This window comes from Stenotrophomonas sp. CFBP8994 (assembly GCF_034044835.1).
In the GTDB taxonomy this organism is placed as follows: domain Bacteria; phylum Pseudomonadota; class Gammaproteobacteria; order Xanthomonadales; family Xanthomonadaceae; genus Stenotrophomonas; species Stenotrophomonas rhizophila_A.
Map to the genome: position 1 here is coordinate 638,080 of NZ_JAXCWT010000003.1, position 55,573 is coordinate 693,652.

The 55,573-nt window shown below is 65.1% G+C and carries 57 protein-coding genes and 1 riboswitch (2 of these 58 running past the window's edge); of the genes, 39 read left to right on the forward strand and 18 right to left on the reverse strand.

Annotated elements, in window-relative coordinates; all coding sequences use genetic code 11:
* From SOM39_RS11290 to SOM39_RS19290, 5 genes are all read right to left on the reverse strand, one after another.
* Window positions 1-307 carry the 5' portion of a hypothetical protein gene (locus SOM39_RS11290; RefSeq protein WP_320458381.1) on the reverse strand. Its footprint begins 107 nt before the window's first position, so only the first 307 of its 414 coding nucleotides appear in the window; its start codon is at window positions 305-307; its stop codon lies off the left edge, out of view.
* A complete protein-coding gene (locus SOM39_RS19285; RefSeq protein ID WP_414715873.1) occupies window positions 304-1,131 on the reverse strand; it encodes an HNH endonuclease in 828 nt (275 codons plus the stop codon). Before SOM39_RS19285 ends, SOM39_RS11290 begins: the two co-directional genes overlap by 4 nt.
* Before the next feature lie 706 nt (window positions 1,132-1,837).
* Window positions 1,838-2,269 carry a cupin domain-containing protein gene (locus SOM39_RS11295; RefSeq protein ID WP_320458382.1) on the reverse strand — a complete coding sequence of 144 codons (432 nt, stop codon included), beginning with the start codon at window positions 2,267-2,269 and terminating at the stop codon, window positions 1,838-1,840.
* Window positions 2,266-2,766, reverse strand: coding sequence for a carboxymuconolactone decarboxylase family protein (locus SOM39_RS11300; RefSeq protein WP_249833513.1), 501 nt, complete (start codon window positions 2,764-2,766; stop codon window positions 2,266-2,268). The genes SOM39_RS11295 and SOM39_RS11300 overlap by 4 nt, the downstream gene beginning before the upstream one ends.
* A gap of 299 nt (window positions 2,767-3,065) precedes the next feature.
* On the reverse strand, window positions 3,066-3,356 hold the full coding sequence (locus tag SOM39_RS19290; protein WP_414715871.1) for an SDR family oxidoreductase: 291 nt from the start codon (window positions 3,354-3,356) through the stop codon (window positions 3,066-3,068).
* Between SOM39_RS19290 and SOM39_RS11305 the strand changes: the two genes are divergently transcribed.
* On the forward strand, window positions 3,262-3,648 hold the full coding sequence (locus tag SOM39_RS11305) for a LysR substrate-binding domain-containing protein (protein WP_249833515.1): 387 nt from the start codon (window positions 3,262-3,264) through the stop codon (window positions 3,646-3,648). The genes SOM39_RS19290 and SOM39_RS11305 overlap by 95 nt on opposite strands.
* A gap of 8 nt (window positions 3,649-3,656) precedes the next feature.
* On the opposite strand, the gene SOM39_RS11310 is transcribed toward SOM39_RS11305, so the two are convergent.
* Window positions 3,657-4,550 carry an AraC family transcriptional regulator N-terminal domain-containing protein gene (locus tag SOM39_RS11310; RefSeq protein WP_068854500.1) on the reverse strand — a complete coding sequence of 298 codons (894 nt, stop codon included), beginning with the start codon at window positions 4,548-4,550 and terminating at the stop codon, window positions 3,657-3,659.
* A gap of 188 nt (window positions 4,551-4,738) precedes the next feature.
* On the opposite strand from SOM39_RS11310, the gene SOM39_RS11315 reads away from it, so the two are divergent.
* Window positions 4,739-5,488 carry a glucose 1-dehydrogenase gene (locus SOM39_RS11315; RefSeq protein ID WP_320458383.1) on the forward strand — a complete coding sequence of 250 codons (750 nt, stop codon included), beginning with the start codon at window positions 4,739-4,741 and terminating at the stop codon, window positions 5,486-5,488.
* 71 nt (window positions 5,489-5,559) lie between these two features.
* Here the strand turns inward: SOM39_RS11315 and SOM39_RS11320 are convergent, their stop codons facing one another.
* Window positions 5,560-6,456, reverse strand: a complete 897-nt coding sequence (locus SOM39_RS11320; RefSeq protein WP_320458384.1) for an AraC family transcriptional regulator — start codon at window positions 6,454-6,456, stop codon at window positions 5,560-5,562.
* Window positions 6,457-6,594: 138 nt separating this feature from the next.
* On the opposite strand from SOM39_RS11320, the gene SOM39_RS11325 reads away from it, so the two are divergent.
* The 10 genes from SOM39_RS11325 to SOM39_RS11370 all read left to right on the forward strand — a co-directional run bounded on the left by SOM39_RS11325 (window position 6,595) and on the right by SOM39_RS11370 (window position 14,796).
* Window positions 6,595-7,338: an SDR family oxidoreductase gene (locus SOM39_RS11325; protein ID WP_320458385.1), complete on the forward strand. Its 744-nt coding sequence runs from the start codon at window positions 6,595-6,597 to the stop codon at window positions 7,336-7,338.
* 19 nt (window positions 7,339-7,357) lie between these two features.
* Window positions 7,358-7,762 (forward strand): VOC family protein, encoded by a 405-nt coding sequence (locus SOM39_RS11330; RefSeq protein ID WP_320458386.1) that lies wholly within the window; start codon window positions 7,358-7,360, stop codon window positions 7,760-7,762.
* Window positions 7,755-8,108 (forward strand): nuclear transport factor 2 family protein, encoded by a 354-nt coding sequence (locus tag SOM39_RS11335; protein WP_320458387.1) that lies wholly within the window; start codon window positions 7,755-7,757, stop codon window positions 8,106-8,108. Before SOM39_RS11330 ends, SOM39_RS11335 begins: the two co-directional genes overlap by 8 nt.
* Before the next feature lie 18 nt (window positions 8,109-8,126).
* Entirely contained in the window at window positions 8,127-9,134 is a 1,008-nt protein-coding gene (locus SOM39_RS11340) for a saccharopine dehydrogenase family protein (RefSeq protein WP_320458388.1), read from the forward strand.
* A 12-nt stretch (window positions 9,135-9,146) separates the two neighbouring features.
* Entirely contained in the window at window positions 9,147-9,617 is a 471-nt protein-coding gene (locus SOM39_RS11345; RefSeq protein ID WP_320458389.1) for a nuclear transport factor 2 family protein, read from the forward strand.
* Between the two features lie 289 nt (window positions 9,618-9,906).
* Window positions 9,907-10,221, forward strand: coding sequence for a hypothetical protein (locus SOM39_RS11350; protein ID WP_320458390.1), 315 nt, complete (start codon window positions 9,907-9,909; stop codon window positions 10,219-10,221).
* A gap of 550 nt (window positions 10,222-10,771) precedes the next feature.
* Window positions 10,772-11,140 carry a hypothetical protein gene (locus SOM39_RS11355; RefSeq protein WP_320458391.1) on the forward strand — a complete coding sequence of 123 codons (369 nt, stop codon included), beginning with the start codon at window positions 10,772-10,774 and terminating at the stop codon, window positions 11,138-11,140.
* An 885-nt stretch (window positions 11,141-12,025) separates the two neighbouring features.
* Window positions 12,026-13,267, forward strand: coding sequence for an ankyrin repeat domain-containing protein (locus SOM39_RS11360; RefSeq protein ID WP_320458392.1), 1,242 nt, complete (start codon window positions 12,026-12,028; stop codon window positions 13,265-13,267).
* 733 nt (window positions 13,268-14,000) lie between these two features.
* Window positions 14,001-14,315 carry a hypothetical protein gene (locus SOM39_RS11365; RefSeq protein ID WP_320458393.1) on the forward strand — a complete coding sequence of 105 codons (315 nt, stop codon included), beginning with the start codon at window positions 14,001-14,003 and terminating at the stop codon, window positions 14,313-14,315.
* A 130-nt stretch (window positions 14,316-14,445) separates the two neighbouring features.
* On the forward strand, window positions 14,446-14,796 hold the full coding sequence (locus SOM39_RS11370; protein ID WP_320458394.1) for a hypothetical protein: 351 nt from the start codon (window positions 14,446-14,448) through the stop codon (window positions 14,794-14,796).
* 103 nt (window positions 14,797-14,899) lie between these two features.
* Here the strand turns inward: SOM39_RS11370 and SOM39_RS11375 are convergent, their stop codons facing one another.
* A complete protein-coding gene (locus tag SOM39_RS11375; RefSeq protein WP_320458395.1) occupies window positions 14,900-15,796 on the reverse strand; it encodes a LysR family transcriptional regulator in 897 nt (298 codons plus the stop codon).
* A 97-nt stretch (window positions 15,797-15,893) separates the two neighbouring features.
* Between SOM39_RS11375 and SOM39_RS11380 the strand changes: the two genes are divergently transcribed.
* From SOM39_RS11380 to SOM39_RS11390, 3 genes are all read left to right on the forward strand, one after another.
* Window positions 15,894-16,763 (forward strand): NmrA/HSCARG family protein, encoded by an 870-nt coding sequence (locus SOM39_RS11380; protein WP_320458396.1) that lies wholly within the window; start codon window positions 15,894-15,896, stop codon window positions 16,761-16,763.
* A 312-nt stretch (window positions 16,764-17,075) separates the two neighbouring features.
* Window positions 17,076-17,645, forward strand: coding sequence for a TetR/AcrR family transcriptional regulator (locus tag SOM39_RS11385; RefSeq protein ID WP_320458397.1), 570 nt, complete (start codon window positions 17,076-17,078; stop codon window positions 17,643-17,645).
* Window positions 17,646-17,708: 63 nt separating this feature from the next.
* Complete coding sequence (locus tag SOM39_RS11390; protein WP_320458398.1) at window positions 17,709-18,185, forward strand: nuclear transport factor 2 family protein; 477 nt, start codon at window positions 17,709-17,711, stop codon at window positions 18,183-18,185.
* A 95-nt stretch (window positions 18,186-18,280) separates the two neighbouring features.
* Here SOM39_RS11390 and SOM39_RS11395 read toward each other — a convergent pair whose 3' ends face one another.
* Together SOM39_RS11395 and bdcA are read right to left on the reverse strand one after the other, a co-directional pair.
* Entirely contained in the window at window positions 18,281-18,724 is a 444-nt protein-coding gene (locus tag SOM39_RS11395; protein ID WP_320458399.1) for a RidA family protein, read from the reverse strand.
* Between the two features lie 253 nt (window positions 18,725-18,977).
* A complete protein-coding gene (gene bdcA, locus SOM39_RS11400; RefSeq protein WP_320458400.1) occupies window positions 18,978-19,688 on the reverse strand; it encodes an SDR family oxidoreductase in 711 nt (236 codons plus the stop codon).
* A 75-nt stretch (window positions 19,689-19,763) separates the two neighbouring features.
* Here bdcA and SOM39_RS11405 point away from each other — a divergent pair, with 75 nt between their 5' ends.
* Together SOM39_RS11405 and SOM39_RS11410 are read left to right on the forward strand one after the other, a co-directional pair.
* Window positions 19,764-20,363: a TetR/AcrR family transcriptional regulator gene (locus SOM39_RS11405; RefSeq protein WP_320458401.1), complete on the forward strand. Its 600-nt coding sequence runs from the start codon at window positions 19,764-19,766 to the stop codon at window positions 20,361-20,363.
* A 249-nt stretch (window positions 20,364-20,612) separates the two neighbouring features.
* Window positions 20,613-24,917: an autotransporter-associated beta strand repeat-containing protein gene (locus tag SOM39_RS11410; RefSeq protein ID WP_320458402.1), complete on the forward strand. Its 4,305-nt coding sequence runs from the start codon at window positions 20,613-20,615 to the stop codon at window positions 24,915-24,917.
* Window positions 24,918-25,164: 247 nt separating this feature from the next.
* Here SOM39_RS11410 and pncA read toward each other — a convergent pair whose 3' ends face one another.
* The 4 genes from pncA to SOM39_RS11430 form a co-directional block, all read right to left on the reverse strand.
* Window positions 25,165-25,791 carry a bifunctional nicotinamidase/pyrazinamidase gene (gene pncA / locus SOM39_RS11415; protein WP_320458403.1) on the reverse strand — a complete coding sequence of 209 codons (627 nt, stop codon included), beginning with the start codon at window positions 25,789-25,791 and terminating at the stop codon, window positions 25,165-25,167.
* A gap of 57 nt (window positions 25,792-25,848) precedes the next feature.
* A complete protein-coding gene (locus SOM39_RS11420; RefSeq protein ID WP_320458404.1) occupies window positions 25,849-26,520 on the reverse strand; it encodes an epoxyqueuosine reductase QueH in 672 nt (223 codons plus the stop codon).
* 66 nt (window positions 26,521-26,586) lie between these two features.
* Window positions 26,587-28,884, reverse strand: coding sequence for a 5-methyltetrahydropteroyltriglutamate--homocysteine S-methyltransferase (gene metE, locus SOM39_RS11425; RefSeq protein WP_320458405.1), 2,298 nt, complete (start codon window positions 28,882-28,884; stop codon window positions 26,587-26,589).
* A gap of 214 nt (window positions 28,885-29,098) precedes the next feature.
* Window positions 29,099-29,330, reverse strand: a riboswitch (cobalamin riboswitch).
* Between the two features lie 41 nt (window positions 29,331-29,371).
* Window positions 29,372-29,668: a HigA family addiction module antitoxin gene (locus SOM39_RS11430; RefSeq protein WP_217537580.1), complete on the reverse strand. Its 297-nt coding sequence runs from the start codon at window positions 29,666-29,668 to the stop codon at window positions 29,372-29,374.
* 133 nt (window positions 29,669-29,801) lie between these two features.
* On the opposite strand from SOM39_RS11430, the gene SOM39_RS11435 reads away from it, so the two are divergent.
* The 12 genes from SOM39_RS11435 (at window position 29,802) to SOM39_RS11490 (ending at window position 41,281) form a co-directional block, all read left to right on the forward strand.
* Window positions 29,802-30,581, forward strand: a complete 780-nt coding sequence (locus SOM39_RS11435; protein ID WP_320458406.1) for a hypothetical protein — start codon at window positions 29,802-29,804, stop codon at window positions 30,579-30,581.
* Between the two features lie 70 nt (window positions 30,582-30,651).
* On the forward strand, window positions 30,652-31,221 hold the full coding sequence (locus SOM39_RS11440) for a sigma-70 family RNA polymerase sigma factor (protein ID WP_068848483.1): 570 nt from the start codon (window positions 30,652-30,654) through the stop codon (window positions 31,219-31,221).
* The gene (locus SOM39_RS11445; RefSeq protein WP_320458407.1) at window positions 31,218-31,985 is read left to right on the forward strand and encodes an anti-sigma factor; all 768 of its coding nucleotides are present in this window, start codon (window positions 31,218-31,220) and stop codon (window positions 31,983-31,985) included. Before SOM39_RS11440 ends, SOM39_RS11445 begins: the two co-directional genes overlap by 4 nt.
* 94 nt (window positions 31,986-32,079) lie before the next feature.
* Window positions 32,080-33,039, forward strand: coding sequence for an acyl-CoA desaturase (locus SOM39_RS11450; RefSeq protein WP_320458408.1), 960 nt, complete (start codon window positions 32,080-32,082; stop codon window positions 33,037-33,039).
* Window position 33,040: 1 nt separating this feature from the next.
* Window positions 33,041-34,321 (forward strand): NAD(P)/FAD-dependent oxidoreductase, encoded by a 1,281-nt coding sequence (locus SOM39_RS11455; protein ID WP_320458409.1) that lies wholly within the window; start codon window positions 33,041-33,043, stop codon window positions 34,319-34,321.
* The gene (locus SOM39_RS11460; RefSeq protein WP_320458410.1) at window positions 34,318-35,085 is read left to right on the forward strand and encodes a DUF1365 domain-containing protein; all 768 of its coding nucleotides are present in this window, start codon (window positions 34,318-34,320) and stop codon (window positions 35,083-35,085) included. The genes SOM39_RS11455 and SOM39_RS11460 overlap by 4 nt, the downstream gene beginning before the upstream one ends.
* Window positions 35,082-36,338 (forward strand): cyclopropane-fatty-acyl-phospholipid synthase family protein, encoded by a 1,257-nt coding sequence (locus tag SOM39_RS11465; RefSeq protein WP_320458411.1) that lies wholly within the window; start codon window positions 35,082-35,084, stop codon window positions 36,336-36,338. The genes SOM39_RS11460 and SOM39_RS11465 overlap by 4 nt, the downstream gene beginning before the upstream one ends.
* A gap of 1 nt (window position 36,339) precedes the next feature.
* Window positions 36,340-36,894: a DUF2878 domain-containing protein gene (locus SOM39_RS11470; protein WP_320458412.1), complete on the forward strand. Its 555-nt coding sequence runs from the start codon at window positions 36,340-36,342 to the stop codon at window positions 36,892-36,894.
* Complete coding sequence (locus SOM39_RS11475) at window positions 36,891-37,685, forward strand: DUF1295 domain-containing protein (protein WP_320458413.1); 795 nt, start codon at window positions 36,891-36,893, stop codon at window positions 37,683-37,685. Before SOM39_RS11470 ends, SOM39_RS11475 begins: the two co-directional genes overlap by 4 nt.
* Window positions 37,682-38,755: an SAM-dependent methyltransferase gene (locus tag SOM39_RS11480; protein ID WP_320458414.1), complete on the forward strand. Its 1,074-nt coding sequence runs from the start codon at window positions 37,682-37,684 to the stop codon at window positions 38,753-38,755. The genes SOM39_RS11475 and SOM39_RS11480 overlap by 4 nt, the downstream gene beginning before the upstream one ends.
* Window positions 38,756-38,775: 20 nt before the next feature.
* A complete protein-coding gene (locus SOM39_RS11485; RefSeq protein ID WP_320458415.1) occupies window positions 38,776-39,324 on the forward strand; it encodes a lipocalin family protein in 549 nt (182 codons plus the stop codon).
* A 73-nt stretch (window positions 39,325-39,397) separates the two neighbouring features.
* Window positions 39,398-41,281: a patatin-like phospholipase family protein gene (locus SOM39_RS11490; RefSeq protein WP_320458416.1), complete on the forward strand. Its 1,884-nt coding sequence runs from the start codon at window positions 39,398-39,400 to the stop codon at window positions 41,279-41,281.
* A gap of 101 nt (window positions 41,282-41,382) precedes the next feature.
* Here the strand turns inward: SOM39_RS11490 and SOM39_RS11495 are convergent, their stop codons facing one another.
* Window positions 41,383-42,753 carry a helix-turn-helix domain-containing protein gene (locus tag SOM39_RS11495; RefSeq protein ID WP_320458417.1) on the reverse strand — a complete coding sequence of 457 codons (1,371 nt, stop codon included), beginning with the start codon at window positions 42,751-42,753 and terminating at the stop codon, window positions 41,383-41,385.
* A gap of 112 nt (window positions 42,754-42,865) precedes the next feature.
* On the opposite strand from SOM39_RS11495, the gene SOM39_RS11500 reads away from it, so the two are divergent.
* Genes SOM39_RS11500 through mmsB form a run of 5 tightly spaced genes read left to right on the forward strand, consistent with a single transcriptional unit; the run spans window position 42,866 to window position 48,418 of the window.
* Window positions 42,866-44,371, forward strand: a complete 1,506-nt coding sequence (locus tag SOM39_RS11500) for a CoA-acylating methylmalonate-semialdehyde dehydrogenase (protein ID WP_093535064.1) — start codon at window positions 42,866-42,868, stop codon at window positions 44,369-44,371.
* A gap of 24 nt (window positions 44,372-44,395) precedes the next feature.
* A complete protein-coding gene (locus tag SOM39_RS11505; RefSeq protein ID WP_068848509.1) occupies window positions 44,396-45,562 on the forward strand; it encodes an acyl-CoA dehydrogenase family protein in 1,167 nt (388 codons plus the stop codon).
* Window positions 45,559-46,359: an enoyl-CoA hydratase gene (locus SOM39_RS11510; protein ID WP_320458418.1), complete on the forward strand. Its 801-nt coding sequence runs from the start codon at window positions 45,559-45,561 to the stop codon at window positions 46,357-46,359. Before SOM39_RS11505 ends, SOM39_RS11510 begins: the two co-directional genes overlap by 4 nt.
* Window positions 46,356-47,531, forward strand: coding sequence for an enoyl-CoA hydratase/isomerase family protein (locus SOM39_RS11515; RefSeq protein ID WP_320458419.1), 1,176 nt, complete (start codon window positions 46,356-46,358; stop codon window positions 47,529-47,531). The genes SOM39_RS11510 and SOM39_RS11515 overlap by 4 nt, the downstream gene beginning before the upstream one ends.
* Complete coding sequence (gene mmsB, locus SOM39_RS11520) at window positions 47,528-48,418, forward strand: 3-hydroxyisobutyrate dehydrogenase (RefSeq protein WP_320458420.1); 891 nt, start codon at window positions 47,528-47,530, stop codon at window positions 48,416-48,418. The genes SOM39_RS11515 and mmsB overlap by 4 nt, the downstream gene beginning before the upstream one ends.
* 189 nt (window positions 48,419-48,607) lie before the next feature.
* Here mmsB and SOM39_RS11525 read toward each other — a convergent pair whose 3' ends face one another.
* Window positions 48,608-49,033, reverse strand: a complete 426-nt coding sequence (locus tag SOM39_RS11525; protein ID WP_184126145.1) for an organic hydroperoxide resistance protein — start codon at window positions 49,031-49,033, stop codon at window positions 48,608-48,610.
* A gap of 111 nt (window positions 49,034-49,144) precedes the next feature.
* Here SOM39_RS11525 and SOM39_RS11530 point away from each other — a divergent pair, with 111 nt between their 5' ends.
* Entirely contained in the window at window positions 49,145-49,975 is an 831-nt protein-coding gene (locus tag SOM39_RS11530) for an AraC family transcriptional regulator (protein WP_320458421.1), read from the forward strand.
* Here SOM39_RS11530 and SOM39_RS11535 read toward each other — a convergent pair.
* Window positions 49,968-50,426 (reverse strand): hypothetical protein, encoded by a 459-nt coding sequence (locus SOM39_RS11535; protein WP_320458422.1) that lies wholly within the window; start codon window positions 50,424-50,426, stop codon window positions 49,968-49,970. The two genes, SOM39_RS11530 and SOM39_RS11535, sit on opposite strands and share 8 nt — an antisense overlap.
* Before the next feature lie 186 nt (window positions 50,427-50,612).
* Entirely contained in the window at window positions 50,613-51,569 is a 957-nt protein-coding gene (locus SOM39_RS11540) for a cation diffusion facilitator family transporter (protein ID WP_320458423.1), read from the reverse strand.
* A 377-nt stretch (window positions 51,570-51,946) separates the two neighbouring features.
* On the opposite strand from SOM39_RS11540, the gene dusA reads away from it, so the two are divergent.
* The 4 genes from dusA to SOM39_RS11560 form a co-directional block, all read left to right on the forward strand.
* On the forward strand, window positions 51,947-52,960 hold the full coding sequence (dusA, locus tag SOM39_RS11545) for a tRNA dihydrouridine(20/20a) synthase DusA (RefSeq protein ID WP_320458424.1): 1,014 nt from the start codon (window positions 51,947-51,949) through the stop codon (window positions 52,958-52,960).
* 213 nt (window positions 52,961-53,173) lie between these two features.
* Window positions 53,174-53,542, forward strand: a complete 369-nt coding sequence (locus tag SOM39_RS11550) for a hypothetical protein (protein ID WP_083214038.1) — start codon at window positions 53,174-53,176, stop codon at window positions 53,540-53,542.
* A 72-nt stretch (window positions 53,543-53,614) separates the two neighbouring features.
* Entirely contained in the window at window positions 53,615-54,298 is a 684-nt protein-coding gene (locus tag SOM39_RS11555; RefSeq protein WP_004136763.1) for a response regulator transcription factor, read from the forward strand.
* 23 nt (window positions 54,299-54,321) lie between these two features.
* Window positions 54,322-55,573, forward strand: the 5' portion of a protein-coding gene (locus SOM39_RS11560) for a sensor histidine kinase (RefSeq protein ID WP_307107631.1). It continues 173 nt past the right edge of the window; the window shows 1,252 of its 1,425 coding nt (coding positions 1-1,252); it begins with the start codon at window positions 54,322-54,324; its stop codon lies off the right edge, out of view.

Here is a 55,573-nt window from a genome sequence, read left to right on the forward strand (position 1 = left end):
CATATAAGCCGATACGCTCCGACAGGCAGAATTGTTTTGCTTGTTCTGTGTAGCCGCACCATCCGCCCCCGATGTAGATGATAGAAGGTTTCCCAAACTCATGAATCACGCGCTGAACGGCAGTAAGGCCCATTGTGTATTCGTTTAGACAAACAATAGAGAGCTGATCCGCCTGCCGCTTTCGGCTAAGCTCGAACACTAGATCATCATGTCGACTAAGCGTCCCGCAGTTTCCATGAGCACTCAGTAGCCTTTCGAACCAAGAGATATGGGAAAAACTTACGCCCCAACTATTGCGTTCGCTCATGAAAGCATTGCCTTCTCAAACTCTGAGGGGAACATTGGGTATGTGTCCAGTCGTATGTATTGATGTCGCTCGAAGGCTTGCGCGTGAACCTTAAAATGGAAGAACGATGCAGTTTCGGCTGAGTTTAGTAAGGCAATATTTGCTTCGACTGCGTTAACGATCTTGGTGTTGTTCGGGACGACTGTGTCTAGCTTCCGCAGCACCCAGACTTCGTGCATGTTAGAACCTGGATCCGCCTGAGCGACTAGGGACTGGGGCCCAAGGCTAGACCACAAGACCTTATTTTCGTAGAGCAACCGAGCGACAAAGCTCTTCAGCTCCCCCACGCCGTGAAACTTAAGCGCGGCCCCATTAGATCGGACACTACTTTCGTGATCTTGCTTCCACTGGTGGAGCATGGCTACTGAATAACTCCCCGCAGGAGCCTTGTCCACGATGCGGTGGCAAGTCGGGCAGAGTAAGACTAAGTTCTCATACTCATCGCTTCCACCAATACCAACCCCGCGGGGGCCAGTAGGTCTCCTGGCTATGACATGCGCCATCTCGCCGACGTTGAAGCCTCGACCGTCCTCCAAGAGGACAGTGAGGTCTGTTCGGCAAATTGGATTGGAACAAGTGCCTGCCGCGCGGCCCCACAAGAGCTTGACTGTGTTGTCGCTAATCGACACTGGTGATTGTCCTGGGAACCTATTGATAGAGCTAGCGGACGGAAAGGGTCGCAACTTTAAGCTGTGGGCCGAGCGGACTAAGCAATAGTTGAACACATTGTGAGCTGTGTTTAAATCCCCGGATGAATCTCGCGCAGGGCGCCTTCCCGCCGGCATCGCCGTGATTTTTGGCTTATTAATGCTACTCAGTTTGGCCCAGAAGGGACAGGCGATCGCTAAGACGCAAACGCTTGAAAGATGGGCTGGGTAGGTGCCCGTCTGGCCATCCGCTTTTGACCGTAAGCGGATATCACTCGCTGGCCCCACGCCTGGGAGTGGGAAAGGGGGTAACGATGCTTGGGCCAGGACCAACGGTCGTGACCTACCGAATGCGGGGGCAGCACCGTCGCCCACCCGGGGGAGTGGCGGTCCTGCGGGTTAGGTCACCGCAGTATTCGAGTTGGCCAACGCCTCACGCACCGTCTCGTCATTGGCCCCAGCCACCGGGCGCGTCAGCTACCAAATGAACTTCACCCGAGCCCGGCCTTCACCGCGTCCTGCGCGCTCCACAGCACGTAGTAGTCGCGCGCCAGCCGGCCATCACCTTTGCGGGGCGGCCGCCGCGAGTCTACTGGTTCTGGCGGATGCCACTATAGGAATCCACATGCCGGCGGGTGCACGTGCGCAGGATCAGATTCGCGGGTGTCCGATCCCCGACTGCTGGGCGGCAAAAAAAGAGTGATCAGCCAAGTGCCAATTCTGGGCCGCCACCAACGTGCGTTGGTGGCGCTTCGCCAGCAGGCTGCAATTGACGTCACTGCGGCATAGCCTTCTTCGCAGGCCAGCGAACCGCACGCCGCGCATGCCTGCGGTCCGCGCGATATTACTTGGCCGGAATAAGCAGCGGCTTCTCTTTTTCCTTCAGCAGGAAGACCACAAACCTGGCGGGCTTAGTCTGGCTGGCATTGCGGCCCACGGTGTGGATATCGTTCGGGCCCTCATAGAAGGTCTCGCCGGCCTTGATGGTCTGCTCAGGCTTTCCCCTCACACCCATGATGATGGTGCCGTCGAGCACGTACACGATGGCGTGCGCATCGTGGCGGTGGATGGGGTCAACCGCACCCGGTGGGTAGTCCACGGTGATGAGCGTGATCTCTTTGCCCGGGTAGTCCTGCAGCGCCTGCGATGCCACCTCGGCAACAACCGCGTGCGGCGCATCGGTTGCATGCGTGCCCCCGTGCGCGATGGCGGCGCCGGAAAGCAGGCAGAGGGCCATGGAGAGAGCGATTGCCGCCCACATCGCGCGCGCGTTCATTGCGCCACCGCCGGGGCGACGGACAGGCCCGCCTTGTCCAGTCCCCATGCCTTGTCGAAGGAACCCGGAACGGCAAGGAAAGCCACGTTGATGCGGTTCCATGCGTTGATGCCCGCGATCACGAAGGTGAGATCGGAGATCTCGTTCTCAGCGAGATGACCGCGAACGCGCTCATACAGTTCGGTCGGCACGCCCTGGCTCGGAATGCAGGTCAGCGCCTCGGTCCACGCCAGGCTCGCACGCTCGCGCGGTGTGAACAGGTTGGACTCACGCCAGATGGCGACATGATGAAGCCGCAGTGCGCTTTCACCGTGGATGGTGGCCTGCTTGACGTGCATATCGACGCAGAACGCGCAGCCGTTGAGCTGCGAGGCGCGGATATGCACGAGATGGCGGATGGACGCTTCGATGGAGCTCTTTGCTTCAGCCATGCTGAGTTCCATGAGCTTCTTGGTCAGCTCGGGGGACTGCTGCTGGTAGTCGAGACGTTGGGTCATGATCTTGGGTCCTGGGAAGGGGCGCGGGGGGACTGCAGTGCGGTGCCACGTTATGCCCGCCCACTCGCCCCGGGTAGACACCTGCGGGTAACGCCAGTGTTTACTTCCGCGCAACAGTGGAAGCGTCACAGGGCAGTGCTCCGGGGCGTCTACCTGACATGGACAATCCATTCTGCGCATGCGCGCCACCGCCGGAGGCGAGCAACCCGGCCAATCCACTCGCAGACGACGTGGCCCCGGAGGCGTGGGATGCCTATCTCGGCGCTCTAAGTGAGATGACCCCCGGTATCCGCCTGTTCTTACTTTCGTGGGACCCTCCAACCCGACCGATGGGATGAGCGCCATGAACAGGGATTGCCCCGTATCGAGCCTCCATCAGCAAGACTGGGCGGATCGCCACCCATCCGGAAAGGCAGGTGGCGTCCTATCGACCAGGTTTCCGCTACGGCAGCCCCAAGACAAGTACTGCCGCCGTCGATGCGCAGTTCGGCGCCATTGACGAAGCTGCTCTCACTCGAGGCAAGGAAGATTGCGGCACTGGCCCGTTCTTCCGCCGCGCCCATGCGTCTTGCCGGGATCCGATCATTCATTGCCTGCAGGAAGGCAGGGCGCACCAGTGTGCAGCCGAACGGTCGAGTGTGCCTGGATACCGGCGCAGCACTGCGGGCATCGGCCCTGGCGGATGTGGGCGTGGCGCACCTCACTCGCTGCTCCGTTCAAGACGACCTGGACCACGGCACGTTGGTTCAGGTGCTGCCATCGCAGCGCCTGCCTGGCTTGCCCTTGCAGTCCATCCATGCATTTGGCCGTATGCTGCCGGCGCGCGTTCGGCTGCTCACCGACTTCGTCGCAGCTGAGATGCGCGAGCTCCTGAGAGCCTGACGGGGGAGTTACGCTGCTGGGCTGATGGGGTCAGCATATTCACCTGCCCGGAAACGGGCAGCGTCGCGGGAAGGTGGTAGGCCGAAGAGCCGTGCGTACTCACGGCTGAACTGTGAGGCGCTTTCATACCCGACTTCAAATGCAATCGACGCAGCGTCGCGAGGCTCGAACAGCAGCAACCATCGCGCCCTAAGAAGGCGAAGCCGCTTTTGGTACTGGATGGGTGTCATGGCCGTAACAGACCTGAAATGGCGATAGAAGGCGGCGACACTCATGTCGGCCATCGCGGCCAGCGGCTCCACTCGAAATGGCTTGGAGAAGTTCTCGCGGATCCATTGGATCGCTCTGCGGATCTGAAACAGGCGACCATCTGGCTGGGAGATCTCACGCAGTGCACCGCCAAGAGGTCCCTGCAGGGCTCTGAACAGGATCTCTCTCTCAATCAGAGGCGCCATGACTTCCCTATCGCCAGGGCGGTCAACCAGGCGCATCATGCGCAGCCAAGCGTCGGTCATCTCCGATGACGCTTGCGTCGGGGCGAAACAAGCCGCTCGCCACGTCGCGGGTGCCGCTTCTGCGCCGCCCGATATGCTCGCGATGATGGCGGGTTCCAAGGTGAGACTGGTTGCCATGTAGGCCTGCCCGCCTTCTCCTGGAAAGATCTGTCCCGTGGCCGGAATATCAACGGGGACGATGAAATACGTTCCTGCCTCGTAGCGGCGCAGCTGATCGCCGATCGATAGTGTCTTTGAGCCTTGCAGGACCAGATGGAGCATCGGTTGGTAAACCTGACTGGCGCAGGCTTCAGCGTGAACCATGGCGACCCTTGGGATGCCTGTCTCGGTCCATCTGTCCCCCGCCCGCGTGACGATCGAGCGCAGCTCAGCCATTGAATCGTTCATGAGGTTGATCATGGGCCCCCGCGTAGAGAATAGCCAGGCGAGTGATAAGAATAGGCAAGGATGTGCGAGTAAAGGGCACGCGTGGAGGCTCCAGGCCGTCCAATACTGGTGGCCCGGTGAAAGCGCAGCGCCGAGAAGGAACTGCACCAGCTTCCACCGAGTGATCCTACTCATAGAGAACTCAGCACATGAAACTAGACGGAAAAATTGCTGTCGTCACCGGCGGCTCGAAAGGCATTGGCGCCGGAATAGCGAAGGCCCTTGCCGCAGAAGGCGCGACAGTGGTGGTGAACTACGCCTCCAGTAGAAGTGACGCAGAACGTGTCGTTGACGAGATCGAGCTCCGCGGGGGTAAAGCGCTGGCAGCGCAGGCCGACATGAGCAATTCTGCAGACGTGGTCAACCTGTTCAGCACGGTGAGATCCGAGTACGGTCGCCTGGATATCCTGGTCAACAACGCCGGTGTGGCAGTCTTTGAGATGATCGAAGACCTGACCGAAGATGCGTTTCACAAGCAGTTCAATCTGAACGTACTGGGGTATCTGCTGGCCATTCGCGAGGCGTCAAAGCTGTTTGGTTCCTCAGGCAGCATCATCAATATCAGCTCGATCCTCAGTACCGACCCGTACTTGGCGTCCAGCGTGTACGCGGCTACCAAAGGCGCGGTGGATACCCTGACGTTTGCCCTCGCGCGCGAGATGGGTGGGCGCGGAATCCGGGTCAACTCCATTCTGCCAGGCCATACGAACACCCCGGGAACCAGTGGCAATTTCACCGGCGAGCTTGGTAAGAAGCTCTTGGCAGGCACGCCACTCGGCCGTTTCGGCGAGCCGGAAGACATTGCGCGGCTCGCTGTGTTCCTTGCATCAGATGATGCGAATTGGGTTACCGGCGAATCGATCCGGTCATCCGGTGGCGTGCGTGGCGTTGGCTACTGATCGTTGAGCACGTTCGCAGGCGCACCGGTGCGTGCGCCTGCCCCCTTCTGAAGTTCAGATCCTCAAGCGATTTAACCGCGCCGACTCGCGACCATTCGCGCCGCATCCTGCGAGGGCGGCAGACCGAAAGCACGCGCGTACTCGCGGGTGAACTGGGTGGGGCTCTCATAGCCCACATCAAGCGCGGCTGCGGTAACGCTGGTTCCGCGCGTCGCCAGAATCTGACGGGCCTGCAGCAGGCGCAGCTGCTTCTGGTACTGAAGCGGGCTCAGCGCGGTGGCGGACTTGAAGTGGCGGTGGAACGCAGACTCGCTCATTGCCACCTGTTCGGCCAATGCCGCGATGCGCAGCGGTTTGGCATAGTCGCTGCGGATGCGCTGGATTGCGCTGCTGATTCGCGCCAGCGCCGAATCCGGCGTGGCCAACTGCCGCAGCATGCATCCGTGTGGTCCCTGCAGCACGCGGTACAGGATCTCGCGCTCGTAGGCCGGGGCCAGCGCAGGTATCTCGCCGGGGCGTTCCATCAGGCGCAGCATCCGCACCCACGCATCCATCAGTTCGGGGGTGACGGCGGCGACGTTGAAGGCCTCGGTCTGGGTGGAGGGCTCGCCGCGCCCCGTGGCGGGATCGGTGGTGTCGCACAACAACGCTGCGATGATGCCAAGGTCCAGCGTGAGGCTCACCGCCAGGTACGGCTCGCCGGTGCTGGCCGGGTGCACCGCACCCACCGCCGGCAGGTCCACGGACATGATGAAGTACGTGGCCGGGTCGTACTCGAGGGTCTTCTCACCCACCGTCATGGATTTGCTTCCCTGCAGGATCAGGTTGATCATCGGCTCGTACACAGCCGCCAGGGCATGCTCCGGGATCTCGCCCTGCACCATGGCAACGCGGGGAATGCCCGTATCGGTACGGCGATTCTCGGCATGCGCCGCGAGGCGGCGCAGTTCTTCCAGTGCGTTGTCCATGTACACATTGGACACCCGCCGCAGGGGGCTGGCAAGGCGGAAAGCAGGAATAGGCAGGAATTGGCGAGGATCAGGTCGGCGCGCCGCAGCCGGCGACCCTAGCCTGTGCATCTCCCCTCACTGCACAGGACTACCTGCATGAAGCACGTACTGATCACCGGCGGCAGCCGTGGCATTGGTGCCAGCGCCGCGTTGCACTGCGCGCAGCGCGGCATGGGCGTCGTCCTCACCTACAACGCCCAGCCCCATGCTGCCCAGCAGGTAGTGGAGCGTATCCAGGCAGAAGGCGGCACGGCAGTGGCCCTGCAGCTGGATGTGGGCAACACCGGAAGCTTTGCGGCGTTTGCCGCGACGGTGAAGGACACCTTGCAGGGCACCTGGGACGCCTCCGTGCTGGATGGCCTGGTGAACAACGCCGGCTTCGGGCTGTTCAATCCGATCGAGACGGTGACCGAGGAACAGTTCGACGGTCTGTTCAACGTGCACCTGAAGGGACCGTTCTTCCTCACCCAGGCACTGCTGCCGCTGCTGGGTACCGGCGCAAGCATCGTCAACGTCACCAGTGCCACCACGCGTGTGGCCACCGCCGGGGTGGCGCCCTATGCCGCCTTCAAGGGCGGGTTGGAAGTGCTTACCCGCTACATGGCCAAGGAGTTCGGCGAACGCCGCATCCGGGTGAATGCGGTGGCGCCCGGGGCGATCCGTACCGAGCTGGGCGGCGGCCTCAATGATGAATTCGAAGCCCTGCTGGCGTCGCAGACCGCACTGGGCCGGGTAGGTGAGCCGGACGACGTGGGCCGCGTCATTGCCGGGCTGCTCGGTGACGAGCAGGCCTGGGTCAATGCGCAGACCATTGAAGTTGCAGGCGGCTACAACATCTAGTTCGCAACCGGAGTTCGACATGCTCGACCACATTTTCCTCACTGTCACCGACACCACCCGCTCGGTTGCGTTCTACACGGCGGCGCTGGCCCCGCTGGGCATCGTCAACCGGCTCGACTACGACGGCCGGCAGGGTCCACCCGGCCACCCGGACCTGAAGGGCTTTGGCGCAGGCGGCCGGGTCTTCTTCTGGCTGCGGCAGGGCGTGGCGGCGGCGCAGGCGGCACATGTTGGCTTTGTGGCAGATTCCCGCGCGATGGTCGATGCCGCGCATGCCGCCGCGATGGCCGCCGGCGCCACCGAGATCCATCCGCCGGGGCCGCAGCTGCACTACGACCCGCGCTACTACGCCGCGCAGGTGCGCGATCTGGATGGCTACAGCCTGGAGTTCGTCTACAAGAGCTGGCAGCACGGCCATGAATGACGTCACTGCATCGCACCCCCTGAAGGCCACGGTGGTGGCCTTCATCAACGCGATGAACGCGTTCGATATCGAACGCGCCCTGGCGTTGTTCAGCAAGACGGCAGTGATCGATGACCCATCCACCGGATGCACCTTCAACAAGCTCGCCGGTGTGCGCGACTATCTGGAAAAGTACTTCGTGGGTTACCACACGGTTACCCGTCTGCTTTCGCTGGAAGGCCTTGGCGATGCACGTGCACGGGCCCGGGTCGACTTCACTGGCGACTTCGGTCACGAGATCGGAATTCTTCTAGTGGCCGTGGATTCCGCAGGCCGCATCTCCCGCATTGACGCCTCACTCGAATAGGGTGGCGAGGAACACACCATGAAAACATTGATGATCTACGGTGCATCCGGCTACACCGGGCGCATGGCTGCAGCGCACGCGAAGGAAGCTGGGCTGAAGCTGGTATTGGCAGGGCGTGACGAAGCTCCGCTGCAGGCGCTGGCCACACGCCTTGGCGTGGAGTACCGCGTGTTTGCGCTGGATAACGCTGGCGATGTGGACTACGCGTTGCAGGACATCGCGGTGCTGCTCAACTGTGCAGGGCCGTTCGCGCATACCGCAGGAGCGCTGATGGAGGCTTGCCTGCGTACCGGCGTCCATTACCTGGATATTGCCGCCGAGCTGGACAGCTACCAGCTGGCAGAGCGCCATGACGTGAGCGCGACGAAGGCCGGTGTAATGCTGATGCCGGGTAGTGGCGGCAGCGTGGCGATGCTTGGCAGCCTGGCCGCGCGTGCCGTTGAGCGTGTGCCGTCACCGGTAACCGTCCGTATCGCCCTGCATGTAGCGGGGTCGATGTCACGCGGATCGGCGCTCAGTGCCAGCCAGCACGTAACGGCCACGTGCCTGATGCGAAAGGATGATGTACTCACACCGCGTGCGCCGGACGAGCTGCGCGACATCGATTTCGGCAAAGGCCGGTTGAGCTGTTTCCCGGTGACGCTGCCTGATCTGATCACCATCGCCAGGCAGACCGGCGTTGGCGATATCGAAACCTACGTGCATGTCTCCGGCAGCGCGTTCCCCGAAGACGGGATCGAAGCACTGCCGGATGGACCCACCGCGCAGGAGCGTGCCGACAACCGGTACCAGGCAGCGGTAGCGGTGGTCGGCGCGGACGGTGCCATCACCCGCGCAGTGCTGGACACCGTGAACGGCTACAGCTTCACCCCCCTGGCCGCGATCGTGGCTGCGCGCCGTGTGCTGGCAGGGGAGGCGCGCCCGGGCTTCCAGACGCCTGTAGGGGTATTCGGAAGTGGCTTCGCTGAAACCATCGCCGACACCCGTATCACCTTCATTGACCCAGCCACCCCCACGACCCGCTAAGGAATCCACCCCATGTCATTGCGCCAAAACACCCCCGATACCTTTCACGACACACTGGCCGTGGTCGACACGCTGTACCGCTTCGCCGCAGGTATCGACCTACGTGACCGCGCGTTGCTCTCGTCGGCCTTTACAGAGGACGCCATCTCCGATTTCCGCCCTGCCGGTGCAAAGGCGGGCTTCGAGTACCCTGTGCTGCAGGGCCGGGAAACCATCGTGGAGGCGCTGTCCACGTCGCTCAACGGGCTCGATACCTCCCACTCCTTCAGCAATCCGAGGGTGGTGGTGGACGGCGATACAGCGCAGGTGGATGTGCTGGTCGAAGCGCAGCACGTATCAAGCGTCGATGGCGCACGCCAGTACCTGATGAAAAACCGCTATGACGTTGTCATGGTCCGCCGCGACGCGGGGTGGGAGATCAAGCACGTGATCGTCGACAACATCTGGCGGACGGGTGATCCGAGCGTGCTCGCTGGGATCTGATTGATTGGGTGGTCACTAGTCTGCTCCTGGGCGTCAGCGGGCGTCGACATGTCCATGCAATCCGAGTCAGAATTTACAGCCCGGCTAGGCCCGACAGGCTTTAAGGCGCCCGCACTGAAACTGCACGATTGCCGCAGGACTGGATGAGACTCTGTATGCTCTACGCGATCTTGGAATTCTGACGTTGGCGAGTAACTGACTACACCATAGAACTCGTCAGGCAAATCATTCAAGCCCAAGCGCGTGATCTCGCATGCTGCTCTGGCTACTTGGTAGAAGGACATTGTCGATGAGACGTTTTGAGGTTCATGCAGGTGAGGCATTGATCGGCTGGTCGCGGCTGGAGCATGTCGACAGTTGTATGGCTGTGGCCTTCGGATCGTTCGAAGCTGCCGAGGCATATGCGGCTGTTCAGGAGTCAATCATCGCAACAAGGGACGCTGGTCAAAGCGAGCTTCAACTGAGTCTCCGCTTCAAGGGAGTCTTGATGAACTGCGATGGTCTATACATTGCTGATTTCTCCGATGTTGCTTCGATTGGTGGCATCGAGCTCACAGCGTTTGGAATTGACACGTTTGCCAAGGCGTTCGTCGAGGATGCATAGGACGCCGGATCCTTCTGGGGAGGCCGCTTCTGGCCGAAAGTGGGCACCAAGCCCAGACCGATCGCCGGGAAGGGTGGTATTTCGGCTGCCGACACCAGCCCGCACGCGCGCAGACTGATCGACCGAGCGGATATCCGCTGGGCCGATGGCATCTCTGTCATTGAGAACAGATACCTGCATCGTTTGCAGGAAGGCGTTCCAGGGCTGCTTGGATACAAGCAGATGTAGTGTCTGAATATCGCTGACGACTACCGCTACATGGACCCAAAGCTGGTGGCGCTGATCGATGCGAAGGTATCGTCGCTCCTGCAGGCTCACAGCCAAGCGGAATGACCCTCTTGCAGTGCCGGCCTACTTCATGCACATCGTTGGCTGGTAGGCCAGGTTTCGAGATAAATGTTCGACGGCGCGAGACTGGCTGGATGCACCGGTCCCGGAAAGCACTGCGCGAAGCGAGGCATGATACCGGTGCGTATTGCGCCACCAGGTGGTCCTTAGGGTATAAGTGGGGTAATCGCCACCGGGGACTTACTCCGTTGAGTCGTTCGAGATGATCAATCACGTTCCAGCGCTGGTATTCATGCAACAGCTGAAAGGCACCTACTGCTCGGCAGATGGCCTGGCTACGCTGTCTGTCGAGCGTGTCGGATACGGGCAGAGCATTGAATTGCGCCTGGAAGACAAGGTGCAGTTGGCGGGGGTTGTCGGCGTCTCAGGCAACTCAGTCGAGCTGTTTGCGCAGGTTGGGCTGCCCAATGTTGTTCGTCTGACAGGCCAGCTTCGCTCTCAGACTGAGCTCGTATTCAACGGTTCGGACATGTCATTTGGTCTTAGCCTTGCTTCGGACGGTGATACTTTGACGCTCGTCACGTCATTCAAGGGACGGCCGGGGATGAGTCATGTGCTTCAACGCGTCTGAAGTGACGCTCGAGCGAGGGATGTTCCACGCATGAGGAAGGCATCAATCCACTCTGCCGGCGATGGTCCCCGCGCTACTCTTCCGCCTTCAGATTCCAGGCAGGAAGCCAGACAGTTCCTCAATCCATGAATGAGACCTCGATATCCCCAGGTGGGAGGTATGTTGTTGAAGCTGATCCATGGGAGGCTCGGAACTCCCAATGGGTTTACACGCCCCGCGTTATCGACCTCATCACTGCCCAGCCTGTCCTAGCCCTCTCTGATCCTCGCTGGTCCATGGATAGCGCAGATTGGGTATCGGACTCCGAGGTATTTCTCCGTTTACGGAAGTTCCCTGGTAACCACTTGCCGATACAGCTTGATGTGCTCGTCAACTGCGACGAGGGGAATGCACTTGTCGCTGCCAAACAGCGTTGCAGCCTCGCTGAGTTGGAGGCTGTGCTGGATAGTGCGCTCACAAAGGCACCGAGCCAAGCCTGAATAACCCCGAGCACCAAATGAACATTGAATAGCTGAGGGAGAAGTTGATCCGCGCTGGAGTGCATCCGCGTCTCTACTCCATTGCCTAGGCTGCCTCGGAGAGCGAGTCTTACTCCCTTGTGAGGGATGGCTCCGCTTAGGCCGTTCTTTGCAAGGAGCGAGGCACCTTCACGGAAATCGGCAGCGATCTTTCGGAAACCCAGGGCTGTCTTCTGCTCCTCCAACTCTTGAGTGACGCGATGTGCCTCGGAGGGGTTACCAAGAGCGGTGGGTCGTAGCTGGCCACTCCGGCCTCTAGGTCTGCTGCTGGCCGGAAGCGGACACCGTGCCAGGTCCGACCGCCGGGAAGGATGGTAATGTCGGCTACCGACCCAAAGCGGTGACTCGCAGCCGACGGTTTCAAAGCTTGAAAGCGAACGCTGAATCGGCTAAAAGCTCCAATCTTAAGGCGATTTGGAATCGGATCATGGTGTGGGAAAGGCTCAAAGGAATATTTGGCAGCCAAGGCAAGCCAACCACGCCCGTCCCGACGTCAGCACCGACCCGAACGGAAGACAAGCCCGCACCGCAAGTGCCCGACTTGAACTGGATTGAAGCGACGGACAATCCTTGGGGCGTCCGCGTGCTCGACGTACGGCCCGTAACCCTGACCATGTTGTCCACGAGCCAGGATCCACAATGCGCGGCGAATGCGATGTCGTTCGAGCAGGATGACGGCACTGGCTTCATCGGGCAGACACCCATTACCGAACGCGACGTTGAGACTTCACTGAGCTTTCCCGTCGACCAGGTGTTGTCCGATGGCGTATTGTTCGCGCCGCGGGCTATGGAGCACAAGTGGGCACTTTTCTTTCATCAGGGTGAGATCATCGCTGTGCGCAGCTGGACACGCGCCGTGATGCTGGTCGCGCGTGTAGAAACGCATGATCGTCATATCGAGATCACCCGTATCCGCGGCACTTTGTGTGCTACTGACGAGACGCCCGAGTTCACGGTCAGGGGACTCGACTACCTTCTGCGCAGCCATGTACTCGGCGCTATCTACCCAGCGCCCCTACCGCCCGGCATCGAGGCGGACCTGAAGGCCGCAGCCATGTGGTGTATGTCTGCGTTCGGCAATCTCGCGCAGCTCGCGACGCCGTGCTCCTTTACCCGGCCCGATCCCGAGCGTCCGTTACGGACTCATTCGCTGTTGCACATTGCCGTTGCGCGTGGTCAGCCCGAAGCAGTCGACGCCTGCCTGCGATCAGGAACGCCAATCGATGCGTTGGCAGCCGACGGGCTGGCTCCGCTACATTGGGCGCTCGCCGCTCAAGACGGCGCGATCATCAGCATGCTGCTAGACCGCGGTGCGTCCGTCGACGTGCGCTCCGATCAGGGTGCAACGCCACTGATGAACGCAGTACAGGCCGCCAGCGTGGAAGGTACCACGCTGCTTCTCGATCGAGGCGCCGATGTGAACGCGCGAGACGGGCGCGGCTTCACGGCATTACATCGCGCGGCCGAAATGGGGCTCGCCGACATCGTGCGCTTGCTGTTGGATAGAGGCGCGACCGTTGACGTCGATGCCGAAGGGCATACTCCTCGGTCGCTGGCGGAAGGCCGAGGCCGGAATGACATTCTCGCGATGCTTCAATCGCCTGGATGACCGCTTCTGGCCGGAAGTGGACACCGAAGGCGGCTGGCAGGAAGCGACCACAACCTGGGAAACTCACTCAAGGACAATCGCAGACAGTTCTTTGGGCGCGAGGTAAAGCAACTTGACGATCTGTACCATGAATATAGACAGTTGAATTAATGTGCATGGGAGGCCGTGCGATGAGTCGGAATAATGTTCCTTCTCAAAAAGATTTTGCTCGCGCAAAAGCGGCAATGAGGAAGGACGATCAGGGGCTAGCTGATGTTCGGAGAAAGATCATGAACGAGTTCGGATCGCGAGGGATCCGCCAGGTGTTTACACTGTACTCACGTGCAACCAATAGCTTTGGCGTATTCGTCTTCTTCCAGTCAAACACAGAAGTTGCTAGCGCGCATGAGTCTGGACTTGTTTCCGAGATAGAGGGAGCTGCTCTGCAGGCGCTTGAGGAAGTCGGGCGAGGACCTAAATCAAGCATCGATGTACGCTTTGAATTTGATAGTGACGAGAACGTCCAGATGGGTTTCGCCGGGGACTACTCTCGCCGGCTTCGGTAGAAGGAAGTGGCAACGGCCCGGATGCGCGCCTGCAGCCTGCAGCGATCAGCTGAATCGCCCAGCGAATTTGAATCAGCTGCTGCTATCCAATGGTCCGCTTCTGGCCGATAGCGGACATCAGGATGAACCAAGAGGCTGGTCCGATGCTAACGTTCGCTTTCGAGCCAAAGCGGACAAGTGGACCAGACATGCCTAGCCAACATTCGGTGGAGGAGTCGCGTGCGAGCAACGCCGCGCTCGACAAGGCACTGGCTTCTAATGGTGTTGTCGATCGCGAGTTGTTTTTTCGGTTCTGCGATGCACACAGCTACCAAGCGGCATCAACCGTCGGCTGGGTAGAAGGTCGGCTAAGGGTGCTACGTGGGAGAATCGATCAGGGGCAGTCACTGGCGCTCTTCGTGCCGGAATCTGGCGGACCGATTGTGGTGGATGTGATGGGTCAGTTTGAGCAATGGGCTAGAGCGTACTTCCCCGATGCGGAACTGTCGCCTCCTGGCAAATAGCGGCCACGCAGTTGAATCAGCCGCGGTAGCGATGCTATTTTCCACTCTCGGCTGGACGCGGACGACTAATAACAAGTCCTTGAAGCTAACGCCGATTCTCGGCTCGGCTTGCCTCAAGAGTTTGCACGCTATGTCAGGTTCGCTGTCTGTCAATGAAGCGCTGGATCAACTAGTCCTTCTCAACGGGAAGCCAGTTGCTATCCGTGGAATCCTGCGCTTCGATTTTGAGCACATTGCTATTTGGCACTACCCAAAGGCGGAAAGACGTGATGCTGCACCGTTTGGGAAAGCTAGCTCCAGCATTTGGCTCAGCACCGGCTCGGGTAGCGTGCAGCTCAACGAACGGGGTCTGAAAGAGCTGGACGGTCATCGGGTTTCGATACTGGGTACGCTCCATGCGCCAGATCCACGTTTCGGTGGCTGCGGACATATGTCGGGCACTCCTGCAGAAATAATGGTCAGCTCCATTGACCGCTTGTAAGAGTGCCTGACAACGCGGACATGACCGGGCGGAGAAATGACGTGGAGCCGTACCATCGATTAGTAAGGATTGGATGTCTGCGGTTCAGGTCCGCTCTTGGCCGTCAGCGACCCCCGCCCGCGAACGCAGCCAGCTCCTCCGCCTGACCCGCGGGGAAGGATTCCTTGAGCAGGTCGAGCAGCGCCGACACCCTTGAGCTGAGCAGCCGTCGCGACGGGTACAGCGCCCATATCTCGATGGGCGGCGCCTTTGCATCTCCCCACGACACCAATGCGCCCTCCCTGAGATCGTCGGCAACCAGCGAGAAGGGCAGCATCGCCGCGCCGGTGCCTGCACGAACGGCATCGCGCACCATGGTCAGTGCGCCCAGGCGCAGCACCGGATCCACCGCGATACGTATCTCGCCTCGCGGCGTTACGAGGTCCCAGCTGGTGGCATCGCTGGATGGCCGGAACACCGCAGGCGCCGTCTCGCCCATCGCGGGCAGGGGCAGGTCCGGGTGCGCTACCGCCACCAGGCGGTCCCGGATCAGCACCCGCCCCACCAGCCGCTCATCCGGATCCGGATTGACCCTTATCACCAGGTCATAGCCTTCTTCCACCATGTCCACGGCGCGGTCTTCGGTGGTGACATCGAGCCGCACCTGTGGGTAGCGCTTCACGAATTCGGCGGCGATCCTGCCCAGCGCCATCTGCGAGAACAGCATCGGTGCGCTTACGCGCAGCCGCCCCCGGGGCGTGTCGCCGCCTGAGGCAATGGACGTGGCCGCTTCATCCAGTTCGGTAAGCAGCGTCTCGGTGCGCTCGAACAGCGCCCGACCTTCCTCGGTGAGCTTCAGCGTGTGCGAGCCACGCTCGAACAGCCGCACCCCCAGGCTGGCCTCCAGCTCACCCACGCGGCGCGAGAGTGTTGCCTTCGGGCGGTCTGCTGCGCGCGCGGCGCGGCCAAACTCGCCGTGCCGCGCCACCAGGTTGAAGTCGGCCAAGGCCAGCAGGTCCATGTGTTCCACCAGCGAGACAGGTGGTCCAAGTATATGGGCTATCGGCCCGCAAGCGGATCAATAACCATGAGGCCTCACCACTCACCCGGAGTACCCCATGACCATTCTTGTTACCGGCGCCACTGGCACCATCGGCCGTCAGGTCGTCCAGCACCTCATCCAGCGCGGCGCAAACGTTCGCGCACTGGTCCGCACCCCCGCCACCGCCAACCTGCCCGCCACCGTGGAACTGGTGCAGGGCGACATGCTGGACGTGGATGCCCTCCGCCAAGCGCTCGAGGGCGTCTCCACGCTGTTCCTGCTCAACGCCGTGGTCGCCGACGAATTCACCCAGGCACTCATCACCCTCAACGTCGCCCGCGAGGCGGGGGTGAAGCGCGTGGTGTACCTGTCGGTGATCCACAGCGACCGCTACGTCAACGTGCCGCACTTCGCCGGCAAGTTCGGCGTTGAGCGCATGATCGAGCAGATGGGCTTCAGCGCCACGATCCTGCGCCCGGCCTATTTCATCGATAACGACCTCACTATCCAGGACGTGGTGCAGGGCTACGGTGTGTACCCCATGCCGATCGGCAGCAAGGGGTTGGCGATGATCGACACCCGCGACATCGCCGAGATTGCCGCCATCGAACTGCTCAACCGCGAACAGGCGCCGGACAACCGAGCGCTGACCCGACTCAACCTGGTGGGCCCGGAAGCACTCACCGGAGAACAGGTGGCCGCCATCTGGAGCGAAGTGCTGAACCGCCCGATCGCCTACGGCGGTGATGACGCGGCCGCCTTCGAGCAGAACCTGCGCCAGTTGATGCCGGCGTGGATGGCCTACGACATGCGACAGATGGCCGAGCGATTCATCAGCGACGGTATGCTGCCGGGCGCGGGTGACGTGGAGCGGTTGATGCAGTTGCTGGGTCGGCCGCTGCGTACATACGCCGCGTTTGCGGCGGAGCATGCGTCAGCGGGCTGAGGGCCGAGCCAGGGCAGCGGTTGAGCAGCCAGCTCTTAGAGCTCTCAGCCTTCGCCTTCAGGAACATCCACGTGGCGAGCAGACGCAGCTTGATCGCTTGGCGCGGCGCTGGGCTTGTGAACCTCCACATCTGGCCGGAAGCGGAAGCTGGCGTGTGCATGCAATCCGAGCCAGATATTGGCCAACCCGGCCGGGCGCTACAGGTTGAAGAAATGTCCGGGCTACCTGGCAGTTCGCCTTCGGCGATTGTGCCGCCGAGCTGATGTGCACGCAGTGGTTGACAAGGTAGAACGATCGTTCTACATTGGCGCCATGGATAAGACACCGACCGACACCCGACTGAAGATCCTGGACACGGCGGAGGCGCTGATTTACCAGAACGGAATACATGCCACCGGCATGGATCTGCTGGTGAAGACCTCAGGCGTTGCGCGCAAGAGCATTTACCGACACTTTGAAAACAAGGACCAGGTTGCCGCAGCCGCATTGAGCGCGCGGGACGTTCGCTGGCTCAATTGGTTCAGGCAGGAATGCGACAAGGCCGGCAGCCCGGAAGCGCGCATCCTGGGCATGTTCACGGTGCTCAAAGGCTGGTTCGAGTCCGAGGGCTATCGCGGCTGTGCCTTCATCAACACGGCAGGCGAGGTCGGCGATTCCCACGACCCGATCCGCAGGATCGCCAAGCACCACAAACAGAAACTGCTCGATTACACGCTGGAGCTCACCGGGCAACTGAACATCGCGCAGCCGGCCGTTCTGGCGCAGCAGTTGCTGGTTCTGATGGAAGGCGCCATCACCGTATCGCGCGTGATGGGTGACTACGACGCCGCAGACACCGCAAGGGATGTTGCGCAGTTGTTGTTGAAGCAAGCCACGCGCTAACGCCGCAGTAACCGAAATCCCGCCGCAGTACCCCGTTCATCCATTTCCATTGGAGGCCCCACCGTGTCCGCAGAAGCACCCCGTCCCCCCCTTCCCCCGTTCACCCTCGAATCGGCGGTCCAGAAGGTTCGCTTGGCAGAAGATGGCTGGAATTCCCGCGATGCCGACAAAGTGGCGCTTGCCTATTCGCTCGACACCCAGTGGCGCAACCGCGCCGAGTTCACAAACGGCCGCGAGGAAGCCCGGCAGTTTCTTGCCCGAAAGTGGAAGAAAGAGCTTGAGTACCGGCTGATCAAAGAGTTGTGGGCGTTCACCGGCAACCGCATCGCCGTGCGCTACGCCTATGAATGGCGCGACGACTCTGGAAACTGGTTCCGCTCCTATGGAAACGAGAACTGGGAATTCGGCGCGGATGGTCTGATGGAGCGCCGCTTCTCGTGCATCAACGACATGCCCATCAAGGACAGCGAACGCAAGTTCCACTGGCCACTGGGGCGCCGCCCGGATGATCACCCGGGGCTGTCCGACCTGGGTATGTAAGCTGCGGAGCCGACGTGGGGAAGGCCCGCGGGCGTGAATGCGCCTGCGGGCCTTCCATGTCAGCGCCGGGGTGCTCCTTCGCTTCAGGGGTCGGGCTACGACTGCACTTCAGCGCGGAACGCGATCTCGATCAACTGTTCGGGGAAGGCGAGCGCTGAAACCCCGATGAGGTTGCTGGCCACCTGGGGAACAGGCTGGCCATACACGGCAGGCCTGACCTTGCCGCTGGCGGCGAACGCGGCCGGCACATCGATTACGAAAAGAGTTTCCTCCACCACATCCGACAGCGATCCGCCCAGCTCGGCCAACAACACTTTGGCGTTCTCATAGGTGCGCTTCATTTGCGCCTCCATGGTGTCGAAGTTGGCAGGCTTTCCGTCAGCACCCAGAGCTGCTGGGGCTACCAGCTGCCCCTCCGGCGTGTGTGAGAGCTGGCCCGACACGAAGATCGAATTGTTCACGCGCACGGCCTGCACGTAACCATAAGCCGATTCCCACGGCACGCCGAAGCTGGCCGTCTTGCGGTTGGAGGTGCTCATTTCGTTCTCTTCCCAGGGTGAAGACGCCAGTCTGCCGGTAGGCACGGCCGCGCGCCTGCCCCGAAAGGGTAATGCAAGCGCAGCTGCATAGGCCGCGGGCGTCCGCTTCTGGCCGAAAGCGGATACGGGCGGGAGGGGCAAGCGATGTTCGTCGCAGGCCCAAATGCCGCGCCCCGGTACCCAAGCGCTGTCCATCAATGCCGCAGCGTCTGGTCATTTCGACTCAGTGCACATCGCCAACAGCGTGCGCGCATCAAGCCCCAAACGCACCATCAATCGTATGCATCGCGCCGGTCACGAAGCTTGCCTCCGGCCCGGCCAGCCAGGCCACCATGCCCGCCACTTCTTCCGGGCGACCGTGACGCTTGATCGCCATGAAGCTGTGCATCAGATCCTTCATGGGGCCATCCTCGGGATTGGCATCCGTATCGATGGGGCCGGGCTGAACGATGTTGATTGTGATGCCGCGCGGCCCGAAGTCCCGTGCCAGGCCGCGTGCCAGCCCCTGCAACGCGGACTTGCTAACCGCGTAGGACGCCATGCCCGGCACCGGCATCCTGTCGCCGTTCACCGAGCCGATCACGATGATGCGACCGCCGTCGCCCATCGTGCGCGCCGCCTCGACTGAGGCGTGGTACGGCGCATGCACGTTGATGCGCAGCAGACGATCCACGGCGTCGGGGTCCTGCTCCAACGCATCGCCGAAGATCGCGATGCCCGAGTTCACCACCAGCACGTCCAGCGGACCGGTGTCGCGAACCCGCGCGATCACCGCGTCACGGTCCGCGCTGTCGGTCTTCTCTGCCGCCGCGCCGGTCTCGGCGGCCAGCGCATGAGCCGCATCGAGGGACCCGCTGTAGGTGAAGGTCACTGAAGCTCCGTCCGCCACGAAGCGGCGCACGATCGCCGCGCCGATGCCGCGGCTGCCGCCCAGTACCAGCACCTTCTTGTTCTCAAAAGCCATTGTTGGACACGCCTGAGTCAATAATGTAGCTTTCACTATAGAAATAGCATTCGACAGCTGTCAAGGAATTTAATAGTGGTCGATACAAAACAATCTCGACCCCGCGGTCGGCCCCGGGCGTTCGACCCCGACGCTGCCGTGGCGACCGCACAGCAGCTGTTCCATGCGCGCAGCTATGACGATGTCAGCGTGGCGGACATCACCGGTACCTTGGGGATCAATCCGCCCAGCTTCTATGCCGCCTTCGGCAGCAAGGCGCAGCTCTTTGGCAAGGTGCTGGACCGGTATGCATGTGACGGGGCGATCCCGCTGCAGCAACTGCTGGATCCGGCCCGGCCCGTCATCGAGTGCCTGGCTGCCGTGCTTGAGGAAGCCGCCTGCCGCTACGCCGGCAAGGCGGGCGCGTCCGGGTGCATGGTTATTGAAGGGGTGCAGTCCATCGACGAGGACGCCAAGCGGGCGGCCATGGTGTTCCTGGTCGGCGCTGAAGCGGCGATCCGTGACTTCGTCGCGGCGCGCCACCCGGAAGCCGCTGACCGGGTAATGGACTACATGACCACGGTGATGATGGGACTGTCCACGAATGCGCGCCGAGGGCAAGACCATGCCCGGCTGCTGGAGTCCGCGCGACTGGCGGTTGGGGGGTTGGAGCGGGCAATGGCCGGCCCCGGGTAGTCGCCGCTGGTACTTACCCAGGCATGTCATAGGGCCGCTTCGTGCGGCCCTCTTTCATGGGCCGAAATAACCTTCGGGGTCGATGGCGCCACGCCGCGAGGGCCTCCAAACTGCTGTTTTACTTAACGATTCACGGATGGCGCCAAGCCTCTGCAGGAAAAGCTAAAGATTGGTCCCCCTCTGCCGCTTATGTGATGCGCAGCACACTTTCATGTTTTCTAAACAATTGCGTCATCAGGGGACCAGGGAATGAACAAAGTATTCAAGGTGGTATGGAGCAAGGCCGTGGGTCAGTGGGTTGTGACCTCGGAATTCGGGGCGAGCCCAGGTGGCCGCACCCGCCGCACGGCCAACCGGCTGACCACCGGCCCGCTGGCGGCCCTGAGCCTGATGACATCGCTGGCGCTGTACGGTCCCTCCGCGATGGCGGCGGTGGACATCACCAACATCGGGTTTGAAACCGGCACGCTGAGCGGCTGGACGTATTCCAAGACCGGCACCCAAGGCTCTACCAGCTATGGCAGCACCGGTGTCGGCGCTGCGGTGGTCACCGGCATGACCGATTTCGAGGCCGACAACGGCACCCATAGCTGGACGGTGACGCCCTTCGGCAACAACATGGCCTCATTGCAGGCCGGCGCCGGTTCGGACTCGTTCACTACTGCCGCAACCGCACTTGGGCTGAACGCCGCAAGCCGTGCGCTGGTTGCAAGCACGATGGCCGGCTCGCCCACGAATGCATCGTGGCTGTACCAGGACCTGACCCTCGCTGCAGGCGACTACTTCAGCATGGCGTGGCAGTACGTCTCGACCGACTACGAGCCGTTCAACGATGCCTCGCTGACCTCGCTGATCAACCTCGGCGACGCCTCGGTGTTCGCGACGGTGAACAATCAGAACGCGCAGTATGCGCTGCTGGGTGCCACCAACCTCGGCACGGGCAGCTATTCCACCGGGAGCTATGGTGCAACCGGCTGGCAGGTCGCAACGTACCAGGTCAGCACGGCTGGCACGTACCGTCTGGGGTTCATGTCATTGAATCTGCAGGACACGCAGCTGAGCCCCGTGCTGTTCGTCGACCAGGCGCCCGGCCTGACCTTCGACAAGGGCGTGCCCTTCGGTCCGGTCGCACCCAATCCGGGCAGCGGCGCGCCGACCACACCCACGACCCCGACGACCCCGACCGGCCCAATCATCATCGATGGCCCCAAGGGCACCGATGAGCTGGGCAACGAAGACGAGGCGTCGTTCGAGGGCGGTACCCTGGTGGTCGACAAGGACACCAACGTGGATGTCGACTTCAAGATCGACGACAAGCCCGGCACCATCGATCAGAACGGCCACGACTCGACGTTCACCGGCAAGATCGACGACGCCACCAATGGCGTTCCAGGCTCGCTGATCGTCAAGAACAGCGGCAACGGCGGTTCGGTCACGCTGACCAACACCAACGGCTATACCGGTACCACCGAGGTCGAAGAGAACGCCACGCTGGCATTGTCCGGCAATGGTTCCATCGACAAGTCAAAGAAGCTCGTGATCGACGGTACGCTGGACGTGACCCAGGCCGGTCCGGTCGTGAACATCACCTCGCTGGACGGCAAGGGCGATGTGGCGCTGGGCAACAACACGCTGTCCATCACCGATACCAACGACGAGTTCGAAGGCACCATCGGCGGGCAGGGTGACGTCGCCATCAAGGGCGGCACGCAGGTGCTCTCGGGTAACAACACCTACGCTGGCGGCACCTCGGTCGGCGACAACGCCGTGCTGCAGGTAAGCGGTGATGAGAACCTGGGCGACGCCGCAGGCAAGCTCACGCTTGATGGCGGCACCCTGCACACCACCGGCGACGTCAACAGCGATCGCGACGTGGTCCTTGCGGGCGACGGCACCTTCAACACCGACAGCAACACCACGCTGACCAACAGCGGCGACGTGTCCGGTACTGGTGGCCTGATCAAGAACGGCGAAGGCGGCCTGGAGCTGACCGGTACGGTGAGCCACAGCGGTGGCACCACCGTCAACGAAGGCGAGCTGACCCTGTCGGGCCAGAACACCTACACCGGCGGCACCACGCTCAACGGCGGCGTGCTCAACATCAGCAGCGATGGCAACCTGGGTGATGCAACGGCCGGCCTGACCTTCAACGGCGGCACGCTGCACACCACGGGCGACGTCAACAGCGATCGTGACGTGGTCCTTGCAGGCGACGGCACCTTCACCAACGACGCCAACACCACGCTGACCAGCAGCGGCGACGTGTCCGGCAATGGTGGCCTGATCAAGAACGGCGAAGGCGGCCTGGAGCTTATCGGTACGGTGAGCCACAGCGGTGGCACGACCGTCAACGAAGGCGAACTGACCCTGTCGGGCCAGAACACCTACACCGGCGGAACCACGCTCAACGGCGGCGTGCTCAACATCAGCAGCGACGGCAATCTCGGCGATGCAACGGGCGGCCTGACCTTCAATGGCGGCACGCTGCAGGCATCCTCGTCGATGACCACCGGCCGGTCGATGGTGCTGGACAGCGTGGGCGCGCTGCGCAGCGGTGAAGGCAGCACCCTGACGGTCAACGGCCCGATCAGCGGCGGCGGCACCCTGGTGGCGGACGGCCAGGGCACGCTGGTGCTTGGCGCGGCCAACACCCACGCAGGTGGCACGCTGATCAGTGGCGGCACGGTCGTGCTGGCGCATGCAGGCGGCCTGGGTTCCGGCGCCGTGGCGATCAATGACGCGACCCTGCGCACTACGGTCGACACTCAGATGGCGCAGCCGCTGCTGGTGATGGGCGAGGCTACTCTGGATGTGGCCTCGGGCACCACGACGCAGCTGACCGGCACGCTGGACGGTTCGCGCAGCACCGGCTGCTTCATCAAGAGTGGTGCGGGCCGCCTCAACATGGCAGGCACCGCGGTCCTGGCCAATGGCACGTGCGTCAACGAAGGCACCCTCAGTGCCAATGGCGTGCTGATGAGCAATGTGCAGGTGGAACGTGACGGCACGGTGCGTGGCACGGGCACCATCGCCGGCAACATGCGCGTCGATGGCACGCTGGCCCCGGGTAACTCGCCGGGCACGCTGGCAGTGACGGGTACGGTCACGCTGACCGACGACGCCACGCTGCAGATCGATATCGACGGGTACGGCACCGGCGCCGGAGCGGGCAACTACTCGCGCCTGCTGGTGTCCGGCGCGGCCGGTCGCTTCGTCGCCAACGGCACCCTGCAGCCCCTGCTGCGCGGCATCAGTGGCAATGCGGGCAACACCTTCACCCCGAAGGTGGGCGACATGTTCCGCATCGTCAGTGGCGAGGGCGGCGTGACCGGCACCTTCGACAGGATCCTGCAGCCGAGCGAGGGCCTGGCCGCCAGCACGCGTTTCCAGGTGTACTACACCACCGGTTTCGACATCGACCTGTACGTGACACCGACGGCCTACGCCGCTGATCTGGTGGGCAAGGTCAACGGCAACGGCTTGGCCACTGCGGCTGCACTGGATGCCTTGGTAGACGCCAGCGACGCCGGCACCACCACCGCAGAGCAGACCGATCTGCTTCGCGCGGTATGGCAGCAGGATGCGGTGGCACTGCCGGTGCTGGTGACCGCCCTGACCGGTGAGAGCCACGCCAAGCTGGCCGCGCTGGCGCAGTCCAATGCGACCGCACTGGCCGACGACGTGACCGGTCGACTGGGCCAGGGCGTGCTGCTGGATGCATCCAGCACGCGTATCGACCAGCTGCTGTGGGCCAACATCGGCTACGGGGATCTGTCGGTGGACGCGGATGCCAGCGCCGACCGCTTCGATGCCCGCCAGCGTCGTGCCACGGCCGGTATCGACGTGTACCGCTCCTCCAACGTGGCGTGGGGCGCCGGCCTGGGTCGCACGACGTCGGAACTGGAGCGCAGCCCGTTGGACAACACGCTCGACAGCAACGCGTTCTTTGCCTATGGCGCCGCCAGGGCAGGTGCGGTGGTGCTGGACGGCATGCTGTCCTACTCGGCCGATCGCTGGGAAAGCCAGCGTCCGGACGCCCTGGGTACCGATGGTCCGCTGTCCGGCAAGGCCTCGGGTACTACCCGCATGGCCAGTGCCGGCGTCAGCCTGCCCTTCACGGCGGCAGGCCTGAGCTGGCAGCCCTCACTGCGTGGCAACTGGCAGAAGGTTGAGCGCAATGCCTACCGCGAAGCGGGTAACTCGCTGGCGGCGCTGGACGTCGCACGCCTCCAGGCGGAAGGCAGCCGCGCCACGCTCGGCCTGTCGGTCGGCTCGCTGCTGAACGATCCGCTGGCGGCGCGCGGGACCTGGCAGTTCGGTGTGCAGGCGGGTATCAACCACGGCCAGGCCCGCCAGGCCACGGTGACTACCGCACTGGCCGGTGAGCGCGTGGACCTGTCTGCCGCCGAGGCGGGCAAGGCCTTCGGTCGGGCCCAACTGCAGGGCACCGTGCGCCTGGGAGCGTCGAGCTACCTGTACGGTGGCGTCAGCACCGAGCAGGGGTCGGGCGTGGAGAACAACAGCGTCAACGCGGGCATCCGCATCGCGCTGTGATGCCAGGCAGCGGGAGGGCACTGCCTTCCCGCTGCGGCATGCAATCGAGGCCGCGCAGCCCACTGGGGTGCGCGGCCTTTTCTTTGATTGGTGTCCGAGTTCAATCGGTTGATCGCTTGTCGAGTACTCTAAGCTCGGATACGCAGACCTCCGCCGCACTTGATGGTCCGTCACGACCAACGGTCGTGACCTACCGGATGCGGAGTCAGCGGCTACGTCCCATTCGGCCGCGTCCCAGTCCCGTGCGTTAGATCACTGCGATCTTGGCCTTGGCCAGCGCCTCGCGCACCATCCCATCATTGGCCTCGGTCACCGGGCGCGTCAGCTCCCAGTGGAACTTCACCCGGAACCCTGCCTTCACCGCGTCCTGCGCACTCCACAGCACGCAGTAATCGCGCGCCAACCCGCACACATGCACCTCGCGGATGCCACGCTCGTGCAGCCATCCGGCCAGCCCGGTGGCGGGGCGGGTGCCGTCGGGCCCATGGTTCTCCCGGAATGCACTATAGGAGTCCACCTCACGGCGGGTCCCCTTGCGCAGGATCAAGTCGGCGACGGTCCAGTCCACGCCCGGGTGCAGCACGGCGCCCTCGCTGCCCTGCACACAGTGGTTCGGCCACAAGGTCTGCGGCTGCGCGTGCAGCAGTATGGTCTCGAACGGGAGCTTGCCCGGATGCTGGCTGGCGAACGACGCGTGCTCGGCCGGGTGCCAGTCCTGGGTTGCCACCACCGTGCGGTAGCGGCGTTCCGCCAGCAGGTCGGCGATCGGCGACACCAACGCATCGCCGTCTTCGCAGGCCAGCGCGCCACCGGGCATGAAGTCCGGCTGCAGGTCGATTACCAGCAGGGCCACATCGGCGGGCAGGGCGGTCATGGCAGGTCCAGCGCAACGAAAGAGGGGCAATCAGCGTGGCGGCCCCTCGCGCGTACGTCAATCGCCCTTCGGTGTGTCGTTGTCCTGGCCGTAATACAACAGGCCGATCTTGATCCGCTGACGGTTGTTCTCGCGCCGGTGGCGGTTGGCATCCCGCAGCGAGTACACGCAGCCGCAGTACTCCTGCTGGTAGAACTGCTCCCGCTTGCTGATCTCCACCATGCGCGCGGCGCCACCGCCCTTGCGCCAGTTGTAATCCCAGTACTGGATGCCGGGGTAGTGGGCAGCAGCACGGTGGCCGCAGTCGTTGATCTGGTTCATGTCCTTCCAGCGCGAGATGCCCAGCGAGCTGCTGATCACCGGAAAGCCATGCTCATGCGCGTACAGCGCGGTGCGTACGAAGCGCATGTCGAAGCACATGGTGCAGCGGATGCCGCGTTCGGGTTCGTTCTCCATGCCGCGCGCCCGCGCGAACCAGTTGTCGGTGTCGTAGTCCGCGTCGATGAAAGGCACGCCGTGCTGTTCGGCGAAGCGGATGTTCTCCTGCTTGCGCAGCTCGTACTCGCGTGCCGGGTGGATGTTGGGGTTGTAGAAGAAGATCGTGTAGTCGATCCCGGAAGCGGTGATGGCTTCCATGACCTCGCCGGAGCAGGGCGCACAACACGAATGCAGCAACAGCTTGTCGTGGCCACCGGGCAGGGTGAGGGTGGGGCGGATGAAATCGGTCATGCGGAAATCCATTGACCCCGCTGCCGGCAACGGCGGCAGCGGGGTCCTTGTGCAACAGTGGAAAGGTCAGGCGGCGTTGGCGTCGGCGGTCTCGGCGCGCAGCTGGTGGGCCGCCGCTACCAGCGCTTCCAGTGCGGCGCGGGTCTCCGGCCAGCCGCGGGTCTTGAGCCCGCAGTCCGGGTTCACCCAGATCTGCTCGGGGCGAAGCACCTCGGCGGCCTTGCGCAGCAGGGAGAGCATTTCCTCCTTGTCCGGCACGCGCGGGGAGTGGATGTCGTACACGCCCGGCCCGATTTCGTTGGGGTACTGGAAGCGCACGAACGCATCCAGCAATTCCATGCGCGAGCGCGAGGTCTCGATGGAGATCACATCGGCGTCCATTGCCGCCACCGAGTGGATGATGTCGTTGAACTCGGAGTAGCACATGTGGGTGTGGATCTGGGTGGCATCGCGCACGCCGCTGGCGCTGATCCGGAACGCTTCCACGGCCCAGTCCAGGTACTCGCGCCACTGTGCCCGGCGCAGCGGCAGGCCTTCGCGGATGGCGGGTTCGTCGATCTGGATCACGCCGATGCCGGCCGCCTCCAGGTCCAGTACCTCATCGCGAAGCGCAAGGGCGATCTGCCGGCAGGTATCGGCGCGGGCCTGGTCATCGCGCACGAACGACCACTGCAGCACCGTCACCGGGCCGGTCAGCATGCCCTTCATCGGGCGGTCGGTGAGCGACTGCGCGTACTGCGACCAGCGCACGGTCATCGGCTGCGGGCGGGTCACGTCGCCGTAGATCACCGGCGGCTTCACGCAGCGCGAGCCGTAGCTCTGCACCCAGCCATTCTTGGTGAAGGCAAAGCCCTCCAGCTGCTCGCCGAAGTACTCCACCATGTCGTTGCGCTCGAACTCGCCGTGCACCAGCACGTCCAGCCCGATCTGCTCCTGGATGCGCACACAGTGCTCGGTCTGGCTGGCCAGGAACGCATCGTACTCGGCGTCGGGCAGGGTGCCGGACTTGTTGCGGGCGCGGGCCTCACGCACTTCCAGCGTCTGCGGGAAGGAACCAATGGTGGTGGTGGGGAAGCGCGGCAGCTTCAGTGCGGCGGCCTGGGCCAGGTGGCGCTGCGGGTAGCGGCTGTGGCGCTGTGCATCGGCCGGCGTCAGTGCGGCCAGGCGCGCGGCCACGGCGGGGTTGTGCACGCGCGGCGAGCGCTTGCGGGAGGCGATGCGCTCGCGCGAGAGCTCAAGCGCGGCTTCGGCGCGGGCCGGCGCGTCGATCGCATCGGCCAGCACGCGCAGCTCTTCCAGCTTCTGCTTCGAGAACGCCAGCCAGCCGCGCAGTTCGTCGTCCAGCTTCTTCTCATGCGCCAGGTCCACCGGGCTGTGCAGCAGCGAACACGACGGCGACAGCCACAGGAAATCGCTGCCCAGCTGGCCGTGGGCGTAGCGGGCCAGCACCAGCGCGTTGTCCAGGTGGGTACGCCAGATATTGCGGCCGTTGACCAGGCCGGCCGAGAGCACGCGGCCGGCGGGCAGGGCCTTGATCACCGCATCCAGCTGTTCCGGTGCGCGCACCAGGTCCACGTGCAGGCCATCCACCGGCAGCGAGGCCGCCAGTTCCAGGTTGTCGTCCAATGCGCCGAAGTAGGTGGCCACCAGCACCTTGGGGCGGGCGGCGGTGGCCAGCACCGCATAGGCGTGTTCAAAGGCGGCGCGCGCCTCCGGGCTGAGGTCCTGCACCAGCGCCGGCTCATCCAGCTGCACCCACTGCGCGCCGGCGGCCTGCAGCTGGCCCAGCAGCTGCACGTACACCGGCAGCAGCGCATCGAGCAGGTCCAGCGCCGGGCTGCCGTCGGTGGTCTTGGACAGCAGCAGGAAGGTCACCGGGCCGATCAGCACCGGGCGGGTTTCGATACCCAGCGCCTTGGCCTGGCGGTATTCGGCCAGCGGCTTGTCGCCGCGCAGCGCGAAGCCCTGGCCGGCCTGCAGTTCGGGCACCAGGTAGTGGTAGTTGGTGTCGAACCATTTGGTCATTTCCAGCGCGTGCAGGTCGAAGCCATCGCGCTGCAGTCCGCGTGCCATCGCGAAATAGCCGGCCAGCGGATCGGCATCGGCCAGCGCGCGGTAGCGGGCGGGAATGGCATCGAACAGGAAGGCGGCATCCAGCACCTGGTCGTACAGGCTGAAGTCGTTGCTGGGCGGCACATCCACCCCGGCATCGCGCTGCAGCTGCCAATGCGTGGTGCGCAGGGCGGTGGCGGTGTCCTGCAGCGCTTCGGCGCTGCTCTGGCCGGACCAGTACGCTTCCAGCGCGCGCTTGAGCTCGCGTTTGGCGCCGATACGGGGGAAACCCAGGTTGGTAACAGTGGTCATGGAACGTGTCCTCATTGCAGTAGCGGCATTGAGGAACGAAGGAACTGCGCGGCACCCACGCCATTGCTGCCGTGTCCGCCCCGCCAGCGACCTTCGCCCCCGCGGGCGAACCGGATGCCGTGAAGCGGACGCACGGGGGCAGCGCCACGCAGAACGCATGGCGGCAGGCCCCGGCAACCTCCCCGCGGACGTTCCAGGTCGAATCAGAGGACGGTCGTGTCCTCCGGCCGGGGCCGGTATTCGGGCTGATGGACACGGGCACGGGGCCCACCTACTTCCTGCCGCTTCCCAGGCGCCAAGCCCAGTGCTGTTGGCAGGTTTCGTTTCCACTCACCGCTGCGGGGCAGCTCCGGAATGGGTGCGCAAGGCACCGTCACCGGATTCCCGTTTAAACCCATCCCTTCATCTGCATGAAGAGATGGATACCTTCGGCGAGCACAAGGTAGGCCGAGTTGCGCCGGCGGTCAAGGGGAGGGAGAGCTTCGCCTTACGTGGCGGGTTTGAACGGCTCGATACGGGCCAGCACGTCGGCCAATTCATCGCGCGCCTTTGCGGTGTCGTACGCCATCTGGAGATTCATCCACAGACCTTCGCTGGTGCCGAAGAAGCGCGCCAGCCGCAACGCGGTATCGGCGGTGATGCTGCGGCGCCCAGCGAGGATCTCGCTGATCCGCGTCTGATTGACCTCGATCGATTTGGCCAGCCGGTACTGGGTCAATCCGAACGGCGTGAGGAATTCTTCCTGCAGGATCTCGCCGGGATGCGGGTAAGGGATGGAGCGCATTAGGAGCGGTCCCAAAGATCGTTGAACAAAATACTACCGTCTGGCGGTAGTACGTCAAATCGAAAGAACCTATCGGTGCATCCGTCGAGGCACTTGCCGCGTATCTCTCCAGCAACCTCCCATGGAAACCGGCATGCGCCGCCTCCCCCTCAGCTTTGCTGGACTGTTTCTGCTGCTGTGCCCGTTGCTGGCGCCTGCCCAGGCCGTGCAGCGGCAGGAAGGGCGCGCGTTCGCTGCGGATGGTGGCGCGTTGCTCTACCGCGAGACGCACTGGCTGCAGGGGCCGCCCGAGGCGTTGTCGCGGCTGGTGCTGTACCGCTGCGCGGACGGCCGCCCCTTCGCGCGCAAGTGGATGACGCCGCAGGGCAGCCCGCAGACGCCGGATTTCGCGCTGGAGGACGGCCGCGACGGCTACCAGGAAGGCGTGCGTGGGAATGGTGCGGCGCGCACGGTGTATGTGCGTGCCACTTCAGACGCCAAGCCGGTCAGCCGCGCCTTGGAGGTGCCCGCAGGCGCGGTCGTCGATGCCGGCTTCGACGCCGCCGTGCGGCGGCATTGGTCAGACCTGCTCGAAGGGCAGCCGGTGGCGTTCCAGTTCCTGCTGCCCAGCCGCCAGCGGCTGGTGCCGTTGAAGCTGCAACGCACCGCAGCGCTCACCTGGAAAGGGCAGCCGGCGCAGCAGCTGCAGATGAAGCTCGATGCCTGGTTCGGCTTCGCGGTGCCGGCGGTAACCCTCATCTATGCCAGCGCCGACCAGCGCCTGCTGCAGTTCACCGGCACCGGCAACGTACGCGACCACAAGGGGCGCTACCCGCAGGTGCGCGTGGAGTTCCCCTCGCCGCCCGTAGCCGCCAGCGCGGCCGAGCTTGCCACGGCGCGGGGGCAAGCGTTGGTGAAGACATGCGACTCATGAATACCCTCTTGCAGCCGACCTCAGGAGCAACGACCATGCAGGCTTGCTACCTGCCGACACCGAGCCCGCGATGCCTGAGCTGGATGCTTCCGATACCGCCGCATCAACACGCCTGGACCGGCTTCTGGTCCAGGTGGCCGAGGGCGACCGCCAGGCGTTCGAGTCCGTTTACCAGCTGGCCTCGGGCCGGCTGTTCGCGATCTGCCTGCACACCCTGCGCGACCGCCGCGATGCCGAAGAGGTCCTGCAGGACGTCTTCACCACGGTCTGGCGCAAGGCCACCCAGTTCGATGCCACGCGGGCCTCGGCCATGACCTGGCTCTCGATGATGGCGCGCAACCGCGCGATCGACCGCCTGCGCTCGGCCCCGCCGCGCCCGCTGGATGACCTTTCCGTGGCCGAAGAGATTCCCGATTTCGCGCCGCAGCCGGCGCAGGCGGCCGAGCACGCCTCCGACCGCGAGCGCCTGGATGATTGCCTGGATACCCTGGAACCGCGCCGCCGCTCGCTGATCCGCAGTGCGTTCCTGCACGGTGCCAGCTATGAAGAGCTGGCCCGCCGCATCGGTTCGCCGCTGGGTTCGGTGAAGAGCTGGATCCGGCGCGGGCTGGGCCAACTGCGGGTGTGCCTCGAACGATGAACATCCGCGACCTTCATGAATTAGACGACGGCCAGCCGCCGAGCGCCGACATCCTGGCCGGCGAATACGTGCTGGGCGTGCACGACGCCGCCGAGCGCCTCAAGATCGAACACCGCATCGCCACCGACCCGGGCTTCGCCCGGCTGGTCGAGCAGTGGCAGGTGCGGCTGGCCCCGCTGCTGGAGGAGCTCGGCAGCGAGGCGGTGCCGGCGCACCTGTGGCCGCGCATCCGCAGCGAGCTGGGCTGGCCGGCGGTGACCGCCGCGCCCAGGCTCTGGCAACGCACCGGCTTCTGGCAGGGCATGACTGCCCTGGCGGCTGCGCTGGCACTGGTGGCGGTGTTCAACCGCCAGCCGCTGCCCACCGCCCCGTCCACCCCGGTGGCCGTCACCCCGGCGCCGACCCCGGCCGAGCCGGAGCAGGCGACCAAGCCGGTCACTCCGCTGCTGCACGACGATGGCACGCCCGGCTGGCTGGCCTCGGTCGACAAGGCACAGGGCAAGGTGTTGATGGTGCCCGTCCCCGCACCGGCCGATGCGGCTGGCCGCGCACCGGAGCTGTGGCTGATTCCGGCCGGCGGTGCGCCGCGTTCTCTGGGCCTGGTGTCGATCAACCGCGCCCATACCGTGGCCGTGCCCGACGCGCTGCGTGATGTCCTTGTGAACGGGTCGGTGCTGGCGATCACGCTGGAACCGTCGAGCGGCGCGCCGCAGGGCATTCCGACCGGTCCGGTCATCGCCAAGGGCGACATCGTCAACCTGTAAGGACCACCCCTTCCGGAATTATTTTTCGGAAGGGGTGCATCCAAACGCCGCCGGCCTGCGTATCTCCTGATGAACCGCTCAGGAGACGCGCGACATGCTGTCCCGTTCCACCCCCGACCAACCCGCCCGCGCCACGCGCGGCCGCTGGGCCACCGTGCTGCGCTGGTTCGACACCGGCGCCGCCGCGCCGGCCGCCGGTGGGAGCGGCAACCGCGTGGACTGGCTGCGGGCGATTCCCTTCGTGGGCATGCACCTGGCCTGCCTGGCGGTGATCTGGGTGGGGGTGTCATGGGTGGCGGTGGGCGTGGCGCTGGCGCTGTACGCGGTGCGCATGTTCGCCATCACCGCGTTCTACCACCGCTACTTCGCGCACCGCACCTTCCGCACCTCGCGCGTGGTGCAGTTCGTGTTCGCACTGATCGGCGCGGCCAGCGTGCAGCGCGGCCCGCTGTGGTGGGCCGCGCACCACCGCAACCACCACCGCCACACCGAAACCGCTGCGGACCCGCATTCGCCCACCGTGCACGGCTTCTGGTGGAGCCACATGGGCTGGTTCCTCACCACCGAAGGCTTCCGCACCGACTGGGCGCGCATTCCGGACCTGGCGAAGTATCCGGAGCTGCGCTGGCTGGACCGTTTCGACACCCTGGTGCCGGTGGCACTGGCCGCTGCGCTGTACGGGCTTGGCGTATTGCTGGAACACGTCGCGCCGGGCCTGGGCACCAGCGGCGGGCAGATGCTGGTGTGGGGCTTCTTCATTTCCACGGTGGTGCTGTTCCACGCCACGGTGACGATCAATTCGCTGGCGCACCGCTTTGGCCGCCGCCGCTTCAACACCGGCGATGACAGCCGCAACAACCTGTGGCTGGCCCTGCTCACCTTCGGCGAGGGCTGGCACAACAACCACCACTTCTTCCCGGGCACGGTGCGCCAGGGCTTCTATTGGTGGGAAGTGGACATCACCTGGTACGGCCTGCGCGCGATGGCCGCGCTGGGCCTGGTGCGTGACCTCAAACCGGTGCCGGCCTGGGTGCTGGCCAAGGCGGAGCACTGACATGCGCATTGCCGTGATCGGATCGGGCATCGCGGGACTGGCCAGCGCCTGGTGGCTGAGCCAGCGCCATGAAGTGACGCTGTTCGAGGCCAACGACTACCTCGGCGGCCACACCCACACTCACAACGTGATGGTGGATGGCCGCGCGCAGGCGGTGGACACCGGCTTCATCGTGTTCAACCCGCAGCACTACCCGCTGCTGACCGCGCTGTTCGATGAGCTGCACGTGGCGTCGCAGCCCACCACCATGAGTTTTTCGGTGCACAGCGAACGCACTGGCCTGGAGTACAACGCCACCACGCTGGATACCCTGTTCTGCCAGCGCCGCAACCTGCTCTCGCCGCGCTTCTGGGGCATGCTGCGCGACCTGCGCCGCTTCTATCGCCAGGCGCCGGCGCTGCTGCACAGCGGGGAAGAGGGACTGTCACTGGGCGACTACCTGAAGCAGGGCCGCTACGGCGAGGCCTTCATCCAGGAGCACCTGCTACCCATGGCCTCTGCGCTGTGGTCATCGCCGGTCCAGGCCTTGGCCGACTTCCCGGCGCGCTACCTGGTGCAGTTCATGGCCAACCACCAGATGCTGCAGATGACCGGGCGCCCGGCGTGGCGGGTGGTGCAGGGCGGTTCGGCGCGATATGTGGACGCGATGCGGCGGCGCTGGCGGGTACGCGAGCGGCTGGAATGCCGTGTGCTGGGCGTGGAGCGGCAGGAGCACGGGGTGCGCGTGCTCACCGCCGATGGGCTGGAGGGCTTCGACCAGATGGTGCTGGCCTGCCACAGCGACCAGGCGCTGGCACTGCTGTCCGATGCCGATGCCACCGAACGCAGCGTTCTCGGCGCGATCCGTTACCAGCCCAACGAGGTGGTGCTGCATACCGATGCCAACCTGCTGCCGCGCAACCGCAAGGCCTGGGCGGCGTGGAACGCACACGTGCCGCGCGACCCGTTGGCACCGTGCACGGTCAGCTACTGCATGAACCTGCTGCAGGGCATCGATACGCCCACGCCGCTGGTGGTGACGCTCAACCGTACCGATGCGATCGCGCCGGAGAAGATCCTGCGCCGGATGCAGTACGCCCACCCCGTGCACGACCACGCCATGGTGCGTGCACAAGGGCGCTGGGCCGAAGTGCAGGGGCGGCGCCGCACCTGGTTTGCCGGCGCCTACTGGGGCTGGGGCTTCCATGAAGATGGCATCCGCAGTGCGCGCCGCGTGGTGGAGGCGCTGCAATCGCTGGATGCCGAGGCGTACTGGCCGCTGTCGCAGGGCGTAACGGCATGACGGCCAGTGCGATCTATCGCGGCAGGATGCAGCACCGCCGGCATGCGCCGCAGCCGCACGCGTTCGACTATCCCATCGCACAGCTGCTGATCGACCTGGACGAGCTGGACCACCTGTTCGATGGCCGCTGGTTCTGGTCGGTGAACCGCCGCAACCTGGCGGAGTTCCGCCGCAGCGATTACCTGGGCGACCCGGACCAGCCGCTGGCCGATGCCGTGCGCGGACGCATCACCCAGGCGCTGGGCCATGCACCGCCGGGTCCCGTGCGCATGCTCGCCCACCTGCGCCATGCCGGGCACATCTTCAACCCGGTCAGTTTCTACTACTGCTATGCCGCCGATGGCACCACGCTGGACTGCATCGTAGCCGAGATCACCAATACGCCCTGGCAGGAACGCCACGCCTACGTGCTGCCCGTGGCGCAGGCCGACGCGCACGGCCGGGCGCTGGCCTGGAACTTCGAGAAGCAGTTCCACGTCTCCCCGTTCCTGCCGATGGACTGCGAGTATCGCTGGCGCTTCACCGCGCCGGGCGATGACCTGCATGTGCACATGCAGGTGTGGCGCAACGGCGAGCGCCAGTTCGACGCCGACCTCGCCCTTCGGCGCCATCCCCTCACCGGCCCCGGCCTGGCCCGCGTGCTGCTGCGCCACCCGCTGATGACGGTGCAGGTGGTGGCGGCCATCCACTGGCAGGCGCTGCGGCTGTGGCTGAAACGCACGCCCGTCCACGACCACCCTTCCATTGCTGGAAAGCACCCATGAACGACATGACCCGACCGCTTGCCCTGCCTGAGCCCAGCACGCTGGAAGCGTTCCTGCGCCGCCGCCTGCTGGCCCAGCTGGCCCCGCTGCAGGGTGGCCGGCTGCAGCTGCGCGATGCACTGGGCGATGTCTCCATCGGTGACGCCGCTGCACCGCTGCAGGTGACAGTGTGGGTGGACAACCCGGCCTTCTACCGTGCGATCGGCGCGCAGGGCAGCGTGGGTGCCGGTGAGGCCTACATCCGCGGCGAGTGGCGCTGCGACAACCTCGTTGGGCTGGTGCAGCTGCTGGTGCGCAACCGCGCGCTGCTCGATGGCATGGAGCGCGGCCCGGCGCGGGTGGGCGGCTGGCTGCTGCAGGGCTGGAACTGGCTGCGCCGCAACACCCGCGAAGGCAGCCGCCGCAACATCTCCGCGCACTACGACCTGGGCAATGCGTTCTTCTCGCTGTTCCTGTCCCGCGACCTGATGTACTCCTCGGCGCTGTACGCCGAGCCCGGTGACACGCTGGAAGTGGCCTCGCAGCGCAAGCTGGCGCGGATCTGCGAACAGCTGCAGCTCAAGCCGGGCGACCGCGTGGTCGAGATCGGCACCGGCTGGGGGGGTTTTGCGGTGTATGCCGCGCTTCACCACGGCTGCCACGTCACCACCACCACCATCTCCAGGGAGCAGTACGCGCTGGCCACCGAGCGGGTGGCCAGCGCGGGGCTGCAGGACAAGGTGACGGTGCTGCTGGAGGACTACCGCGACCTGGAGGGCCAGTACGACAAGCTGGTCTCCATCGAGATGATCGAGGCCATCGGCGCGCAGTACCTCGATACCTACTTCGCCACGCTCACCCGGCTGCTCAAGCCGGAAGGCCTGGCGCTGCTGCAGGCCATCACCATCGAAGACGAACGCTACGAGCAGGCGCGGCGCAGCGTGGACTACATCAAGCGCTTCGTGTTTCCCGGCAGCTTCATTCCTTCGCTGCACGCGATCATGGCGGCCAAGACCCGCAGCAGCGACCTGCAGCTGATCGGCCAGCATGATTTCGGCCAGTCCTACGCGCTCACCCTGCGTGCCTGGCGCCTTCGCTTCCTGTCGCAGCTGCCGGCGGTGCGCGCGCAGGGCTTCGATGAGCGCTTCATCCGACTGTGGGAGTTCTACCTGGCCTACTGCGAAGGAGGCTTCCTGGAACGCTCCATCGGTGTGTCGCAGCTGCTGCTGGCGCGCCCCGGGTACCGGCCGGCACCGATCGAGGGCACCCACTGAGATGCGCCACTTCTGGGCCAACGTCATCGGCAACCAGCTGGTCTGGCTGTGCGCGGTGGTCGGCGCCGGGCAGGGGCTGCGCTGGCCGGCGCTGCTGGCCGCAGCTGCCTATGTGGCCAGCCAGCTCGCCATGTCCGCGCAGCCCAGCGTCGACCTCAGGCTGCTTGGGGTGGCCGTGTTGTGCGGGCTGGTCGTGGATGGAATCGCGGGTGCAAGCGGGCAGGTGGTGTACGCCGCTGCCTGGCCCAATGCGTGGCTGGCGCCGGTGTGGATCCTCGCCCTGTGGGCCGCATTCGCGATGACCCTTACGGTTTCCCTGAAGGTGCTGCAGCGGCGGCTCTGGCTGGCCGCGCTGCTCGGCGTGATCGCGCCGCTGGCGTATCTCTCCGCCGCGCGCGGCTGGTCGGCGGTGGCGTTCCCGTCGCCGTCCTGGCAGGGCGTGGCCTTTCTTGCCCTGGGCTGGGCCATCGCACTGCCGCTGCTGGCCCTCTGCGCGCGCCATTGGCAGCGCGGGGCGGCACCAGTGGCTACGAACACCAATGGAGCGCATGCATGATGAATCTTGGATGGGTCTGGCTGTATGCCGCACTGATCATGTGCTGGGGCTGGTGGTGGCAGCGCCGCCACCAGAACATCGGCGTGGTCGATGTGCTGTGGGCCAAGGGCGTGGGCGCCTCGGCACTGCTGCTGGCGTGGCTGGGCGATGGCGCAACGGCGCCGCGCATCGCGCTGGCGTTGCTGGGCGGGCTGTGGGGGTCGCGGCTGGCCCTGCACCTGTGGAAGCGCGTGCGCAGCGAAGACGAGGATGGCCGCTACCAGCACCTGCGCCGGCACTGGAACGGCCACCAGGGCAAGATCTTCGGTTTCTTCCAGTTCCAGGCGTTGCTGATCGTGCTGTTCGCATTGCCATTCGTGGCGGTGTCGCAGAGCGCGGCGCTGCCGATGGGCTGGATCATTGCCGCCATCGCGATGTGGCTGCTCAGCGTGGGCGGCGAATCGCTGGCCGACCGCCAGCTGGCGCGCTTCCGCGCCGACCCGGCCAACAAGGGCAAGACCTGCCGCAGCGGCCTGTGGCGCTACTCGCGCCACCCAAACTATTTCTCCGAATGGGTGCACTGGTTCACCTACGTGCTGCTGGCCGTGCACTCGCCGCTGTGGTGGTTGGCCTGGTCCGGACCCGTGGTGATGTACGTGTTCCTGCGCTGGGTGAGCGGCATTCCCTTCACCGAGGCGCAGGCGCTGCGCACCCGGGGTGAGGACTACCGCGACTACCAGCGCAGCACGCCGATGCTGTTTCCGTGGTTCCCCTCCCGCACTGCTTCGCCCCGCAAGGAGTCTTCACCGTGAATGTCGCCCGAGAATCGCTGCCGCTGCCCGACTACGCGCCCGGACTGACCGGCCTGGCCGAACGCGGCCTGCTGCCCGATGCGCTGCTGCGACTGGGCATCCGCCGCCAGTGCGAGGCGCGCCTGCGCGAGGAAAGCGCAGGCACCGTGGAAGAGCAGGCGCAGCGCTTTTCCGCGCGCATCGTGTCGCTGTCGCGCAGCCCGTTGGCGCTGCACGTGGACGCGGCCAACCGCCAGCACTACGAAGTGCCCGCTGCGTTCTTCCAGGATTGCCTGGGTGCACGGCTCAAGTACAGCAGCTGCTACTACCCCACCGGCACGGAAACGCTCGATCAGGCCGAAGAAGCGATGCTGGCCCTGTACGGCGAGCGCGCCGAGCTGGCCGACGGCCAGGACATCCTGGAGCTGGGCTGCGGCTGGGGATCGCTGACGTTGTGGATGGCCGAGCGCTATCCCGCCTCGCGCATCACCGCCGTATCCAATTCCAACAGCCAGCGCGAGTACATCCTGGGCCAGTGCCGCACACGCGGTCTCACCAATGTGACAGTGCTGACCCGCGATGTGAACGAGTTGATCCTGGAACCGGGCAGCTTCGACCGCTGCGTGTCGGTGGAGATGTTCGAACACGTGCGCAACTACGCCCGGCTGCTGCAGCGCATCCACCAGTGGCTGCGCCCGAACGGCAAGCTGTTCGTGCACATCTTCGTGCACCGCACGCTGATGTACCCGTTCGAGACCGAAGGCGATGACAACTGGATGGGGCGGCACTTCTTCACCGGGGGGCTGATGCCGGCCGCCGACACCCTGCTGCACTTCCCCCAGTACATGCAGCTGCAGCAGCGCTGGCTGCTGGACGGCACCCACTACGAACGTACCGCCAACCACTGGCTGGAGCGCCAGGACCAGAACCGCGACGCCGTGATGGCGGTGCTGCGCCAGGGCTACGGCGAGGCTGCCGCCGCACTGTGGTTCCAGCGCTGGCGCATGTTCTGGATGGCCTGCGCCGAGCTGTTCGGCTACCAGAAGGGCCAGCAGTGGATGGTGGCCCACTACCTGTTCGACCGCGCCTGACCCCTCATGAGGAAAACGCCATGAAGCTACGCCCACTGCTTCCCCTCCTCGCCGCCGGCATGTTGCTGGGCGGCTGCGGTGGCAATACCCGTCCCATTCCGCCGGTGGCCCACGTGGACGTGCCGCGCTTCATGGGCGACTGGTATGTGATTGCCCACATTCCCAGCCGGCCCGAGCGCGAAGCGTTCGATGCGGTGGAGTCCTACGCGCTTCGCCCGGACGGCCGCATCCAGACCACCTTCACCTACCGCAAGGGCAGCTTCGATGCGCCGGTGAAGACCATGCATCCGATCGGCACGGTCAAGGAAGGCACCAACGGTGCCGAGTGGGGCATGCAGTTCGTGTGGCCGATCAAGGCCGAGTACGTGATCGTGTACCTTGACGATGACTACCAGCAGACCGTCGTTGGCCGCAGCAAGCGCGACTACATGTGGCTGATGGCGCGCACCCCGCAGATCTCCGAGCAGGACTACCAGGCGGCCATGACCCGGATTGCCGCGCTGGGCTATGACCTGTCGCAGGTGCGCCGCGTACCCCAGTCAGCCGCGACCAACCGCCCGAAGCCATAACTGGGGCGCGGTTCTCAGGCCCTGAGAAGGCCTTGGGGGATACTGGAACCCAAGGCGGACAGAGGGCGGCGACATGGCGGACAAGTACTGCGATCTGGTCATGAAGGGCGGCATCACCAGTGGCATCGTGTACCCCAATGCGGTGCTGTCGCTGGCCCGCGAATACCGCTTCAAGAACATCGGCGGCACCTCGGCCGGGGCGATCGCCGCCGCCGTGGCCGCTGCCGCGGCGCTGGGCGACCGGCGCTGCCGGGCCGGTGAACCGATGGGCCCGCAGGCGGGCTTTGCCGGGCTGGCCGATGTGTCCACCCAGTTGTCGCGGCGCGGCTTCATCTACAGCCTGTTCCAGCCGGCCTACGGCGCGCGTACCGCTTACCGGTTGCTGGTGATGCTCACCGGCAAGGCGAGCCTGCCGCGCAAGATCCTGTGCCTGCTGGCGGCGGTGTTCGCCATCGCCCCGCTGGAACTGCTGGCCGCGCTGGTCGGGCTGCTGGGCATCGGCTGGCTGGCCGCAGGAGTGGAGGGCATGTGGGCCACGCTGCTGCCGTCGCTGCTGTGCGCATATGGGGCGGGGGTACTGGCGTCCGCGCTGCGGGTGGCGCGGGTAGCGCGGCGCAACTTGCTGGGGCTGTGCTCGGGCGCCACCCAGAGCGGTGCCGACAAACCTGCGCTGACCGACTGGCTGCACACCCAGCTGCAGGCCCTGGCCGGCAAGCCGCTGGACCAGCCGCTGACCTTCGCCGACCTGCATGACGCCCCGCGTTACAGCGGCGAGCCGGAGGGCACGCACGCGGTCAGCCTGCAGATGATCACCACCTGTGTATCGCACACCGAGCCGCGCACGCTGCCGTTCAGCGCCTCGCAGTTCTGGTTCCGGCGCGACCAGTTCGAACAGCTGTTCCCGGCCAGCGTGGTGACGTGGCTGCTCGCCCGCGCGGGCGCGCCGCATCACGTGGACGGTGTGGACTACTACCGCCTGCCCGAAGGCGAGCAGCTGCCGGTACTGGTGGCCACGCGCATGAGCCTGAGCTTTCCGCTGCTGATCAGCGCGGTGCCGTTGCACGAACCGGCGCGGCGCGAGCGGCGCTGTGAACCGATGGCCGATGTCGCGCCCGCGCATGGCGATCGCAACGTGGCCGACAGCACCGAAGGCTTGACCAGTGGCGGCCACGGCAGCGGCCCGGCGATCACCGCGTTCCGGGTGTGCTGGTTCTCCGATGGCGGCATCAGCAGCAATTTCCCCATCCACCTTTTCGACGCCGCGTTGCCGCGCTGGCCCACCTTCGGCATCAACCTGGTGTACCCGCACACCGCCGAACCGCTGCGCGCCGCGCCAGACTCGCCCGATGCGATCAACGCCGCCGTGTTCCTGCCCACCGAAAACCGGCATGGCTGGCAACGCAGCTACCAGTCCATCGCGCGGCCGCTGGCGGCGGCGGAGATGTCCGGCTTCCTGTTCTCCATCGTCTCCACCATGCAGAACTGGCGTGACGTGCTGCAGGCACGCGCGCCGGGCTACCGCGACCGCATCGTGCACGTAACGCTGCAGGGCGACGAAGGCGGCATGAACCTGGACATGCCGCAGGCGGTGCTCAGCCGGATTGCCGCCAAGGGCAGTGTGGCCGGGGAGCGCTTCTGTGATTTCTCGTTCGCCAATCATTATTGGATCCGCTGGCGGAACCTGGCGTCGGCGTATCAGCGCTACACGGTGGAGGTGGCGCGTACCGACGACCCCGCGCAGCGCGTGAGCGCCTGGCAGGACGCCTACGAAACGGTGGCGAAGGGGGCGCCACCGCCGCCCTCCTACCGGTTCAGTTCGGAAGAGAAGCGCCGCGAATCGCAGCAGCTGTGGCGCTTGATGGTCGAACAGGGCCAGACCTGGGAAGACCTCGGCCCGGACCTCACCGACGGCGCCCCGCGCCCGCTGCCACAGATGAAGGTGACGCCCAGCTATTGACCGCAACGCGGTCAATAGCGGTAGCGCCGGCCGTTGGCCGGCCCTCATGAACGTTGCGGCATCCCGAGGGCCGGCCAACGGCCGGCGCTACCGGGACCCGGTCACGCGCGCCCCGGCAGCTGCGCGAACGCGCGCTGCATGCAGTCCTCGCGCGGGCAGACCCGGCAACCCGGGCCGATGGACACTGAATTGCCCGGGCTCTGGATATCCAACCCGCGCGAGTAGATCAGCCGCTCGGCGTGCTGCAGGTCGCACCCCAGCGCGACCGCAAAGGTCTTGCGCGGCTGGCCATGACCAATCGGGCCGCTGCTGACCTGCCGTGCCAGCCAGAAGTGGCGGCGCCCGTCGGGCATGCGTGCGGTCTGGGTCAGCACCCGCCCGGGCTGGTTGAAGGCCTCGTACACGATCCACAGCGGGCATGAGCCGCCCACCTGCGAGAAGTGGAAATCGGTGGCTGAGTGCCGCTTGGAGACGTTGCCGGCGCGGTCCACCCGGATGAAGAAGAACGGCAGCCCGGGCGCACTGCGTCGGGCCAGCGTGCTCAGCCGGTGGCAGACCGCTTCAAAGCCCACCCCGAAACGGTGCGCCAGCGCATCGATGTCGTAGGCGCTGTGCTCGGCCGCACGCAGGAACTGCGCATACGGCATCACCAGCGCGCCGGCGAAGTAATTGGACATGCCGATCCGCGCCTGCGCGATCTGTTCCGGTTCGCGGAAGCCCGCGCGCGCGATCACCGCATCGATCTGCGCCGCATATCCAAGCAGGGCCAGCTCGGCGGCCATCTGGAACGCCTGCTGGCCCGGTTCCAGGTAATCGGGCAGCCACAGCGTGCGGCTGCCGCCGTCGTACACGCGCTTCTCGCGCCCGGCCTGCAGCGGCCCCACTTCCACCAGCACGCCGTGGCGGTCGGCCAGCAGCTGGCGCAGGCGCGGCGCCACGTGCCCGGCCACCAGCCCCCATTCGCCGAACAGCTGCTCGGCCAGGTCGTCCAGTTCGGGAATGTGGTTGTGCATGCGGTTGAAGAAGTCCCGCACCTGGTCGCCGGCCGGCAGCGCATGCCCGGCCTGCGGGTCGCCCAGCTGGAACTCCAGCGCGGCAGCGTGTTCGCGCAGCAGCAGGTGGCGGCGGTGCAGGTCGAGCAGGGCCCGGCTGATCTGCGGCAGGTTGCCGGCCATGGCGCGCAGCTCGGTGCCGCTGACCTCATCCAGGCCCAGGTCGCGCAGGGTCTCGCCCAGTGCTTCCTGCAGCGCGCCGGGTTCATCCACGTCGAACAGGTCGGTAACGTCGCCCAACACCTCGCGCAGCTTGCCCTGCACGGCCGGGGTCAGCGGGCGCTTGTTGCGCTCGATCTGGTTCAGGTAGCTGGCCGACAGCCCCAGCGCCCGTGCGAGGTCGGCCTGGCTGTAGCCGCGCTGCTCGCGCAGCTTGAGCAGGCGCAGGCCGATCTGGCGATGGGGGAGGGGGCTATTCACAGAATTAACAGAAATCGTAGCGGGCGTTGGCCAGATTAAGCGCAGACAGCCCGGAAATCGAGCGGTGGCCTGTGAATAATGCCAATCACCTTTCGCATCCGCCGGTATTGCCATGACTGTTGCAGCGCCCCGTATCCGCATGTTGATCGATGGCCAGTTCGTCGAATCGGCCAGCTCGCACTGGCAGAACGTGGTCAACCCGGCCACCCAGGACGTCCTGGCCCAGGTGCCGTTCGCCACCGTGAGCGAAGTGGACGCCGCCGTGGCCTCGGCCAAGGAAGCCTTCAAGACCTGGCGCAAGACCCCGATCGGCACCCGCGCGCGCATCTTCCTGAAGTACCAGCAGCTGATCCGCGAGCACATGAGCGAACTGGCCCACATCCTCAGCGCCGAGCAGGGCAAGACCGTGCCCGACGCCGAAGGCGATGTGTTCCGCGGCCTGGAAGTGGTCGAACATGCCGCTGCCATCGGCAACCTGCAGCTGGGCGAGCTGGCCAACAACGTGGCCAACGGCGTGGACACCTACACGCTGCTGCAGCCGCTGGGCGTGTGCGCCGGCATCACCCCGTTCAACTTCCCGGCGATGATTCCGCTGTGGATGTTCCCGATGGCCATCGCCACCGGCAACACCTTCATCCTCAAGCCGTCCGAACAGGACCCGATGGTGACCATGCGCCTGGTGGAACTGGCGCTGGAAGCGGGCATCCCGAAGGGCGTGCTCAACGTCGTGCACGGCGGCGAAGAAGTGGTCAACGCGATCTGCGACCACCCGGACATCAAGGCCGTGTCCTTCGTGGGCTCCACCCGCGTCGGCACCCACGTGTACAACCGCGCCTCGCTGGCCGGCAAGCGCGTGCAGTGCATGATGGGCGCCAAGAACCACGCCGTGGTGTTGCCGGACGCCAACAAGGAACAGAGCCTCAACGCCATGGTCGGTGCCGCCTTCGGCGCGGCCGGGCAGCGCTGCATGGCCGCCTCCACCCTGGTGCTGGTCGGTGAAGCGCGCGAGTGGGTGCCGGACCTGGTGGCCAAGGCCAAGACCCTCAAGGTCAGCGCCGGCAGCGTGGCCGGTACGGATGTGGGCCCGGTGATTTCCTGCGCCGCCCGCGAGCGCGTCGAAGCGCTGATCGCCTCGGGCGTGGAGCAGGGCGCCAAGCTGGTGCTCGACGGCCGCAACCCGCAGGTGGACGGTTTTGAGAAGGGCAACTTCGTGGGCCCGACCATCTTCGACGGCGTCAAGCCGGGCATGCGCGTGTACGACGAAGAAATCTTCGGGCCGGTGCTGGTCATCCTCGAAGCGGAAACGCTGGATGACGCCATCGAGCTGATCAACAGCAACCCCAACGGCAACGGCACCGCGCTGTTCACCCAGTCCGGCGCGGCGGCCCGTCGCTTCCAGGAAGAAATCGACGTCGGCCAGGTGGGCATCAACGTGCCGATCCCGGTGCCGGTGCCGCTGTTCTCGTTCACCGGTTCGCGTGCCTCCAAGCTCGGCGACCTGGGCCCGTACGGCAAGCAGGTGGTGATGTTCTACACCCAGACCAAGACCATCACCGCGCGCTGGTTCGACGACGAGACCCTGGGTCACGGCGTCAACACCACCATCAGCCTGAAGTAAGCGCCTGCAAGGCACGGAGTGTTCATGAGCAACTCGATGACGACGGAACTCGAAGAAGCGCAGCAGGCCTATAGAGAAGCCGCGCGTGATTTCGCCCAGGCCGAACTGGCGCCGCACGCCGCGCGATGGGATGCGGAGGGCATCTTTCCGCGCGAGGCGATCGCCAAGGCAGGGGAACTTGGGTTCTGTGGCTTGTACATGGATCCTGAAGTCGGTGGAAGCGGCCTGAGCCGTCTGGACGCCGCCGTCGTCATCGAGGAGCTCGCCAACGTGGATCCGTCCACGGCCGCCTATATCAGCATCCACAACATGGCCTCGTGGATGGTCAGCAGCTGGGGCCAGGAAGCGCTGCGCGCCGAGTGGGGCCAGGCGCTGTCTTCGGGCAGCAAGCTGGCCTCCTACTGCCTGACCGAACCGGGTGCCGGGTCGGACGCGGCCTCGCTGAAGACCAGCGCCGTGCGTGATGGCGACCATTACGTGCTCAATGGCGCCAAGGCCTTCATCTCCGGCGCCGGTGCCACCGAGCTGCTGGTGGTGATGGCACGTACCGGCGGTCCCGGTGCCAGTGGTATCAGCGCGCTGGCCGTGCCGGCCGACCTGGCCGGCATCAGCTACGGCCGCAAGGAAGAGAAGATGGGCTGGAACAGCCAGCCTACCCGCGGCATCACGTTCGAAAACGTGCGCGTGCCGGTGGGCAACCTGCTGGGCGAAGAGGGCAGTGGCTTCAAGCTGGCCATGAAGGGCCTGGATGGCGGCCGCATCAACATCGCCGCCTGCTCGCTGGGCGCCGCGCAGGGCGCGCTGGATGCCGCGCGCCGCTACATGGGCGAGCGCCGCCAGTTCGGCAAGCCGCTGGCCGATTTCCAGGCGCTGCAGTTCAAGCTGGCCGACATGGTCACCCAGCTGGTGGCCGCGCGGCAGATGGTGCACACCGCCGCGCGCAAGCTCGACGCCGGTGCCAGCGATGCCAACGTGTGGTGCGCGATGGCCAAGCGCTTCGCCACCGACGCCGGCTTCCAGGTCTGCAATGACGCGCTGCAGATCCACGGTGGCTACGGCTATATTCGTGAATACCCGATCGAACGCCTGCTGCGCGACAGCCGCGTTCATCAGATCCTGGAGGGCACCAACGAGATCATGCGTGTGATCGTGGCCCGCCACCTGCTCAACACCGATGAGGAACTGCGATGATGGATTGGCGCAAGCAGGAACACGTGGGCCTGAAGGTCGAGGCCAACGGCCACACCGCCGTGGTAACCCTGGACAACCCTCCGGCGCACACGTGGACCGTGCACAGCCTGTCGGCGCTGCGCGACCTGGTCGGTGCGCTCAACGCTGACACCAGCATCTACGCACTGGTGATCACCGGTGGCGGCGAGAAGTTCTTCTCGGCCGGCGCCGATCTCAAGCAGTTCGCCTCCGGCGACAAGGCGCTGGCCCGTGAGGCTGCGCGTCGCTTCGGTGAAGCGTTTGAAGCACTGTCCGGTTTCCGCGGCGTTTCGATTGCCGCCATCAACGGCTACGCCATGGGCGGCGGGTTGGAATGCGCGCTTGCCTGCGACCTGCGCATCATCGAAGAACACGCCCAGGTTGCGCTGCCGGAGGCCACTGTCGGCCTGCTGCCGTGCGCCGGCGGCACCCAGAACCTGCCCCGCCTGGTCGGCGAGGGTTGGGCCAAGCGGATGATCCTGCTGGGCGAACGCATCGACGCCGATACCGCCGTGCGGATTGGCCTGGCAGAAGAAAAAGTGGGCAAGGGCGAAGCCAAGGCGCTGGCCCTCGAGTGGGCGAACAAGGCCGGCAAGCAGAGCCCGTCCAGCGTGGCGGCCTGCAAGACGCTGGTCCAGGCCACCCGCAGTGGCATCAGCCACGCCTCGGCCCTGGTCGCCGAGCGCGAGGCCTTCGTCGACCTGTTCGACCGCGCCGACCAGGGCGAGGGCGTCAACGCCTTCCTGGAAAAGCGCGCACCGCAGTGGAAGAACGCATGACCACGCCCGAGGCCAGCGTGGAGGCGCCGGTGCTGTTCGAAGAGCGCACTGCCGCCAACGGCACCCGCATCGGCATTGCCACGCTCAACGCACCGCGCACCCTCAATGGCTTCTCGCTGCCGATGGCGCACCTGCTGCACGAGCGCTTGACCGCCTGGGCGGCCGATGACGGCATCGCGCTGGTGGTGCTGCAGGGCGCGGGCGAGAAGGCGTTCTGCGCCGGTGGCGACCTGCACAGCCTGTACCAGAGCATGCGCGCCTACCGCGATGCCGGTGCGGACGATGTGCGCGACAACCACTACGCCTCCGAGTTCTTCGACGTGGAGTACCGCGTCGACTACGCCATCCATACCTACGCCAAGCCGATCCTGTGCTGGGGCCATGGCATCGTCATGGGCGGCGGCATCGGGCTGATGTCCGGTGCCAGCCACCGCGTGGTGAGCGAGCGCTCCAAGCTGGCGTTCCCGGAAATCACCGTGGGCCTGTTCCCGGACGTGGGTGGCAGCTGGCTGCTGCCGCGCGTACCGGGCAAGGCCGGCCTGTTCCTGGCCCTGACCGGCGCGCCGCTCAATGCCGGCGACGCCATCTATGCCGGCATGGCCGATATCCATATCGCCGAGGCCCAGCGCGCCGATGTATTCAACGCGCTGGCCGACGTGCACTGGAGTGCGGATGCCAAGCGCAACCACGAACAGCTCAGCACCCTGTTGCAGCAGCACGCCAGCGATGCCGCCACCGGTCCGCTGCTGCGCAACGCCGCGTTGATCGACACGCTGTGCAAGGGTAGCGATGGGCCTGCGGTGGTGAACGCCATTGCCGCGTTGCAGAACGAAGATCCGTGGCTGCAGGCCGCGCAGGCCACGCTGGCCGCCGGTGCCCCTGGCTCGGCGCGCCTGGCCTGGGAACTGCAGAAGCGCACCGCCGGTGCGTCGCTGGCCGACGTCTATCGCCTGGAATACATCGCCGCGCTGCACTGCGCCGCCCACGGCGATTTCGCCGAAGGCATCCGCGCGCTGCTGATCGACAAGGACCGCACCCCGCACTGGCAGCCGCAGACGCTGGCTGAGGCCACGGTGGGCTGGGCCGACACCTTCTTCGCTTCGCCGTGGGACGACGCCACGCATCCGCTGGCCGACCTGGGCGCCACTGTTCCTGAAAGGAGCCACGCATGAGCCGTATTGCATTCATCGGGTTGGGCAACATGGGCGGGCCGATGGCCGCCAACCTGGCCAAGGCCGGCCACGCCGTGCGCGTGTTCGACCTGGTGCCGGCCGCCGTGCAGGCCGCCGTCGACGCCGGTGCCACCGCCGCCAGCTCCGCGCTGGACACGCTGACCGATGCCGAAGTGGTCATCTCGATGCTGCCGGCCAGCCGCCACGTCGAAAGCGTGTACCTGGGCGAGGACGGCCTGCTGGCCGACATCCCCGGCGGCGCGCTGGTGATCGACTGCAGCACGATCGCGCCCGCCACCGCGCGCAAGGTGTCCGAAGCGGCGGCCGCACGCGGCCTGCAGATGCTGGATGCCCCGGTCTCCGGCGGCACCGCCGGTGCCCAGGCCGGCACCCTCACCTTCATCGTCGGCGGCGAAAGCGATGCGCTCGAACGCGCGCGCCCGCTGCTGCAGGCGATGGGCAAGAACATCTTCCACGTGGGTGCCAGCGGCGCCGGCCAGGTGGCCAAGCTGTGCAACAACATGGCGCTGGGCGTGATCATGGCCGTGACCGGCGAATCGATCGCGCTGGGCGTGGCCCATGGCCTGGACCCGAAGGTGTTGTCGCAGATGATGGCGGTCAGCACCGGCCGCAGCTGGGCCACCGAAGTATGCAACCCCTGGCCGGGCGTGCTGGAAAATGCGCCCGCCTCGCGCGGCTACAGCGGCGGCTTTGGCAGCGACCTCATGCTCAAGGACATGGGCCTGGCCGTGGAAGCGGCGATGAGCGTAGGCGCCTCGATCCCGCTGGGCGAACTGGCCCGCAACCTGTACTCGATGAACCACCAGGCAGGCCGCGGCAAGCTCGACTTCTCCAGCGTAGTGCAGCTCGTAACCTCCGAGGGGTAGCTCACGACCGTTGGTCGTGACGCGAACAACCCGAATGCATCCCGAAACACGGGATCCACCGCGGTGGGATGGGCGGATGCACGGTCAACGCGACCGGCATCCGCCCATTTTTTTCGTCACGACCAACGGGCATGACCGCCGACGTGTTGACCAAGGTAGGTGCCGACCGTTGGTCGGCACACACTCCCATCAAACGACGGTCAGCGTCACATCAATATTGCCGCGCGTCGCATTCGAATACGGGCACACGATGTGCGCCTTCTGCACCAGCTCCTCCACCTGCTCACGCGGCAGGCCCGGCACGCTGATCTGCAGTTCCACTTCAATGCCGAAGCCGGTCGGGATCTGGCCGATGCCAACGTTGCCGGTGATGCTGGTCTCGGCCGGCAGCGCGACCTTGGCCTGCCCGGCGACGTACTTCAGCGCGCCCAGGAAGCAGGCCGAATAGCCGGCAGCAAACAGCTGCTCCGGGTTGGTGCCCGGGCCGCCGGCGCCGCCCAGCTCGCGCGGGGTGGACAGCTGCACGTCCAGCACGTTGTCCGACGAGGTGGCGTGGCCTTCGCGGCCGCCGGTGGCGGTGGCGTGTGCGGTGTAGAGAACCTTTTCAATCGACATGGGATAGCTCCTGGCTGTAAATGGGGTGGACCGGTTGGTGAGGTGTACTGTGCGCCTCCAAAGCGGACGTGTGGCAACATAAGATCCAGAAAACTTGATCTGGAGTCCGGAATGGTTGACCGCCTGCAATCCCTGCTCGGCCGCTTTGCGGTCAATGCCGAAGTCTTCCATGCCGGCGCGTTGTGCGGCATCAACGACCTGGCCGCCGACGGCGAGCGCGGCCAGCTGCACCTGATCCGCGACGGCCAGGTCCGGGTCGAGCATGCCGACGGCAGCGTCATCGAGATCAGCGAACCCAGCGTGCTGGTATATCCACGCCCGCTCGCGCACCGCTTCGTCACCGATCCGGACAGCGGTGCCGATTTCGCCTGCGCCCACCTCCAGTTCGAAGGCGGCGGCAACAACCCCGTCTCCGCCGCGCTCCCGCCGGTGATCTGCCTGCCGCTGCAGGAGCTCTACGGCGGCCAACCGATCCTCTCGGTGCTCTTCGAAGAAGCCTTCGCCCAGCGCTGCGGCCGCCAGGCGCTGCTCGACCGGCTGTTCGAAGTGGTGATGATCCAGATCCTGCGCGCGCTGATGGAAAGCGGCCAGCTGCGCGTCGGCCTGCTGGCCGGCATGGCCCACCCGCGCCTGCGTCACGCACTGGTGGCCATGCACGAAGAACCCGCGCAGGAATGGACCCTCGAATCGCTCGCCCAGCGCGCCGGCATGTCGCGCAGCGCGTTTGCCGACAGCTTCCGCGACACCATCGGCAGCACCCCCGGCCACTACCTGCAGGGCTGGCGCACGCGTCTGGTGCAGCAGGCACTGCGCAAGGGCCAACCGCTAAAGCGGATCGCGATTGATGTGGGCTACGGCAGTGAAGCGGCGCTGTCGCGCGCGTTCAAGTCGCAGACCGGGCAATCGCCGCGGCAGTGGAAGCAGGGCGTGCACACTACCTGACGTTGAGGGGATCATCGCCCTTGCGGTAGGAGTAGCCAACCATTTCCCAACGTCCGCCGTGGCCCGTCGATGGTTCAGTCCAGCGATAGCTCCACGTCTGCGTGGTTCCGTCTGGAAGGGTGTTTTCCACGTTGTACTCTTCGCCCTGTGAACCCTTGTCCGGCAAGCCGCCGGGAGGCGCGGAGGTTTCCGAGCTCGACCGACGTGTACGAGCAAACTTCTTGACCTGCTCAACAGTTACGCGTCCATTGCGTCCGATTGGCATTCGGTCAGGAGAATGCGCGGCAACCCAGTCAAGCACCCTGAGGCCTTCCGCTTCGTGCGCTTCCCACGACTGGTTGACGACAACAATGGTCGGCGACCGGGTGTCCGCATGCGCTGAAGAGGCAGGCGTGCCTGCGATGAAAACCGTCAGGGCCGCCGCAACAAGGGTTGGAATTCCATTCTTCATTGATCAAGGTCCTTTCGTTTACGCGCAACGGAACACCCGCTGCGCGTGCCGCCGTGAGGCGGGCTGAGAGAACCGTAATTCGCTGCGTCGCTCAAGCCCAATGCAACGTTTAGATCGGCAGTGCGCTTTGATTCAATGAAACCTATCGTGATGAATGTTCCGCTACACGCGTCACAAGCAGGCTCGTCAGATCGTCCATTCGCGATCAGTAGTAAACATGATCGTCAGCCATCGGTCGGTCGATTCCTCGCCCAACGCCTCACCAATCTCGTCGCGCAGCTGGTCCCATTCGACCAGCGGGCGCGGCGGGTCGTTCGCCGGTACCACGAAGAACAATTCGATCTGATCGCCACGGCCCACCTTGGCCACGTAGCTGCGGTGTTCAATGAACCCGTGCTTGGCGACGATGCCGCGTGCAACCTCGTCAACATGCGCCTGAAGGTCCACTGGGGTGATCAGCAGGATGTCCGACAGCGCCTGGCGCACGGTGCCGAGTGGCGCGACCACGACGAACAGGCACACCACCAGCAGGATGGCCGGGTCGATGTAGGGCACCAGCCACGCCCACTCCGTGCCGCGCAGCAGCCAGCCGCCGACGAAGGCGACCAGGTAGGCGGCCGACATGCTCGCGGCGACGACCCAGTTCTTCGCGTCGAGCGCAATGAACTCCGAACCGATCGAGCGGTTGGCGCGGCGCACGAACAGCGCCAGCCCGCTTTCGATGATGATTGAAATCACCGCGAACACGATGGCAGGCCCCAGCGCGATCTCGCGGCCACCGGACATCAATGCGTCCACCGCATTGACCGCTGCATACAAGGCAGCGCCAATCATCAGCGTGCCGCTGACACCGAGCACGATGGGTTCCAGGTGCCAGAAGCCCATGGTGAAGCGCTGGTTCAAGCGGGACTGCAACGCATCCACGTTGGTGGACATGCTGATCAACCGGACTACCAACAGCGACAGCCAGGTCATCACCACATCGATCAGGCCATAGATGCCGTCAAAGATGATCAACGACGAATTGGCATAAAGCCCGAAGGCGACGGCAATGGCCGCCACACCGAAAGAGGCGGCGATCGACAGGCGCAGCACCCCCTGTTCGGTGGTGCTGTCGAAGGTGGCAGGGTGCAGGAAACGCATAGGTGTGATTTTGGCAACGAATACCAGTCCGTCGAGGGTACCGTGCGTGGGTGAAGCTGACGAAGGCAATGGCACGGCGCCGGTAGGGTTGGTCGCCAGACGACTGCCGATACGAATGATCGGCGCGGTGACGCATGACCTTCAACGAAGCAAGCGCACCTTGCCAGAAAGGTCATGCGCTAAAGGGCAGATCACCGTTATCGGCAGTTGTCTGACGACCAACCCTACCAAGGCCTCCTCCCGTGGTGGGCATCCTCTGGGCTGGGGGCATCCACACCTCCAACACTCGTTCCGGCCCCACGGGCAGCATTCATCCCGCACAGGTAAACTATTGATCGCGCTGGCAAACCCAGCGATCTCCGCCTGCCTAGATTCCCATGACCCAGCCTGCCACCTCCGCAGACCGCTACGCCGCTTCCCTGCGCCTTTCCGTCGCCCCCATGATGGATTGGACGGACCGCCATTGCCGCGTGTTCCACCGGCTGCTGGCCCCGGGTGCGCGCCTGTACACGGAAATGGTGCACGCCAACGCCGTGATCCACGGCGACCGCGAGCGCCTGCTGGGCTTCGATGGCAGCGAACAGCCGCTGGCCCTGCAGCTCGGCGGCAGCGATCCGGCCCTGCTCGCGCAGGCCGCGCAGATCGCCCAGGACTGGGGCTACGACGAGGTCAATCTCAACTGCGGCTGCCCCTCCGACCGGGTCCAGGCCGGCCGCTTCGGCGCCTGCCTGATGCGCGAGCCCACCTTGGTGGCCGAGTGCGTGGCGGCCATGGTCGACGCGGTGGACATCCCGATCACGGTGAAGTGCCGGTTGGGCGTGGATGAAGACAACGACTACGAAAACTTCGTGAACTTCGTCGATCAATCGGCCAACGCCGGCAGCGCGATGTTCATAGTGCACGCCCGCAACGCGTGGCTGAAGGGTCTGTCGCCGAAGGAAAACCGCGAAGTGCCGCCGCTGCGCTACGACTGGGCGCACCGGCTCAAGGCCGACCGCCCGCAGCTGCAGATCGTGCTCAACGGCGGCCTGGCCACCGTTGAGGCTGCCCAGGCCCAGCTGCCCGCGCTGGACGGGGTGATGCTGGGCCGCGCGGCCTACCACGACCCCTACGTGCTGCATCAGCTGGAGGCTGCGCAGACCGGTGCTGCACTGCAGCCGCGCGAGGCGCTGCTGCGCGCCATGCGCCCCTATATCGAGGCCCAGCTGGCCCGTGGGCTGGCGCTGAAGCACATCACCCGCCACTTGCTGGGCCTGTTCCACGGGCAGCCAGGGGGCCGCGCCTTCCGCCAGGTGCTGAGCGAGGGCGCACACCGCCCGGGCGCCGACTGGGGGCTGATCGAACAGGCCCTCACCATCACCCGCGACCAGGCCGAACGCGTCGCAGCGTGAACCGCGTCACAGGACGCGCTTGACATCGGGCGACAAGTAGCCGTCAATGTTCACCTAGATGAACAAAGCGATGCGGCGGTCAGAAAAGTTCAGACCGGATTCACTGCGTAAAACCAAGAATTTGCAAAAGATTCGTAAAGTGCCGGCCCAGGCTGGCGGCTGCCGATTCACAACTTTTGAACGTTTTGACGCGCTCCGCTAGGATCAGACCTGATGTCATCCGTAACCCGCCACCGCCGTCTTGCCGTTGCCGCCCTGCTGGCGAGCGGTGCCGTTGCTGCCATTGGCAGTGCCGGCGCCCAAGCCCCCCAGCCGGATCCGGCCCGGGCAGAGATGGTGCGGGCCTCGCGTGGTGCCCCGCCGGAACGCTCCCTGTCCGACGCCGTGCGCCGGGTCCAGCGGACCACCGGTGGACACATCCTCGGCGCCGAACGGGTGCCCTTCGATGGCCGGGACATCAACCGGGTGAAATACATGGATGACAGGGGGCGCGTCCGCTACATGGACGATCCGGCCCAGCCGCGTTCACAGCCCCGCACGCCGCGTTCGGATATGTCATCACTACGCGGCGATAACCCCTGAACGGGGATAGTTGTCCGCAGTCATCTGTTAGCCACTGGCCCCAGGCCACACCCAGGACACTAGGGAGAGTTCATGCGTATCCTTCTGGTCGAAGACGAAGCCCCGCTGCGGGAAACCCTTGCAGCCCGGCTCAAGCGCGAAGGCTTTGCCGTCGATGCCGCACAGGACGGTGAGGAAGGTCTGTACATGGGCCGCGAAGTGCCGTTCGACGTTGGCATCATCGATCTGGGTCTGCCCAAGATGTCGGGCATGGAACTGATCAAGGCGCTGCGCGACGAGGGCAAGAAGTTCCCCGTGCTGATCCTTACCGCCCGCTCGAGCTGGCAGGACAAGGTCGAAGGGCTCAAGCAGGGCGCCGACGATTACCTCGTCAAGCCGTTCCACGTCGAAGAGCTGCTGGCACGCGTCAACGCGCTGCTGCGCCGTGCGGCGGGCTGGAGCAAGCCGACGCTCGAATGCGGTCCGGTTGCGCTGGATCTTGCCGCGCAGACCGTCAGCGTTGCCGGCAGCAACGTGGACCTCACCAGCTACGAGTACAAGGTGCTGGAATACCTGATGATGCATGCCGGTGAACTGGTCTCCAAGGCCGACCTCACCGAACACATCTATCAGCAGGATTTCGACCGCGACTCGAACGTGCTGGAAGTGTTCATCGGCCGCCTGCGCAAGAAGCTGGATCCGGACGGGGAACTCAAGCCGATCGAAACCGTGCGTGGCCGCGGCTACCGCTTCGCGATTCCGCGCAACGAGGGCTGAGCCGTTAGTCCGGCGATGGGATGATGTCAGGCCGTCTGTGGTTCTTTAAACGCTGGCGGCCGCGCTCCCTGCAGGCACGGCAGCTGCTGGCCGCCAGTGTGAGCCTGCTCGCCTTCCTGGCGATTGCAGGCTACGCGCTGGATGCCGCGTTCGCCGACACGGCGCGCGCCAACCTGCGCGAGCGCCTGAAAAACTATGCCACCGCCTACGCGGCGGGCATCGACTTCACCCGCGACCGCTCGCTGTACATCCGCGAGCAACCGCCGGATCCCCGGTTCGACGTGCCTGGTAGCGGCCTGTATCTGCAGGTCGTCATGCCCGACGGCAAGGGCAACTCCATGTCCGCCGAAGGCCCCATGCTGCCCACCGTGGGCGGCAAGCTGCTGGCCCCGCGCCAGGAAGTGTTCGAAGGCCCGCTGCCGATGATCCAGATCGACGGCAGCCAGGGCTCGGTGTACCGCTATGGGCTGGGCCTGGTGTGGGATGCCGACGCCGACCCTGCCACCGAATTTCCGTACACCATCTACGTGATGGAAGACTCGCGCGCGCTCGGTGCGCAGCTGCGCGTGTTCCGTGGCCGGGTGTGGTTCTGGATGGGCGGCGCGGGGCTGATCCTGCTGCTGTTGCAGACCGTGATCCTGCAGTGGAGCCTGCGCCCGATGCGGCGGGTGATCACCGAGCTGACCAAGGTGCAGCGCGGCGAAACTGAGCGCATGAGCGAACGCCACCCGCGCGAGCTGGAACCGCTCACCGACAGCATCAACGCCTTCATCGAAAGCGAGCGCGAGAATCTCGAGCGCCAGCGCAACACCCTGGCCGACCTGGCGCACAGCCTGAAAACGCCGTTGGCGGTGCTGCGCACGCAGCTCGACAGTGGTGCGGCCGACCAGGACCTGCGCCAGGAATTCGATGTGCAGCTGCGCCGCATGAACAACCTGGTGTCCTACCAGCTGGCGCGTGCGGCATCGTCGGGCCACAAGCTGTTCTCGGCGCCGTTGCCGATCGAGTCCAACGCCGAGGAAATCGTGCGCGGGCTGGAGAAGGTGTACGCCTCCAAGGGCGTGCTGTGCGAATTCGACATCGACGACGGCGCGCGCTTCCATGGCGAGCCGGGCGACCTCCAGGAGCTGCTGGGCAACCTGCTGGAGAATGCCTTCAAGTGGGCCAGCCGCCGCGTGCTGCTCACGGCCAAGCCGTTCAGCGCGCCGGGCATGCGTCGCGCTGGCCTGGTGCTGTCGGTGGACGATGATGGCCCGGGCATTGCCCCGGACGACA

Bases quoted from the DNA above. Each gene is read 5' to 3' on its own strand.
- SOM39_RS11310 (WP_068854500.1), bottom strand. From the start codon at position 4,550: ATGAACGATTCAATGGCTGAGCTGCGCTCGATCGTCACGCGGGCGGGG.
- SOM39_RS11345 (WP_320458389.1), top strand. From the start codon at position 9,147: ATGTCATTGCGCCAAAACACCCCCGATACCTTTCACGACACACTGGCC.
- metE (WP_320458405.1), bottom strand. From the start codon at position 28,884: ATGACCACTGTTACCAACCTGGGTTTCCCCCGTATCGGCGCCAAACGC.
- SOM39_RS11460 (WP_320458410.1), top strand. From the start codon at position 34,318: ATGACGGCCAGTGCGATCTATCGCGGCAGGATGCAGCACCGCCGGCAT.
- SOM39_RS11535 (WP_320458422.1), bottom strand. From the start codon at position 50,426: ATGAAGAATGGAATTCCAACCCTTGTTGCGGCGGCCCTGACGGTTTTC.
- SOM39_RS11505 (WP_068848509.1), top strand. From the start codon at position 44,396: ATGAGCAACTCGATGACGACGGAACTCGAAGAAGCGCAGCAGGCCTAT.
- SOM39_RS11380 (WP_320458396.1), top strand. From the start codon at position 15,894: ATGACCATTCTTGTTACCGGCGCCACTGGCACCATCGGCCGTCAGGTC.
- SOM39_RS19290 (WP_414715871.1), bottom strand. From the start codon at position 3,356: ATGAATGATCGGATCCCGGCAAGACGCATGGGCGCGGCGGAAGAACGG.
- SOM39_RS11395 (WP_320458399.1), bottom strand. From the start codon at position 18,724: ATGAGCACCTCCAACCGCAAGACGGCCAGCTTCGGCGTGCCGTGGGAA.
- SOM39_RS11320 (WP_320458384.1), bottom strand. From the start codon at position 6,456: ATGGACAACGCACTGGAAGAACTGCGCCGCCTCGCGGCGCATGCCGAG.
- SOM39_RS11550 (WP_083214038.1), top strand. From the start codon at position 53,174: ATGTCATCCGTAACCCGCCACCGCCGTCTTGCCGTTGCCGCCCTGCTG.
- SOM39_RS11540 (WP_320458423.1), bottom strand. From the start codon at position 51,569: ATGCGTTTCCTGCACCCTGCCACCTTCGACAGCACCACCGAACAGGGG.
- SOM39_RS11450 (WP_320458408.1), top strand. From the start codon at position 32,080: ATGCTGTCCCGTTCCACCCCCGACCAACCCGCCCGCGCCACGCGCGGC.
- SOM39_RS11445 (WP_320458407.1), top strand. From the start codon at position 31,218: ATGAACATCCGCGACCTTCATGAATTAGACGACGGCCAGCCGCCGAGC.
- SOM39_RS11340 (WP_320458388.1), top strand. From the start codon at position 8,127: ATGAAAACATTGATGATCTACGGTGCATCCGGCTACACCGGGCGCATG.
- SOM39_RS11525 (WP_184126145.1), bottom strand. From the start codon at position 49,033: ATGTCGATTGAAAAGGTTCTCTACACCGCACACGCCACCGCCACCGGC.
- SOM39_RS11350 (WP_320458390.1), top strand. From the start codon at position 9,907: ATGAGACGTTTTGAGGTTCATGCAGGTGAGGCATTGATCGGCTGGTCG.
- SOM39_RS11530 (WP_320458421.1), top strand. From the start codon at position 49,145: ATGGTTGACCGCCTGCAATCCCTGCTCGGCCGCTTTGCGGTCAATGCC.
- SOM39_RS11315 (WP_320458383.1), top strand. From the start codon at position 4,739: ATGAAACTAGACGGAAAAATTGCTGTCGTCACCGGCGGCTCGAAAGGC.
- SOM39_RS11385 (WP_320458397.1), top strand. From the start codon at position 17,076: ATGGATAAGACACCGACCGACACCCGACTGAAGATCCTGGACACGGCG.
- SOM39_RS11430 (WP_217537580.1), bottom strand. From the start codon at position 29,668: ATGCGCTCCATCCCTTACCCGCATCCCGGCGAGATCCTGCAGGAAGAA.
- pncA (WP_320458403.1), bottom strand. From the start codon at position 25,791: ATGACCGCCCTGCCCGCCGATGTGGCCCTGCTGGTAATCGACCTGCAG.
- SOM39_RS11440 (WP_068848483.1), top strand. From the start codon at position 30,652: ATGCCTGAGCTGGATGCTTCCGATACCGCCGCATCAACACGCCTGGAC.
- SOM39_RS11355 (WP_320458391.1), top strand. From the start codon at position 10,772: ATGATCAATCACGTTCCAGCGCTGGTATTCATGCAACAGCTGAAAGGC.
- SOM39_RS11500 (WP_093535064.1), top strand. From the start codon at position 42,866: ATGACTGTTGCAGCGCCCCGTATCCGCATGTTGATCGATGGCCAGTTC.
- dusA (WP_320458424.1), top strand. From the start codon at position 51,947: ATGACCCAGCCTGCCACCTCCGCAGACCGCTACGCCGCTTCCCTGCGC.
- SOM39_RS11455 (WP_320458409.1), top strand. From the start codon at position 33,041: ATGCGCATTGCCGTGATCGGATCGGGCATCGCGGGACTGGCCAGCGCC.
- SOM39_RS11410 (WP_320458402.1), top strand. From the start codon at position 20,613: ATGAACAAAGTATTCAAGGTGGTATGGAGCAAGGCCGTGGGTCAGTGG.
- SOM39_RS11555 (WP_004136763.1), top strand. From the start codon at position 53,615: ATGCGTATCCTTCTGGTCGAAGACGAAGCCCCGCTGCGGGAAACCCTT.
- SOM39_RS11465 (WP_320458411.1), top strand. From the start codon at position 35,082: ATGAACGACATGACCCGACCGCTTGCCCTGCCTGAGCCCAGCACGCTG.
- SOM39_RS11490 (WP_320458416.1), top strand. From the start codon at position 39,398: ATGGCGGACAAGTACTGCGATCTGGTCATGAAGGGCGGCATCACCAGT.
- mmsB (WP_320458420.1), top strand. From the start codon at position 47,528: ATGAGCCGTATTGCATTCATCGGGTTGGGCAACATGGGCGGGCCGATG.
- SOM39_RS11485 (WP_320458415.1), top strand. From the start codon at position 38,776: ATGAAGCTACGCCCACTGCTTCCCCTCCTCGCCGCCGGCATGTTGCTG.
- SOM39_RS11515 (WP_320458419.1), top strand. From the start codon at position 46,356: ATGACCACGCCCGAGGCCAGCGTGGAGGCGCCGGTGCTGTTCGAAGAG.
- SOM39_RS11370 (WP_320458394.1), top strand. From the start codon at position 14,446: ATGTCAGGTTCGCTGTCTGTCAATGAAGCGCTGGATCAACTAGTCCTT.
- SOM39_RS11295 (WP_320458382.1), bottom strand. From the start codon at position 2,269: ATGAACGCGCGCGCGATGTGGGCGGCAATCGCTCTCTCCATGGCCCTC.
- SOM39_RS11435 (WP_320458406.1), top strand. From the start codon at position 29,802: ATGCGCCGCCTCCCCCTCAGCTTTGCTGGACTGTTTCTGCTGCTGTGC.
- SOM39_RS11330 (WP_320458386.1), top strand. From the start codon at position 7,358: ATGCTCGACCACATTTTCCTCACTGTCACCGACACCACCCGCTCGGTT.
- bdcA (WP_320458400.1), bottom strand. From the start codon at position 19,688: ATGGCTTTTGAGAACAAGAAGGTGCTGGTACTGGGCGGCAGCCGCGGC.
- SOM39_RS11300 (WP_249833513.1), bottom strand. From the start codon at position 2,766: ATGACCCAACGTCTCGACTACCAGCAGCAGTCCCCCGAGCTGACCAAG.
- SOM39_RS19285 (WP_414715873.1), bottom strand. From the start codon at position 1,131: ATGCCGGCGGGAAGGCGCCCTGCGCGAGATTCATCCGGGGATTTAAAC.
- SOM39_RS11475 (WP_320458413.1), top strand. From the start codon at position 36,891: ATGATGAATCTTGGATGGGTCTGGCTGTATGCCGCACTGATCATGTGC.
- SOM39_RS11470 (WP_320458412.1), top strand. From the start codon at position 36,340: ATGCGCCACTTCTGGGCCAACGTCATCGGCAACCAGCTGGTCTGGCTG.
- SOM39_RS11375 (WP_320458395.1), bottom strand. From the start codon at position 15,796: ATGGACCTGCTGGCCTTGGCCGACTTCAACCTGGTGGCGCGGCACGGC.
- SOM39_RS11420 (WP_320458404.1), bottom strand. From the start codon at position 26,520: ATGACCGATTTCATCCGCCCCACCCTCACCCTGCCCGGTGGCCACGAC.
- SOM39_RS11325 (WP_320458385.1), top strand. From the start codon at position 6,595: ATGAAGCACGTACTGATCACCGGCGGCAGCCGTGGCATTGGTGCCAGC.
- SOM39_RS11365 (WP_320458393.1), top strand. From the start codon at position 14,001: ATGCCTAGCCAACATTCGGTGGAGGAGTCGCGTGCGAGCAACGCCGCG.
- SOM39_RS11335 (WP_320458387.1), top strand. From the start codon at position 7,755: ATGAATGACGTCACTGCATCGCACCCCCTGAAGGCCACGGTGGTGGCC.
- SOM39_RS11510 (WP_320458418.1), top strand. From the start codon at position 45,559: ATGATGGATTGGCGCAAGCAGGAACACGTGGGCCTGAAGGTCGAGGCC.